The 56549-nt window shown below is 63.1% G+C and carries 58 protein-coding genes (1 of these 58 running past the window's edge); 33 read left to right on the top strand and 25 right to left on the bottom strand.

Annotated elements, in window-relative coordinates:
• The 3 genes in view from moaA to ONR57_RS22175 are tightly spaced (at most 43 nt apart) and all read right to left on the bottom strand, a layout consistent with a single transcriptional unit that may run on beyond the window.
• Positions 1-878 carry the 5' portion of a GTP 3',8-cyclase MoaA gene (gene moaA, locus ONR57_RS22185; RefSeq protein ID WP_265125882.1) on the bottom strand. It extends 238 nt beyond the left edge of the window, so the window shows 878 of its 1116 coding nt (coding positions 1-878); its start codon is at positions 876-878; its stop codon lies off the left edge, out of view.
• Positions 879-921: 43 nt separating this feature from the next.
• Positions 922-1368, bottom strand: coding sequence for a YccF domain-containing protein (locus ONR57_RS22180; protein ID WP_265125881.1), 447 nt, complete (start codon positions 1366-1368; stop codon positions 922-924).
• Positions 1368-1628: a hypothetical protein gene (locus tag ONR57_RS22175; RefSeq protein WP_265125880.1), complete on the bottom strand. Its 261-nt coding sequence runs from the start codon at positions 1626-1628 to the stop codon at positions 1368-1370. The genes ONR57_RS22180 and ONR57_RS22175 overlap by 1 nt, the downstream gene beginning before the upstream one ends.
• 164 nt (positions 1629-1792) lie before the next feature.
• On the opposite strand from ONR57_RS22175, the gene ONR57_RS22170 reads away from it, so the two are divergent.
• Positions 1793-2200 (top strand): cold-shock protein, encoded by a 408-nt coding sequence (locus ONR57_RS22170; RefSeq protein ID WP_265125957.1) that lies wholly within the window; start codon positions 1793-1795, stop codon positions 2198-2200.
• Positions 2201-2275: 75 nt separating this feature from the next.
• Here ONR57_RS22170 and ONR57_RS22165 read toward each other — a convergent pair whose 3' ends face one another.
• The 3 genes from ONR57_RS22165 to ONR57_RS22155 form a co-directional block, all read right to left on the bottom strand.
• Complete coding sequence (locus ONR57_RS22165) at positions 2276-2875, bottom strand: DUF2771 domain-containing protein (protein ID WP_265125879.1); 600 nt, start codon at positions 2873-2875, stop codon at positions 2276-2278.
• A gap of 6 nt (positions 2876-2881) precedes the next feature.
• Positions 2882-4672 (bottom strand): MFS transporter, encoded by a 1791-nt coding sequence (locus ONR57_RS22160; protein ID WP_374116508.1) that lies wholly within the window; start codon positions 4670-4672, stop codon positions 2882-2884.
• Positions 4673-4899: 227 nt separating this feature from the next.
• Positions 4900-5727: a glutaminyl-peptide cyclotransferase gene (locus tag ONR57_RS22155; protein ID WP_265125877.1), complete on the bottom strand. Its 828-nt coding sequence runs from the start codon at positions 5725-5727 to the stop codon at positions 4900-4902.
• 141 nt (positions 5728-5868) lie between these two features.
• On the opposite strand from ONR57_RS22155, the gene ONR57_RS22150 reads away from it, so the two are divergent.
• Both ONR57_RS22150 and ONR57_RS22145 read left to right on the top strand, forming a co-directional pair.
• Entirely contained in the window at positions 5869-6594 is a 726-nt protein-coding gene (locus ONR57_RS22150) for a DUF3027 domain-containing protein (RefSeq protein ID WP_279348119.1), read from the top strand.
• A gap of 18 nt (positions 6595-6612) precedes the next feature.
• Positions 6613-7164 carry a phosphatase PAP2 family protein gene (locus ONR57_RS22145; protein ID WP_265125876.1) on the top strand — a complete coding sequence of 184 codons (552 nt, stop codon included), beginning with the start codon at positions 6613-6615 and terminating at the stop codon, positions 7162-7164.
• On the opposite strand, the gene ONR57_RS22140 is transcribed toward ONR57_RS22145, so the two are convergent.
• A complete protein-coding gene (locus tag ONR57_RS22140; RefSeq protein ID WP_265125875.1) occupies positions 7149-7394 on the bottom strand; it encodes a DUF2530 domain-containing protein in 246 nt (81 codons plus the stop codon). The genes ONR57_RS22145 and ONR57_RS22140 overlap by 16 nt on opposite strands.
• Before the next feature lie 180 nt (positions 7395-7574).
• Between ONR57_RS22140 and ONR57_RS22135 the strand changes: the two genes are divergently transcribed.
• Positions 7575-8006 (top strand): MarR family winged helix-turn-helix transcriptional regulator, encoded by a 432-nt coding sequence (locus tag ONR57_RS22135; protein ID WP_265125874.1) that lies wholly within the window; start codon positions 7575-7577, stop codon positions 8004-8006.
• Here the strand turns inward: ONR57_RS22135 and ONR57_RS22130 are convergent.
• Complete coding sequence (locus ONR57_RS22130) at positions 8003-9217, bottom strand: GNAT family N-acetyltransferase (protein WP_265125873.1); 1215 nt, start codon at positions 9215-9217, stop codon at positions 8003-8005. The two genes, ONR57_RS22135 and ONR57_RS22130, sit on opposite strands and share 4 nt — an antisense overlap.
• A 52-nt stretch (positions 9218-9269) precedes the next feature.
• On the opposite strand from ONR57_RS22130, the gene ONR57_RS22125 reads away from it, so the two are divergent.
• Positions 9270-10079, top strand: a complete 810-nt coding sequence (locus ONR57_RS22125; protein ID WP_265125872.1) for an RNA methyltransferase — start codon at positions 9270-9272, stop codon at positions 10077-10079.
• Positions 10080-10097: 18 nt separating this feature from the next.
• On the top strand, positions 10098-10385 hold the full coding sequence (locus ONR57_RS22120) for a DUF2537 domain-containing protein (protein WP_265125871.1): 288 nt from the start codon (positions 10098-10100) through the stop codon (positions 10383-10385).
• A 149-nt stretch (positions 10386-10534) separates the two neighbouring features.
• Here ONR57_RS22120 and sepH read toward each other — a convergent pair whose 3' ends face one another.
• The 3 genes from sepH to ONR57_RS22105 form a co-directional block, all read right to left on the bottom strand.
• Positions 10535-11365 (bottom strand): septation protein SepH, encoded by an 831-nt coding sequence (gene sepH, locus ONR57_RS22115; protein ID WP_265125870.1) that lies wholly within the window; start codon positions 11363-11365, stop codon positions 10535-10537.
• A gap of 97 nt (positions 11366-11462) precedes the next feature.
• Positions 11463-12587: a phosphoserine transaminase gene (gene serC, locus ONR57_RS22110; protein WP_265125869.1), complete on the bottom strand. Its 1125-nt coding sequence runs from the start codon at positions 12585-12587 to the stop codon at positions 11463-11465.
• 70 nt (positions 12588-12657) lie between these two features.
• Entirely contained in the window at positions 12658-13812 is a 1155-nt protein-coding gene (locus ONR57_RS22105) for a citrate synthase 2 (RefSeq protein WP_265125868.1), read from the bottom strand.
• Positions 13813-13992: 180 nt separating this feature from the next.
• Here ONR57_RS22105 and pdxH point away from each other — a divergent pair, with 180 nt between their 5' ends.
• The 3 genes from pdxH to ONR57_RS22090 all read left to right on the top strand — a co-directional run bounded on the left by pdxH (position 13993) and on the right by ONR57_RS22090 (position 16474).
• Positions 13993-14664, top strand: coding sequence for a pyridoxamine 5'-phosphate oxidase (gene pdxH, locus ONR57_RS22100; RefSeq protein WP_265125955.1), 672 nt, complete (start codon positions 13993-13995; stop codon positions 14662-14664).
• Positions 14665-14812: 148 nt separating this feature from the next.
• Positions 14813-16111, top strand: a complete 1299-nt coding sequence (locus ONR57_RS22095) for a citrate synthase (RefSeq protein ID WP_265125867.1) — start codon at positions 14813-14815, stop codon at positions 16109-16111.
• A gap of 3 nt (positions 16112-16114) precedes the next feature.
• Complete coding sequence (locus ONR57_RS22090) at positions 16115-16474, top strand: FKBP-type peptidyl-prolyl cis-trans isomerase (protein ID WP_265125866.1); 360 nt, start codon at positions 16115-16117, stop codon at positions 16472-16474.
• Between the two features lie 70 nt (positions 16475-16544).
• Here ONR57_RS22090 and ONR57_RS22085 read toward each other — a convergent pair whose 3' ends face one another.
• Positions 16545-17573: a hypothetical protein gene (locus tag ONR57_RS22085; RefSeq protein WP_265125865.1), complete on the bottom strand. Its 1029-nt coding sequence runs from the start codon at positions 17571-17573 to the stop codon at positions 16545-16547.
• 94 nt (positions 17574-17667) lie between these two features.
• On the opposite strand from ONR57_RS22085, the gene ONR57_RS22080 reads away from it, so the two are divergent.
• Entirely contained in the window at positions 17668-19065 is a 1398-nt protein-coding gene (locus ONR57_RS22080; RefSeq protein WP_265125864.1) for a deoxyribodipyrimidine photo-lyase, read from the top strand.
• A gap of 155 nt (positions 19066-19220) precedes the next feature.
• Here ONR57_RS22080 and ONR57_RS22075 read toward each other — a convergent pair whose 3' ends face one another.
• From ONR57_RS22075 to ONR57_RS22060, 4 genes are read right to left on the bottom strand one after another with little or no spacing between them, the layout of a single operon-like run.
• Positions 19221-19838, bottom strand: a complete 618-nt coding sequence (locus ONR57_RS22075) for a bifunctional 2-polyprenyl-6-hydroxyphenol methylase/3-demethylubiquinol 3-O-methyltransferase UbiG (RefSeq protein WP_265125863.1) — start codon at positions 19836-19838, stop codon at positions 19221-19223.
• On the bottom strand, positions 19835-21199 hold the full coding sequence (locus ONR57_RS22070; protein WP_265125862.1) for a sensor histidine kinase KdpD: 1365 nt from the start codon (positions 21197-21199) through the stop codon (positions 19835-19837). The genes ONR57_RS22075 and ONR57_RS22070 overlap by 4 nt, the downstream gene beginning before the upstream one ends.
• A gap of 35 nt (positions 21200-21234) precedes the next feature.
• The gene (locus tag ONR57_RS22065) at positions 21235-21945 is read right to left on the bottom strand and encodes a response regulator transcription factor (protein WP_265125861.1); all 711 of its coding nucleotides are present in this window, start codon (positions 21943-21945) and stop codon (positions 21235-21237) included.
• Positions 21946-21990: 45 nt separating this feature from the next.
• The gene (locus tag ONR57_RS22060) at positions 21991-23481 is read right to left on the bottom strand and encodes an acetyl-CoA carboxylase carboxyltransferase subunit alpha/beta (protein WP_265125860.1); all 1491 of its coding nucleotides are present in this window, start codon (positions 23479-23481) and stop codon (positions 21991-21993) included.
• A 109-nt stretch (positions 23482-23590) separates the two neighbouring features.
• On the opposite strand from ONR57_RS22060, the gene ONR57_RS22055 reads away from it, so the two are divergent.
• Positions 23591-24397, top strand: a complete 807-nt coding sequence (locus ONR57_RS22055) for an aldo/keto reductase (protein WP_265125954.1) — start codon at positions 23591-23593, stop codon at positions 24395-24397.
• A gap of 10 nt (positions 24398-24407) precedes the next feature.
• Here the strand turns inward: ONR57_RS22055 and ONR57_RS22050 are convergent, their stop codons facing one another.
• Positions 24408-24593 (bottom strand): hypothetical protein, encoded by a 186-nt coding sequence (locus ONR57_RS22050; RefSeq protein ID WP_265125859.1) that lies wholly within the window; start codon positions 24591-24593, stop codon positions 24408-24410.
• Positions 24594-24750: 157 nt separating this feature from the next.
• Here ONR57_RS22050 and ONR57_RS22045 point away from each other — a divergent pair, with 157 nt between their 5' ends.
• From ONR57_RS22045 to ONR57_RS21980, 14 genes are all read left to right on the top strand, one after another.
• A complete protein-coding gene (locus ONR57_RS22045; RefSeq protein WP_265125858.1) occupies positions 24751-25479 on the top strand; it encodes an enoyl-CoA hydratase in 729 nt (242 codons plus the stop codon).
• A gap of 175 nt (positions 25480-25654) precedes the next feature.
• Positions 25655-26692, top strand: a complete 1038-nt coding sequence (locus ONR57_RS22040; RefSeq protein WP_265125953.1) for an MBL fold metallo-hydrolase — start codon at positions 25655-25657, stop codon at positions 26690-26692.
• A 73-nt stretch (positions 26693-26765) separates the two neighbouring features.
• Positions 26766-29159, top strand: coding sequence for an HAD-IC family P-type ATPase (locus ONR57_RS22035; protein WP_265125952.1), 2394 nt, complete (start codon positions 26766-26768; stop codon positions 29157-29159).
• A 40-nt stretch (positions 29160-29199) separates the two neighbouring features.
• Positions 29200-29565 carry an antitoxin gene (locus ONR57_RS22030; protein ID WP_265125857.1) on the top strand — a complete coding sequence of 122 codons (366 nt, stop codon included), beginning with the start codon at positions 29200-29202 and terminating at the stop codon, positions 29563-29565.
• A gap of 188 nt (positions 29566-29753) precedes the next feature.
• A complete protein-coding gene (locus ONR57_RS22025) occupies positions 29754-30980 on the top strand; it encodes a S9 family peptidase (RefSeq protein ID WP_265125856.1) in 1227 nt (408 codons plus the stop codon).
• A gap of 193 nt (positions 30981-31173) precedes the next feature.
• A complete protein-coding gene (locus ONR57_RS22020; RefSeq protein ID WP_265125855.1) occupies positions 31174-31989 on the top strand; it encodes an ABC transporter permease in 816 nt (271 codons plus the stop codon).
• Positions 31989-32849, top strand: coding sequence for an ABC transporter permease (locus tag ONR57_RS22015; protein ID WP_374116512.1), 861 nt, complete (start codon positions 31989-31991; stop codon positions 32847-32849). The genes ONR57_RS22020 and ONR57_RS22015 overlap by 1 nt, the downstream gene beginning before the upstream one ends.
• Positions 32849-34129, top strand: coding sequence for an MCE family protein (locus ONR57_RS22010; RefSeq protein WP_265125854.1), 1281 nt, complete (start codon positions 32849-32851; stop codon positions 34127-34129). Before ONR57_RS22015 ends, ONR57_RS22010 begins: the two co-directional genes overlap by 1 nt.
• The gene (locus ONR57_RS22005) at positions 34126-35157 is read left to right on the top strand and encodes an MlaD family protein (RefSeq protein ID WP_265125853.1); all 1032 of its coding nucleotides are present in this window, start codon (positions 34126-34128) and stop codon (positions 35155-35157) included. The genes ONR57_RS22010 and ONR57_RS22005 overlap by 4 nt, the downstream gene beginning before the upstream one ends.
• Positions 35154-36176 (top strand): MCE family protein, encoded by a 1023-nt coding sequence (locus ONR57_RS22000; RefSeq protein ID WP_265125852.1) that lies wholly within the window; start codon positions 35154-35156, stop codon positions 36174-36176. The genes ONR57_RS22005 and ONR57_RS22000 overlap by 4 nt, the downstream gene beginning before the upstream one ends.
• Complete coding sequence (locus ONR57_RS21995; protein WP_265125851.1) at positions 36176-37288, top strand: MCE family protein; 1113 nt, start codon at positions 36176-36178, stop codon at positions 37286-37288. The genes ONR57_RS22000 and ONR57_RS21995 overlap by 1 nt, the downstream gene beginning before the upstream one ends.
• Positions 37288-38343, top strand: a complete 1056-nt coding sequence (locus ONR57_RS21990; protein ID WP_265125850.1) for an MCE family protein — start codon at positions 37288-37290, stop codon at positions 38341-38343. The genes ONR57_RS21995 and ONR57_RS21990 overlap by 1 nt, the downstream gene beginning before the upstream one ends.
• Before the next feature lie 8 nt (positions 38344-38351).
• Complete coding sequence (locus ONR57_RS21985) at positions 38352-39548, top strand: MlaD family protein (RefSeq protein WP_265125849.1); 1197 nt, start codon at positions 38352-38354, stop codon at positions 39546-39548.
• A complete protein-coding gene (locus ONR57_RS21980; protein WP_265125848.1) occupies positions 39548-40114 on the top strand; it encodes a hypothetical protein in 567 nt (188 codons plus the stop codon). The genes ONR57_RS21985 and ONR57_RS21980 overlap by 1 nt, the downstream gene beginning before the upstream one ends.
• Here ONR57_RS21980 and ONR57_RS21975 read toward each other — a convergent pair.
• Together ONR57_RS21975 and ONR57_RS21970 are read right to left on the bottom strand one after the other, a co-directional pair.
• The gene (locus ONR57_RS21975) at positions 40111-41046 is read right to left on the bottom strand and encodes a hypothetical protein (RefSeq protein ID WP_265125847.1); all 936 of its coding nucleotides are present in this window, start codon (positions 41044-41046) and stop codon (positions 40111-40113) included. The genes ONR57_RS21980 and ONR57_RS21975 overlap by 4 nt on opposite strands.
• A gap of 129 nt (positions 41047-41175) precedes the next feature.
• Positions 41176-42018 carry a hypothetical protein gene (locus ONR57_RS21970; protein ID WP_265125846.1) on the bottom strand — a complete coding sequence of 281 codons (843 nt, stop codon included), beginning with the start codon at positions 42016-42018 and terminating at the stop codon, positions 41176-41178.
• 205 nt (positions 42019-42223) lie between these two features.
• On the opposite strand from ONR57_RS21970, the gene ONR57_RS21965 reads away from it, so the two are divergent.
• From ONR57_RS21965 to ONR57_RS21950, 4 genes are read left to right on the top strand one after another with little or no spacing between them, the layout of a single operon-like run.
• Positions 42224-43426, top strand: a complete 1203-nt coding sequence (locus ONR57_RS21965; protein ID WP_265125845.1) for a histidine kinase — start codon at positions 42224-42226, stop codon at positions 43424-43426.
• A gap of 4 nt (positions 43427-43430) precedes the next feature.
• Positions 43431-44249: a LytTR family DNA-binding domain-containing protein gene (locus ONR57_RS21960; RefSeq protein WP_265125844.1), complete on the top strand. Its 819-nt coding sequence runs from the start codon at positions 43431-43433 to the stop codon at positions 44247-44249.
• A 27-nt stretch (positions 44250-44276) separates the two neighbouring features.
• Positions 44277-44687, top strand: coding sequence for a hypothetical protein (locus ONR57_RS21955; RefSeq protein ID WP_265125843.1), 411 nt, complete (start codon positions 44277-44279; stop codon positions 44685-44687).
• Positions 44688-44691: 4 nt separating this feature from the next.
• Positions 44692-46446 carry a cation acetate symporter gene (locus tag ONR57_RS21950; protein ID WP_265125842.1) on the top strand — a complete coding sequence of 585 codons (1755 nt, stop codon included), beginning with the start codon at positions 44692-44694 and terminating at the stop codon, positions 46444-46446.
• On the opposite strand, the gene ONR57_RS21945 is transcribed toward ONR57_RS21950, so the two are convergent.
• From ONR57_RS21945 to ONR57_RS21925, 5 genes are read right to left on the bottom strand one after another with little or no spacing between them, the layout of a single operon-like run.
• Complete coding sequence (locus ONR57_RS21945; protein WP_265125841.1) at positions 46443-46934, bottom strand: hydrogenase maturation protease; 492 nt, start codon at positions 46932-46934, stop codon at positions 46443-46445. The two genes, ONR57_RS21950 and ONR57_RS21945, sit on opposite strands and share 4 nt — an antisense overlap.
• Positions 46931-48223: a Ni/Fe hydrogenase subunit alpha gene (locus tag ONR57_RS21940; RefSeq protein WP_265125840.1), complete on the bottom strand. Its 1293-nt coding sequence runs from the start codon at positions 48221-48223 to the stop codon at positions 46931-46933. Before ONR57_RS21940 ends, ONR57_RS21945 begins: the two co-directional genes overlap by 4 nt.
• Positions 48192-48980: an oxidoreductase gene (locus ONR57_RS21935; protein ID WP_265125839.1), complete on the bottom strand. Its 789-nt coding sequence runs from the start codon at positions 48978-48980 to the stop codon at positions 48192-48194. The genes ONR57_RS21940 and ONR57_RS21935 overlap by 32 nt, the downstream gene beginning before the upstream one ends.
• On the bottom strand, positions 48980-49819 hold the full coding sequence (locus ONR57_RS21930; RefSeq protein WP_265125838.1) for an FAD/NAD(P)-binding protein: 840 nt from the start codon (positions 49817-49819) through the stop codon (positions 48980-48982). The genes ONR57_RS21935 and ONR57_RS21930 overlap by 1 nt, the downstream gene beginning before the upstream one ends.
• Positions 49806-50927 (bottom strand): 4Fe-4S dicluster domain-containing protein, encoded by a 1122-nt coding sequence (locus tag ONR57_RS21925; protein WP_265125950.1) that lies wholly within the window; start codon positions 50925-50927, stop codon positions 49806-49808. The genes ONR57_RS21930 and ONR57_RS21925 overlap by 14 nt, the downstream gene beginning before the upstream one ends.
• A gap of 320 nt (positions 50928-51247) precedes the next feature.
• Here ONR57_RS21925 and ONR57_RS21920 point away from each other — a divergent pair, with 320 nt between their 5' ends.
• The 4 genes from ONR57_RS21920 to ONR57_RS21905 all read left to right on the top strand — a co-directional run bounded on the left by ONR57_RS21920 (position 51248) and on the right by ONR57_RS21905 (position 55404).
• Positions 51248-51643: a DUF485 domain-containing protein gene (locus tag ONR57_RS21920; protein ID WP_374116507.1), complete on the top strand. Its 396-nt coding sequence runs from the start codon at positions 51248-51250 to the stop codon at positions 51641-51643.
• Positions 51640-53265 carry a cation acetate symporter gene (locus tag ONR57_RS21915; RefSeq protein WP_265125837.1) on the top strand — a complete coding sequence of 542 codons (1626 nt, stop codon included), beginning with the start codon at positions 51640-51642 and terminating at the stop codon, positions 53263-53265. Before ONR57_RS21920 ends, ONR57_RS21915 begins: the two co-directional genes overlap by 4 nt.
• A gap of 147 nt (positions 53266-53412) precedes the next feature.
• Complete coding sequence (locus ONR57_RS21910) at positions 53413-54948, top strand: carboxylesterase/lipase family protein (protein ID WP_374116511.1); 1536 nt, start codon at positions 53413-53415, stop codon at positions 54946-54948.
• Between the two features lie 27 nt (positions 54949-54975).
• On the top strand, positions 54976-55404 hold the full coding sequence (locus ONR57_RS21905; RefSeq protein ID WP_265125835.1) for an SRPBCC family protein: 429 nt from the start codon (positions 54976-54978) through the stop codon (positions 55402-55404).
• Between the two features lie 100 nt (positions 55405-55504).
• Here ONR57_RS21905 and ONR57_RS21900 read toward each other — a convergent pair whose 3' ends face one another.
• Positions 55505-56356 (bottom strand): oxygenase MpaB family protein, encoded by an 852-nt coding sequence (locus tag ONR57_RS21900; RefSeq protein WP_265125834.1) that lies wholly within the window; start codon positions 56354-56356, stop codon positions 55505-55507.
• Between the last annotated feature and the right edge of the window lie 193 nt (positions 56357-56549).

Genomic DNA, 56549 nt, shown 5'->3' with positions numbered 1-56549 from the left:
TCACAGTCGCCGCAGAAGGGCCGTGTCACGGACGCGATGATGCCGACCGTGGCTGGCCCGCCGTCGACCCAGAACCGCTCTGCGGGCGCGGAGCCGCGGTGCTCGCTATGTGGAGTCAGAGTGAATTTGCGCGCCAGGGACGCAAGAATCTGCTCCGCCGTCACAAAGCGGTCGCGCCGCCACCCGTGCTCCGCATCGAGGGGCATTTGCTCGATGAAGCGCAGCTCGTAGCCATGATCGAGGCAGAACTGCAAAAGCTCCGGTGCGTCCAGATCGTTGATCCCGGGCTGCAAAACCGCATTCACTTTGACGGGAGTCAGCCCCGCCTCCGACGCTGCCGCGAGTCCCTGGAGCACGTCAGCGAGCCGGTCCCGCCGGGTCAAAGTATGGAAGTTCCGCGCGTTCACAGTGTCGAGTGACACGTTCACGCGGTCGAGCCCGGCAGCCTTCAGCGCGGCCGCTTTTCGCTGCAAACCGAGTGCGTTCGTCGTGAGGGAGATTTCCGGACGCGGCTCGAGCGCCGCGGTCGCCGCGACTAACTCGGTGATCCGCGCGTACAGCAGCGGTTCACCACCCGTGAACCGGATCTCACGCACACCGAGCAGGGTGACCGCGATCCTGATCAGCCGCTGCAACTCGCTGGTCGTCAAGACAGCGGATGACGGCATCCAGTCCAGGCCTTCAGCGGGCATGCAGTAGGTGCAGCGCAGGTTGCAGCGGTCCGTCAGGGAGACGCGCAGGTCCCGCGCCACCCGGCCGTAGGTGTCGACGAGGGGTCCGCTAGTGGGTGCTGCGGGGGCGGTTTCCGACACAGCAGGGCCTGCTTGAGTGCGCAGGCCCTTGGCGACCGAAGGCATTCCCAGCCCGACCGTTGACATAACAACTCAGGGTACCGCTATCTCGCAGAAGTTGCAGGCTGGGCTACCGCGGGTACTGACTGTAGCCGTGCGGCGGACCTGAAGCCGGGTTCGGAAAACTCGGCTGGTGAGAAGGAACGATCTGTTTGCCCAGCGGCATCAGGGAAATCGGAATCATCTTGAGGTTGCCGATGGCAAGCGGGATCCCGATGATCGTGATCGCTTGCAGGAACGCGGTGACGACATGCCCGATGGCGAGCCAGATGCCGGCGACGAGTAGCCAAATCACGTTACCGACCAAACTCGGCACTCCCGAGGTCGGTTTGTTGATGACCCGGCTGCCGAAGGGCCACAACGCGTAGATCGCGATCCGGAACGACGCAATGCCAAACGGAATCGTGATGACAAGGAAGAACAGCAGAAAGCAGATGATGCCGGCGGCAATGTAGCCCAGCGCGAGCCAGATACCACCAAACATCAGCCAGATGATGTTCAGCAGGATGCGGAGCACTACCGCCTCCGCCGTCGGCTGCCGTTTGCGATCGTGGTGAAGACCGCAACGGTAAGCCCCAGGGGACACAGCAGGCTTACAACATACAGCGCGGTGATCGGACCTCCGCCGAGCGCGTGAATAACGAATATTGCTACGAGAGCAATCACACCAACGATGAACAACGTCATCCCGACCGCAAGCGCGATCGTTTCTGCGCGAGAAGAGGGCTCCTGGCGCCGTGCTGGGCGCGCCTGCAGGCCCGCGGATTCGTGTGCCACGCGAACTACGGTACCGCTCCGCGCTGATTTGCACATATGCGACTGTGGCAGCGGAGGCGCTAGGATGATCTCAGACGCATCCTGCAGTGCGCAGGGTGCGTTCGTTCATGCATACCCGTGCGTGAAACGTGTGTTCAGTAGCTAGTGATGAGCGGGTGACGAGGGTGCCTACCGGCAAGGTCAAGTGGTACGACGCGGAAAAGGGGTTCGGTTTCCTTTCCCAGGATGATGGCGAGGACGTGCATGTGCGGTCCGCGGCGCTGCCGTCTGGTGTAGAGGCGCTGAAGCCTGGCCAGCGCGTCGAATTCGGCATGGCTGTTGGCCGCCGCGGACCTCAGGCACTGAGTGTGAAGGTGCTTGATCCGCTGCCGTCCGTTCGGCAGAGTGCGCGCAAGGAAACCGCCGCGAAGCGGCGCTCACCAGACGAGTTGCACAGCATGGTCGAGGACATGATCAAGCTCCTCGAAGCCTCGGTGCAGCCCACGCTCGAAAAGGGGCGCTACCCCGAACGGAAACAGGCGCAGCGCCTCGCCGAGGTGATTCGCGCTGTTGCACGGGAGCTAGACGCCTAGTCTCTAGACCCAACACCTGCGAACAGGCCCGGTGCGCGAAGAAGCGCACCGGGCCTGTTCGCGCACAGCGAGTTGTCAGCCCGAGATTTGGGTGTGTACTGCCCACGTGGCATGCGACACGATCGCCTGCTCACCCGTCGCGGCGTCGACGATTCCCATCGGCAGCTTGATCTCCACGATCCGCAGTGCGAGCCCGTCGTCGGTGAATGCAGGCAGCGACACTGAGCGGCGCTCACTGGGACGGTGCATATCGTCGATGACATCAGCCATCGACCCCGCTTCGTCCTCATAAATCGCGAGCAGGCTCCACGGCGCGCCGGCGATTTCGCCTGGCAGCGAGATCTGCACAGTGCCGCCCTGCCGAATGTTGACTAGCGCCGGTTCGCCTTCCGGATCACACGTTCCCGCGAACTCGAGGCTTGCTTCAATTTCCTGCTCCGGCGTCAGAGGCTGCCGATCCGCCCAGCGCTCGGTGACCTCCGAAAGCTTGGAGAGATCACAGTACTGGTACGCGTCCGCCTCCACCGTGTTACCAGCCGAATAGACGGTGAGGTGTGGCCGGTGCGGTTCGTCACCGCGGAGAGCCACATGCACGGCGTACACCCCAACGATGCCGAGAACCGACACGATAGCGACAGCCGTGGCGATGGCGAGGAACTTGCGGGATACGGGCATGTGCAGCTATTTCTCCTCGATGGGTCGGTCACCGGGCGGCCGGGGTGCGGATACCGCGCCGAAGAGCGGCTCTGAATCCGCTGATTCGGAGGATACGTGGTGGCCGCTCCCCGTCGCGCCACCGCCAGGTGTTGTCGCGCGCGGCGCGGTAAAACCGGTGACCGGCACATCTTCCGGTTCGCCCTCCGTCGCGGTTCGGTCCGGACGGCGGCCGCCAAGCCCGGGAAGCAGAGAGTGGCCCCGATACGTCAAGATCGTCTGGGTAAGGCCGATGACGAGGAGCACGCTGATCACCGTGAAGCCGATCCAGTACTCGGTGGGCAGCAAGATCCCGAGTGCGCCGCCGAATACCCAACTCAGTTGCAGCGCTGTCTCTGAGCGTCCGAATGCGGAGGCACGCGAGCGGTCAGGCACGTCGTTTTGCAGAGATGCGTCTAGCGAAACCTTTGCGAGTGCACTCGCAGCGGCAGCGGCAAACGCAGCGAAAGCGGCGGTTGCGAGACTATCGGTGAGCGCCGCGAATATCGCTGCCGCGGTCACAGCACAAACGCACCGTATGACGATGACTGCCGGGCGGCCCAGCCTCAGCCGTGCACCGGTCGCGTTGCCGCCGAAGTTGCCGATTGCCGCCGCCGCACCCACCAGGCCGAGCATTGCTACCTGCATGAGGGGCTCGTGTTCGGTGCGCGATTTCGCAACGAACGCAATGTACAGGGTCAGAAAACCGGTGAGCACCCTGATCGTGCAGTTGCCTGAGAGGCCAGTCAGCACCGCCCGGCCGAGGGGCTGACGGCGCGCGCCACGCAGTGCAGCCGTCGGCCGCCGTGACGGGTCTTTATCTCGGCCGTCACCGTGGTACGTCAGCGTGGCAGGCACCTCGCCCTCAGTGACTTCCACCCAGGAGGGAATCCGCATACTGAGGAAAGCCCCAGCCAGCGTTATCAGAATGAGCAAGAACATCGCGCCGGAGAGGTCGAACAGCCTGTTCACCGTGGCCTCGGTAACGCTCGCAATCGCACCGATTGCGATGGTGCCCACGACGAGGCCGAAGACCGTCAGCCGGGAGTTTGTGCGCACCAGATCGATGCTGGGCGGCAGCACGCGCGGTGTGACGGCGGCTTTGAGCACGCCGAAAGTCTTACTCAGCACCAGCATGCCGAGTGCTGCGGGATACAACACCCACGGATCAAAGCTCCCGGTGGCGCTGTCGAAGTTGAACAGCAGCACGAGAACCAGCACGGTTCTGCCCAGGAATGAGGCGCTGAGCGCCAGCCGCCGGCCACGCTGCAACCGGTCGAGCGCGGGTCCGATCAGCGGAGCGATCACGGCGAACGGAGCGAGCGTGATCAACAGATACAGCGCGACGGCACCGCGACTCTCAGCAGTGGTCGCCGAGAAAAACAAGGTGTTCGCCAGCGCGACTGCCAGCGCCGCATCCGTCGCGAAATTCGCGATTGTCGCGTACGTCAGCGCCGTGAGCCCCGACTTGTCTGCACCATCGGCTGTCGCGGCACGGCGAAACGTGTCAATGCCCTGCTTCGTCAGCTGGCGGCTGCGCATCGCTGCCACGCGCGTCACCGTGATCTTGCGGGGCAGCCGCGGCGCTTCAGGCCCACGCGACGCTGCGCGTGGACGTGAGGTGTCGTGCTGCGGCAAGGGATCGAGTGGCGGCAGATGCGACCGCGCTCCATGTGCTGGCGGTGGATAATTGTCACTGCCGGGGTGCGTGCTCATCCCGTCTCCGTACCCGCGTCGCCTGCCGCTATGCGGGGTAGGTGGCGGCTGCGAATCGGTCACCGCCTAATTCTGGCTCACGAGGTGCCGTCGCGACCACTTCCGGCACGCCCGCACGGCATGTCGCGTGTCACGCGCCGTGACGACGCGGGGTGGATCGGCCGCCACATCAGCACCTGTGGTTACGGGGGGTAGGTACCTCTGTTTGGACGGCAGGTGCAAATTGCCAAATCTGTGCTGAGAATTGTCCAATTTGGACATACCCCTCGGGAAGTGTGTAGGGGTACCGGTCACTCCGTCGCTGGTACAAAACGGACCTCGAACAGCGAGGGCCACAATTTTCCGGTCAGCAGGAAGCGATCGGTATCCGGAATCGCGGCGATGCCGTTGAGTACGTCAGTCCCTGCGCGTTCGTCCGCGCTCAACAGTCCGGCCGCGTCCACGACAGCTTCCACCCGCCCCGTCTCAAGGCTGATGCGAACGATCCAGTCGGTCTGAAAAACGTTCGCGTAGACACCATCATCCGTGCACTCGAGTTCGTTGAGATTCGCGAGCGGGTTTCCGCGCAGCGTGACGTCGAGAGTCCCCAGCGTCTCGAAGGAACTCGGATCGCGGAAAGTGAGTGTGTCAGAGCCGTCACTCATCACGAGCTGGTCGGGGTAAGAACACAGCCCCCACCCTTCACCGTCGTACTTAACGGTCGAAAGTTCCTCGAGTGTCGCCGGATCCCGCTCAAACGCGATCCCGTCTTGCCAGGTGATCTGCCACACGCGCTCATCGGTGACGGTCAGTCCTTCTCCGAAATAGGGGAGCGTTAAATCGGCGCGGGCCAGTTCCGTGCCCGTGCGGAAGTCGCGCGCGGCGATCCACGAGCTGCCGACGCGTCCCGTCGATTCGTAAAGAACTGTCCCAGCGAACTCCAGCCCCTGAGTGAAGGCTTGCACGTCGTGGGGGTGAACTGCCAGCACCTCGGGGCGGAGCAACTCGACGGCATCGCCGGAACCATCGGTGCTGTTCAGCGCGCTAAGATCATCATCGCAGGCCGTGAGGGTGCTAGCACCCGCAAGGATGCCAATAACGACCAGCAAGTGTGATTTGGTGCATGTTCGCGCTGTCATGTGACCTAGCCTGCCTGAGAAGTCCGGTGTGCGAAGTCGAGATTTGCATGCCTTTTGAGGCAAGATGGCACTGTGAACGCTTCAGTCGTTTCGCGCCCTGCCGCGGGTTCGGATAACAGTGAATCACGTGAGGTGCCGTTTCTGCTTGCGGATGCTATCGAATTAGCCCGCAATGCAGTCCGCGCTGTCGCGGACGATGCAGCCGTAGGCGCGCATCGTGGAGTCGTTGCGGAAGGGGAATGGGCGGCGTCGCACCGGTTCGCCGCGCGCTTGCCCGGTTATCGGGGGTGGGAATGGAATGTCGTCGTCGCGGCATGCCCCGGTGCCGACAGCGCTACGGTGAGCGAACTCGCCCTGCTGCCTGGTGCTGACGCGTTGCTCGCGCCGCCGTGGATTCCATGGGAGGACCGGGTTCAGTCCGGCGACCTTATGCCCGGTGACCTGCTGCCGCCCAAACACGACGATGAACGCCTCGTCCCGGGCTATCTGGAAACCGGTGATCCGGCGGTCGACGAGGCAGCAGGCGAGATTGGGCTCGGACGCCAGCAACTGATGAGCCGTGAAGGACGCCTCGCGGCCGCTGAGCGCTGGAGTGAGGGTGACTTCGGGCCGCGCTCGCCCATGGCTGCAGCCGCGCCAGCTCCGTGCGCGACCTGTGGGTTCTATCTGCCCCTTGAGGGGGCTTTGCGCGCTGCATTCGGCGTATGCGGCAACGAGTACTCAGCGGATGGGCACGTCGTGCACGCTGGTTTCGGGTGCGGTGCGCATTCGGACACCGAGCTGCCGAGTGGGGCGGGCTCACCCCAGTACGATCCGTTCGACGATGGCGTCGTCGAGGTGGTGGACGTGCCGGGCCAGCGTGACTAAGTACTGGCCGCCGGTCTCATGACGAACCAGTTCGACGCGAGCGTCCTCCAGTGGGTGGCAGATAGTCGCGAGCCCTGGCTGACGGTGTTCTTCACCGTGATAACGATGGCGGGGAGTGTGCCTGCCATCGCTGTCATGACCGTGTGCGCGACCTCTGTCGCGATCCGGGCGGGACGCCGGTGGGACGCTGCGGCGGCCATAGCGACGATGGTGACCGCATGGATGCTGATGGTCGGTTTAAAGCTCCTAGCAGCGCGGGAGCGCCCGCCGGCCCCGTTCACGCTCGTGGAGCTATCCACATACGCGTTTCCGTCAGGCCACGCGATGCTGAGTGCGGCCCTCGCGGTGAGCGTCGGCGCGATCGCGGTTCGAAACCGGGCGCTCTGGCCGCTGCTCGTCGCGGCTTCCGCACTGATCGGTATCTCGCGGGTGTACCTCGGTGCTCATTGGCCCACTGACATCCTGGCCGGCTGGCTGATTGGAACTGTGTGGGCGGTCGCGTGCATGGCGCTCGCGCACGCATTGCAGCCAACGGACTTTCGGGTAGCGCGACGTCACAGTCCGCGCTGAGCGGAGCGGTCACCCCGGCGCATCGCGTGGCGCTGCAGCAGGAAAATCAGACCGCCGAACGCGGCAACCCCGAGCCCTGCAACACAAATCCAAAGGTAGTCGGCGTACCGCTCACCTGACGCGAGGACGATGATCGTCGCTACCGTCCATCCGAGTGTCCCCACCGCGATCACAGGCCGGGGATCCGACAGTCGTGCCGGAAGCGGAGGTGGTTCAGGATGCGTTCCCACACCGCAAACCTATCGTGTCGGATTCTCTGGCCCTACAGCGCACCTCACATATTGCGCGTCCCCGGCGAACGAGGCGAGCCCAGATGAACAACACACCGCTGAATAACACTATGTACTGCCGGAAAGTATGCGTTGCAAACCGTGAACCTGCCGCACGAAACTCCCGTATTGTCTCTATTCGTGAGTCACGACGAGAAACAATTGGCGAGTGACCTCGCGTTAGCTGTCGTGCGGCTGGCCAGGCAGCTCCGCGGGCACCGGCAGCACTCCGCGGTGTCCTTAACGCAGCTCTCCGCGCTCTCGACGCTGTTCAGTGAAGGCCCAATGACACCGGGTGCACTCGCGGCGCGTGAACGCGTACAGCCGCCTTCGATGACCCGAGTTATCGGTTCACTTGCGGACGTCGGGCTCGTCGACCGCATGCCCCATCCGTCGGATGGGCGCCAGATCATCGTGTCGCTGTCGGAAGCGGGCAAAGCGCTGGTGCAGAACGAGAAGGACGCGCGAGAGGCGTGGCTAGCCGCGCAGCTCCGCAATCTTCGCAGCGCGGAACTCACCTCGCTGCGAGAAGCGGTCGACACGATGACGGAACTCATGAAGACCTGCGACTAGAAGAACATACCGCCGCGCGGTGCGGCGGTGGTCGCGAACGCACGGTCGAATTGTTCGAGCAGATCTGTTTCTGGAACCCAGATGCGCCCCGCCTGCGCGAGGCTCAGTGCCCGGTGCTCACCGAAGTACACGCTGGCAAGATCGCCCGCGCTGATTCGCAGTCGGGGCAGTTCGTCGGCGCGTTCACACTTCGCGTTCGCGCCATTGCCTTCCGACGTCAGCCGGAACACGCCGCCCTGGCCGAGGAAATCATCGGTGATTTCCAGGACCACGTCGATCTCGCTGGCGTAGCTCCGCGCGCGCAGCACTCCCGCAAAATCGAGGATGCGCGCCCACAGCAAGTCGTAGGAGCCGGTCAGCTGAGGCAACCGTGGGTTCTTCAGCAAGTACGGCAGCAACGCGTCAGGGGCATCCGAAACGGTGATCGTCTGCATCAAGTCAAGGCCGCACAGCGTGCGCCACAAAGCGATGTATGCGCCAGGCGTGACCGCGAAGAAGTCAGCGACCTCGATTGACATGCTTTCGCCGGTCCGCACGCGGTAGCTCACATACCCGTCGTCGTGCAGCAAGAAGAATAGGGCGGACGCGCCATTCCGTCCCTCCTCAGGATCAGCGAAAACGCCGCGCCAGAACGCCGCTGGTCGGCCGAGCGCACCCGCGTGCTGCCGCCGCCACCGGTCGTAGATGGCTGGCACCGCCTGCTCAGCTTCCTCTTTGGTCAGCAGGCGAACTCCGCCTGGATCGACCGCGCTGTCCCGGAACTCGGCGAAGCGACGGTCAAGTTTGTGTGTGAACTCCGTGGTGATGGGGCCGTACCCGAAACGACCGTAAATGCCGCCCTCAGATGCAGTGAGAACCGCCATAGGTGCGCCGGCGTCGGTGAAGCGCCGGTGCTGTTCGGCGAGCATCGTGCGTAAGATGCCACGGCGACGGTGTGTCGCCGCCACCGATACCCAGGAGATACCAGGCAAGTCGATGAGCGCGCCGCCCGGGACCGTGATTTGCAACTCATAGTGCATCGTGACGCCCACAACCTGCCCACCTATGGTTGCGACAAGTACATGCGCGTTGGGCGCGAGCTCGCGGGTAATGCTGGCTTTCAGCGGCACAATATGGGTTCCGAAGCTAAAGCTGTCCAGCTTCACAATGTGCGGCCAGTCGTCGTCCGTGGCCGTTCTAACCTCGATTGCGGATCCTGTCTCGGTTGTCACAGCACGAGCTTGGCACATACGCCGTCGCAATACATCTCAATAGGATGAGGAGGTGGCCTACACCGTCGATATCACCGACCCTAGCGACCCACGGGTCGACGATTTCCGGGATCTGACCACTGCTGACCGGCGGCCAGACCGGCCCGGCGGCAGAGGGTTAGTGATCGGAGAGGGGACGGTAGTCGTCGAACGCATGCTGGGAACCCCATTCGAACCGTACGCGCTGCTCGGTGTGGAACGCCGCTATGAGCAGCTGCGTGCACAACTCGCCCCATTACGCGCACCGTACTTCACAGTCAACCCTGACGTGATGGCCCAGGTTGTGGGGTTTCACCTCAACAGGGGAGTGCTCGCCGTCGCGCGGCGGCCGGCGGCGCGCGACATGGCGGAGATACTCAGCACAGCGCGCACGGTAGCCGTCCTCGAAGGCGTGAATGACCACGAGAACCTCGGCGCGATTTTCCGCAATGCGGCCGCGCTGGGCGTCGATGCGGTCATCCTCGGCGACCGCTGTTCTGACCCGCTTTACCGCCGATCGGTCCGGGTATCGATGGGGCATGTTCTGCGGGTGCCGTTCGCGCCCGCCGCAGCGTGGCCGGAGTCGATCGGGGTTCTGCAGGATTACGGCTTCCACGTCGTCGCTCTGACCCCGGCGCAGCCCTCACTTCCGCTAGCGAATGCAGTCACCCCGGACAAGGTCGCGTTGCTGCTCGGAGCAGAAGGCCCGGGGCTGACGGAACAGGCGCTCACGCGTGCCGACGCGCGGGTACACATACCGATGTCCGCGGGAGTTGATTCGCTTAACGTGGCAACCGCTGCTGCGGTGGCATTTTATGAGCGCGCGCGGTTGCGCGACTACTAGGCAGTGAGGCGGGTACGGGTGGCAGAACGTGAGGATCGGACGGAAACCTGGGTGCTGGGCCTCGTGTTCGCGGGTTCCGTGGCGCTGATAGTCGGGGTGATCGTCGCGGCGGCTGGCAGCGGGCTGGTAGCCATCCACCCGTTGCTCGCTCTCGTTCTCAACGTAACTGTCGCAATCGGGTTCGCTCAGCCCTTATGGGAGTGGCGGAAGCGGCCAACGCTGCGTTTCGCGGCCCTCGGCATCGCTATGGGGGCGCTTTTCGCGTGGGGATTCCTGATCGTCGGGGTGTTCAGCGGTTCGCTTTGACGGAGTTCACGGTGCGATGAAATTGAGGTACACCCACGGGCCCACAATGGCGAGGAACAGGACCAGAAGGAGGATCCCGCCAATCGTCAGCAGCGGTCGCTTTCGCATACCTTGATCTTACGAGTGGCGGGACGTGAACGTGCTGTGGATCAGTGCTCAGGCCCGGTGCCTGTCCGAACCCCGAGCAGTACATCCTCCCAGGACGGCATAGCGGGCTTCTTCTTCCCGCTGGCGGGCGCCGGGGCGGGTTGTTTCGGCGTCTTCTCGGCTGGCTTCTCAGCTGCGGGCGAGGCTGGTTGTGCAGCTTGAGGCTCCGCTGGCGCCTCGGGCTGCGGAGCTGGCTTGGCAGGCTTCGCAGCGACGATCGGCGTGACGGGGCTCAGCGCGGGGCGGGGCCTGGGCGTGTCAGTCGTGACCAATTCCTTAGCGAGCTCGTCCAGCGGAGCTGCGGTGCCGCCGTCAGCGCCGGGCTGGAAACGCCAGTGCGCTTTGTTCTCGGTCCGCCCGGCTTCCCACGCGAGCTGCACCACCCAGCGGCCCTGCTCATTGCGCCACGCATCCCAGGTTGCCTCTTCGAATTTCTGGCCACGCGCACCGAACGTATGCGCGACTGCGGTAGCAAGCGTTTGCAGCGCAGGACCATCTTCGAGGAGGGGATGTGAGTTGCGTGCCATCTGAGCCATGCGAGCGCGCTCAAGGAGCACCGGGTGCGCGAAACTCTCTACACGCGCGGTGGGCAGCCCCGATTCCTCAGCTATCTGTCGCACGCTCGCGCCAGCGCGAATGCGCGCCTGGATTTCGCGAGGCCGCAGACGGCTCTCCATCTCAACCTCGATCTGACCCAGTCGGCTTAGATCACCGTGCGAGGCGGCACGCAGGCGGTCGTCGGCGGGGATGCGGAATTTCGCTCCCGTATTGACGTCCGCGCAGATGATTGCGCTGCCGTCGGATTCAATCCCGACCACCTTGAGCTCTCGCACGCTTCCTCCTCAGGCAACTCGCGACGTAGAACTTCGCGTCTTTATCGCACTGTAATGGAGTCGTGACCACAGTTTCGGTAGGGACACGCGCTGTGTGTCAAAGCTTTCCGACCACAAAGTCGACGCACTTGGTCAGCTTCGTCACGTCCTCGGGGTCAATGGCAGGGAACATGCCGATGCGCAACTGGTTGCGGCCGAGCTTCCGGTAGGGCTCCGTGTCGACGATGCCATTTGCCCGCAGGACCTTAGCGACCGCCGCAGCGTCCACATCATCACTGAAGTCGATGGTGCCGACGACCTGCGACCGATGCTTTGGCTCGGCGACGAACGGAGTGGTGTACGAGGTGTTCGACGCCCACTCGTACAGGCGCGCCGACGAGTCCGCCGTCCGCTTGACCGCCCACTCGAGGCCACCGTTATTGAGCATCCATTCGGTCTGGTCGGCGAGAAGCAGCAGCGTCGCAAGTGCGGGCGTGTTGTACGTCTGATTCTTGACGCTGTTGTCCACGGCGATCGGCAGCGACAGGAACTCCGGCACCCAGCGGGCCGACGCTTTGATCTCGGCGATCCGATCGAGCGCGGCGGGGCTCATGATCGCGATCCACAGGCCACCGTCAGCAGCGAAGCACTTTTGCGGTGCGAAGTAGTACACGTCAGCGTCAGCGATGTTGACGGGCAGGCCGCCCGCGCCTGAGGTTGCGTCGATGGCGATCAGCGCATTGTCCGACCCTTCTGGACGGGTAACCGGAACGGCGACGCCGGTGGAGGTCTCGTTGTGGGCCCAGCCGATGAGGTCCACAGACGGGTCCGACGTGGGCTCCGGTGCGCTGCCGGGCTCAGCGCTGACGACGATTGGCTCGCCGAGGAACGGCGCCTTCTTCGTCACCGCGGCGAACTTGCTGCTGAACTCACCGTAAGTGAGGTGCAATGACTTCTCGCGAACCAGTCCGAACGCCGCAGCGTCCCAAAAAGCAGTGGTTCCGCCGTTGCCGAGAATGACTTCGTACCCATCCGGCAGTGCGAAGAGCGTGCGCAGGCCATCGCGAACCCGCCCCACGACGTTCTTGACAGGAGCCTGCCGATGGCTGGTCCCAAATACCGCTGCGCCGGTGTCCACAAGGGACTGAAGCTGCTCCGGCCTTACCTTGGACGGGCCACAGCCGAAGCGGCCATCCGCAGGCTTGAGCTCGTCAGGGATGCTGATATCGGGAGTGCCGGTCACGTCCTCGCCGTCCTTAACTAGAGGTGATTCAGGGGTCAATCTGGGTCAGTTCTGTGCCACAGCTTCGCGACTAGCCTAGTATGCGCCGCAAAAAACCTTGCTGTCCCTGGTCGGTCAGCTGGCTCCAGCCCGCCACGTCTTCGGGCGTACGCGGCGCCGGCCCCACATACAGCGCGGCTGGCCGCACCAGCTTGCCGAGCCGTTTCTGCTCCAGGATGTGGGCACACCAGCCAGCGGTCCGCGCGCAGGTGAACATGGCCGGCATCATGTGTGGCGGCACCCCGGCGAAATCCAGAATGACCGCGGCCCAAAACTCGACATTAGTTTCGATCGCGCGGTCGGGCCGGCGTTCACGCAGCTCTGTAAGCGCTGCTTGCTCGAGTGCCGCAGCAGCCTCGTAGCGGGGTGCGCCCAGCGCTTTGCAGGTATTGCGAAGTACACGGGCACGCGGGTCTTCTGCGCGGTACACGCGGTGTCCGAAGCCCATCAGGCGTTCCTTACGGTCGAGAATGCCTTTGACCATTGCCCGCGGGTCATGGCTGCGCTCAGCTTCCTCGATCATGGGCAGCACCCGAGCAGGTGCGCCACCATGCAGGGGCCCGGACATGGCGCCGATTGCGCCCGAAAGACTGGCAGCGACGTCCGCGCCGGTGGATGCGATCACGCGGGCCGTGAATGTCGATGCGTTCAGGCCGTGCTCCGCGGCAGACACCCAGTAGGCGTCAATCGCTTTGATGTGATCAGGGTCGGGATCGCCCTTCCACCGCGTCATGAAGCGGGCCGTCACGGTGGGACATTCGTCGATGATTTTCTGCGGCACGGCAGGCTGGTAGATGCCGCGCGCAGACTGCGCGACATAAGAAAGCGCCATCACTGACGCACGAGCTAGCTGCTCACGCGCGGTTTCCTCGTCGATATCGAGCAGCGGCTGGTAGCCCCAGATCGGGGCGAGCATCGCGAGCCCGGCCTGTACGTCAACCCGGACGTCACCGGTATGCACCGGCAAGGGGAACGGCTCCGCAGGCGGCAGACTGTGCCCGAACTTTCCGTCTACAAGCAGTGCCCAGACGTCGCCAAATGGGACGCCGCGGCTGACGAGGTCTTCGATGTCGACACCTCGGTAACGCAGAGCACCACCATCTTTGTCGGGTTCCGCGATCTCTGTCGTGAATGCGAGCACCCCTTCCAATCCAGGGGAGAAGCCTTCCGGTATTTGCGCTGCCATAGCGTTAGCTCCTGTGCGAGTTGACGTGGATGGTGTGCGGAGTCTCAGGCCGGTGACCGGCCCCAGCAGGCCTCGGGCGGGTGAAAAGCGTCCGGGACGGAATCATGCCGGGTTGCGCGTAGCGTGTGCAGTGTGGTGCTGAACCCGTCTTACTCCTCCGATTCTCTCGATCTGGCACACATGCGTGTTGCTTACGGGAAAAAACCGGTGCCACCCGTGCCGAGAGAGCATCCGCATCTCGATGAGAGCTGGCTTGCTGACGGCTGGCTGGCGCTCTTCGTGCAATGGCTGCGTGACGCCACCGAGTATGTCGCACCCGATGGCGGGCGCATCCCGGAGCCTAACGCAATGGTGCTCGCAACAGTTGATCAGCGTGGTCTTCCCGCTACGCGCACGGTGCTGTGCAAGGGCGCTGACGAGCGTGGAATCGTCTTTTACACGAATTACGAATCGGGCAAAGCGCAGCACCTCGATCTGCACCCGTTTGCGTCTGTGACTTTTCCCTGGGTCCTGCTGGAGCGGCAGGTTCACGTGCGCGGTTCGGTGACGCGCGTGGGCCCGGAGGAGACGCGTGAGTACTGGGACACGCGGCCGCGGGGCTCACAACTGGGGGCTTGGGCGTCACACCAATCCCGGCGCATCGGTTCGCGCGCGGATCTCGAGGCGGCGCTCGCGGCCGTTACCAAGCAATTCTGTGATGTGGATTACGTCCCAGTGCCACCGTTCTGGGGCGGTTACCGCCTCGAGCCGTCCGTCGTAGAGTTCTGGCAGGGGCGAGAGAACCGGCTTCACAACCGGATTCGCTGCGAGAAGACGAGCGCGGGATGGGAGGTTTTCAGGTTGCAGCCCTGATTGGCAGTCTGGGTCAAGACCGCCTCACCTGGACCCTGGTGACGGTGGTGAGGTCACCAGGGACTAGGTTCATCGTTATGGTTGTGCGTTGAGAGCTTGCGCATAGGCCGATAGGCTACTGACGAGTTGAGTGTGAAAAGGAGCCCTCGTGCCCGCTGATAATGAGGAAAAAGTAGTACTCAGTTACCCCGGTGGCGAGTACAAAATGTCGATCACTCGGGCGACCGAGGGCAACGACGGCATTAACCTCGGCAAACTGTTGGCTACGACGGGATACACCACGCTCGACGGTGGTTTCGTCAACACCGCGTCTACCGAGTCGGCGATTACCTATATCGATGGCGAAAAAGGCATCCTCCGATACCGGGGTTACCCGATCGAGCAGCTTGCCGAGAAGTCGTCGTTCCTCGAGGTGTCGTACCTGCTGATCTATGGCGAACTGCCAAGCAGTGAGCAACTCGATGACTTTACCCATCGGATTCAGCGGCACACCATGCTGCACGAGGATCTGAAGCGATTCTTCGACGGCTTTCCGCGCAACGCACATCCCATGCCAGTGCTCTCCAGCGCAGCGAACGCGTTGTCGGCCTATTACCAGGATTCGCTGGACCCGAACGACCCGCAGCAGGTCGAGGTGTCGACGATCCGATTGCTTGCAAAGCTCCCGACGATCGCCGCGTATGCGTACAAGAAGTCCGTGGGCCAGCCCTTCTTGTATCCGGATAACTCCAACACGCTCGTCGAGAACTTCCTGCGTATGACGTTCGGATTTCCCGCTGAACCGTACGAGCCGGACCCAGAAGTGGTGAAGGCGCTCGACATGCTGCTGATCCTCCATGCGGACCACGAGCAGAACTGTTCCACGTCCACGGTGCGCCTGGTGGGCTCCTCCGACGCGAACCTGTTCACGTCAATTTCGGGTGGCATCAATGCGCTGTGGGGCCCACTGCACGGCGGCGCCAACCAGGCTGTGCTCGAAATGCTCGATGACATCAAGGCGAGTGGCCTCGATGTGTCGGAGTTCATCCGTAAGGTCAAGAACAAAGAAGCGGGCGTGAAGCTCATGGGCTTCGGGCACCGCGTGTACCGCAACTATGATCCGCGCGCGGCGATCGTGAAGAAGACGGCGCATGACGTTCTCGGCAAACTTGGCGCTCGCGACGAGTTGCTCGATATTGCGATGACGCTCGAGGAGGCGGCGCTGACCGATGATTACTTCATCGAGCGCAAGCTGTACCCGAACGTGGACTTTTACACCGGCCTGATCTACCGCGCGATGGGTTTCCCGACGCGCATGTTCACGGTGCTGTTCGCCCTGGGCCGTCTCCCCGGGTGGATCGCCCACTGGCGTGAAATGCACGCCGATCCCACCACCAAGATCGGGCGTCCCCGGCAGATCTATACCGGTTACACCGAACGCGACTATGTAGAGGTTTCGGCGCGATAACTCATGACAAAGCCTGAAGTAGAATTCCAGCCCGGCCCGCCACCTGCAGAACTGGTGATCCAGGACCTGCTCGTCGGTGACGGCGAAGAAGCTCAGCCCGGAGACACCGTTGAGGTGCACTATGTTGGCGTCGATTTCGAAAGCGGTGAGGAATTCGACTCCTCCTGGAACCGCGGTGAATCGATCAGTTTTCCGCTGCGCGGGCTGATCAAGGGCTGGCAGGATGGCATCCCCGGCATGCGGATCGGCGGCCGCCGCCAGTTGACCATCCCACCGGATCAAGCTTACGGTCCCGCAGGATCTGGGCATCGTCTCTCTGGACGGACGTTGGTGTTCGTCATCGATCTGCTTGATGTGAAGTAGCCTAGGCGGCAAACAACAGCAATAAACGCCCGGCAAACGCCGGGCGTTTCTGCTTTTTGCGGGCCTGTGCTCACTCGGCTGGTGACCGGCGGCGCGCTATCGCCAGAACACCGGAGGTGAGGAGCAGCGTTATCCCGGCGCCGACCCCGGCAAGCGCTGCGGCGGTTGTGGGGGTGAGTTCAGACGTCGCGGGCTGAACGGTTGTCTCGGCGGCGGTGTTCGAGACAGCGTTGTTTCCGTTCGCTGCGTTGCCGCGCGGCGTGTTCCGGACTACATCATCGACCGACCCGGTGAGCTTCTCCGCGTTCGTTTGGAGCTGACCGGCCCCACTAGCCAACTGATCGGTGCCCGCGACAAGCTGTCCCGATCCGTCGGTGAGCAAGCTGAGGCCATCCCGCAACTGAATCGCGCCATCGCGAACTTCGAAGCCGCCGCCGCGAAGCTGCTGGGTACCGTCGCTCAACTGTGCCGTTCCGGCCTGCAGCTGTGTCGCGCCCGAGCGGAAGTCGCTGGCGGGGTTATTCAGCTGGTAGGCAAGCTCAGCCGCACCCCCGCGCAGTTCCTCCAGCTGCGCCAAAGCCTGCGCTGCCTCCGGCGAAAACGGCGCAGCTGCTTCCTTTAACGGAAGCAGGAGGGTGACGAGTTCGTCGACACCTGTGCTGATCTGCGTCGCGCCCTCTCCAAGTTGATCGATGCCACCGGCGAACTCGGTCATTCCGCCGCGAAGTTCGGTGGCGCCATCGTCGACTTGAGCGATGCCATTGGCGAGTTCGCTGCTGCCGTCCGCGAGCTGGCTGGCGCCGAGCTGGGCCTGGCCAAGTCCAGTGGAGAGTTGCTTAGCGCCGTCCGACAACTGACCCGCACCGCTCGCCGCCTGCTGCGTACCCGCCGTAAGAAACGTTGCGCTGAGGTTATTCTGACGAAGCACCCGAAGCGCGCGCTCAAGCTCTTCGTCGAGCACAACCGATTCCGGTTCGCTGGATTCCAGAATGGGGGAGCCACCGCGCTCCGTGAGGAGCACAGCAGCAGAGCCGAACGTCAGCAGCAGCGCCGCCGCGGCAAGGACGGCGGGCAGCCGGAACTGGCGGGCTCGTTTCATTGAATTCGCTCCTTTAAGGCGGAAAGCTGAACACATATGTATTCGACGCTATGAGCGCCAAGTATTGGAGCTCTGAACCTTCTTTAAGGAGTTGATGAGAATCGCTGCGACACGCTCGGAAAAAGTGGCTGAGAACACAATTGTGTGGTTTCGGCGCGATTTGCGCACTCGCGATATGCCGACCTTCCTTGCTGCGGCGGCAGCGGCGGAGCAGGCGCTCGGAGTTTTCGTCCTCGACCCCGCACTGCTCGGCCCTGCTGGAGCTCATCGTGTCGCAGCGCTGCATGCCTGCCTGCGTGATCTCGACCGACAGCTCGGCGGGAAGCTGCTCGTCGTGGAAGGCGAGCCGATCCGGGTTATTCCCGGCTTGGCAGAAGCCATTGGGGCGAGCCAGGTGCACGTATCCGCGGATTTCGGGCCCTACGGGGCTGCCCGCGACGAGCAGATCGCGGAAAAGATCGACCTCGTACGTACCGGGTCTCCGTTCGCGGTGTCACCTGGGCGTGTCGTCAAGCAAGACGGCAGTCCCTATCGGGTGTTTACACCGTTCTACCGCAGCTGGCTGGACCATGGCTGGCGCAAGCCGGCGAAAACTGACGCGAGCACAGTGGCGTGGTTAGACCCAGAGGACGTCCGGCAGTTCCGGCGGGCGGAGCTGCCGGACGAAGAACCAGTGTGCGCGGTGGGCGAAGACGCCGCCCAGCGGCAGTGGCGGAAGTTTCTGAAAGCAGACGGCGGTGGCGTGAACGAGTATCACGCGAACAGGGACCGTCCCGATCTCGATGACACCAGTCGTATGTCGGTGCATTTGAAGTTCGGCACGATCCACCCGCGCACGATGCTGGCCGACCTGGCCACTATTGACAGCGACGGGGCGCGAGAATACCGGCGTCAGCTCGCGTGGCGCGATTTCTACGGTGACGTGCTGCACCATAATCCGGATTCAGCGCGCAGAAACCTTGACCGTAAGTTCGATGCGATGCCGCTCGATTCGGGAGATGAAGCGTGGCGATGCTTCCGGGCGTGGTGTGATGGCGAAACGGGTTATCCGATTGTCGACGCTGGAATGCGGCAATTGCGGGCGGAAGGCTGGATGCATAACCGGGTGCGGATGATTGTCGCGTCCTTCCTTGTGAAGGACCTCCACCTGCCGTGGTGGTGGGGTGCGCGGCATTTCATGCGGTACCTCGTGGACGGTGACCTGCCGGCGAATCAGCACGGGTGGCAGTGGGTAGCGGGCTCCGGCACGGATGCATCGCCGTTCTTCCGTATTTTCAATCCGGTGACGCAAGGGAAGAAATTCGATCCGGATGGTGAGTACGTGCGCCGATGGGTGCCTGAACTTCGCAACATCGATGGAGCGAAGGTGCACACGGTAGGCGAGCGGGGTGAGGATGTCACCGGTTATCCGGCGCCGATTGTCGATCACGCGGAGGAGCGGAAGGAGGCGCTTGCGCGTTATGACGAGGTGAAGGCCGCGTCAGCTAACTGATGTCACACACGTAACTCGGGGCCAGGTAAGACCCCTATACGGTTTTCGGAGGCCATGTCTAAACTGTGCATTTCTCATCCATAATCGGACGATGTGTACGTGCCTGTCGATCAGGGGTCATGGGTGCCGGAGCCGACTGAGGCTTGTGTGACAACCTACGTAGCGAATCGACGATGGACGCTGACGGCGTACCCGCCATCCACATACGGATCGCGGTGCCAAGTGGCGAAGCGATGTTCCAGCCGCAGACCCGAGCTTTCGCACCAACCGTCGTAATCATCGAGTGTGAGCGGGGCATCGTCCAAAGGGAGATGGGCGGCATCGAGCCCGAATCCCGCGACCAGTATTCCACCGTGTTTGAGAACCGACGCCAGGCATTCGACCACCTGCTGCTCAGTTCCGCTGGCAACGAGCGGTATCACGTTCCCCGCAGCGACAACGAGATCGAACGTACCGAGGCTCGCCGCGTCAAGGTCTGCTAGGTCACCGTGAATCCAGTTCAATTCGGGAGCGCGGCGCCGCGCGACATCCAGCATCGATTCGTCAAGGTCGACACCTACACAGTGATAGCCGTGTTCCTGCAGCCATATCGCGACCCGTCCGGTACCGCAGCCGGCATCGAGGACACGTGCACCAGGCGCAACGAGTTCCGCGCACAAGCGGGCCTCACCATGCGTGTCCTTTCCGGTAGCAGCGAGCCGCTCGAAGTGGCGCTGATAGTCTTCGCCATTCCGGCCGCCAGGGCCGCCACACGTGTCTTGCCACCTGCTCATATTCGAACCCTCAGGACTAGGCGGGCGCCCCCGAGTGGGCTATCCGCGAGAAATGCTCTGCCACCGTGCAATTCTGCTTGCTGTGCGACGAGCGCGAGACCCAGGCCGGAACCGGGTGCGTGCACGCGCGAACCGCGTGCGAATCGCTCGAACACTCTGTCCCGATCTTCGAGGGGGATGCCGCAGCCGTCGTCGTCGATGGTGATGTCGACGCATCCCTCGGCATTTTCGTCCTGGCCCGAAGCTCCGTCCCGCAGCGAAAGCTCGACACGTTCGGCGCCCCCGTGCCGGACTGCGTTTGTGATCGCATTGTCCACTGCTAATCGCAGGCCCGCGGCGAGCCCTCGAATGACTGTCGGTTCGGCATCGTGCACATGCACTTCAAGCTCAGGATGGAGGCGCTGCGCCTCATGTGCGCTCCGGTAGAGGACTTCAGCGAGATCTACATCCTCGTAGTCGGTTGTGGCGGTGAGGCTGCCTGCGGCGAGCCTCTCGAGGGCGTGCAAGATTTGTTCGATCCGCTTCACCGATTGGAGCGTCTCGGCGATCACTTCACGGCGGTCGGGCTCTGGGGGGTCGAGCGTTTCGAGGACCTCCAGATTTGTTCGCATCGCGGTCAGCGGCGTCCGCAATTCATGAGCCGACACCGCAGCGAAATCCCGCGCGGTGTGCAGTGCCTCTGACGTGCGCTGTTTCTCGCGGCTAATTCGCTCAAGCATGCCGGAGATCGCGGCGGCGAGCTCCTCAGCCTCCCTCGCTCCCGTAACGTGCGGCCGCGGCGTCGCCGTTTCCGGGTCGATAATGCGCGTTTGCCCGGCGAGCTGGCGGAGCGGCCTGATCGCGAATCCGCCAAGCAGCCATCCGAGCCCCGCCGCTGCTGCGATCGCAAGCATGCTCACGAGGATGGTGTTGCGGCGTTCGTCACGTATCTGTTCTTCGGTTGCTTCGGTCGGCGCAGCAACGGAAATCGTGGTTCGCGGACGGTCTGGTACGGCAATCGTACGGACCCGGTACTCGGTACCGTCGATAACTTCCGTCGCGTAGCCTTCCGGCAGTTCCGGGATGGTAACGCGGTGTGCCCGGATGACGACGGGGCCGGCGCGGTACGTCGCTTCATAATCGTCGGGTATCTGCTCGCGGGCCTCGTATAGCGACTGGTTCGCGACTGTTGCGGCAATGGTGCCTACGACGTCGAGACGCTGATCGAGTTGGGCATAGGCTTCCCGTTGCACGCCCGACCAGACGAAGACCGCGACCGTGACCACGACGATCGTCGCGCCGGCCGCTGCCGCAAGCGCGGCGCGCGTAAGCAGGGACGGCGACGCGAGCCTGATCCGTTGCAGGACCCCCCGCCGCCGCATGTTCCGCACCGTGTCGACCGCTCCCTCGCCCGCCACTAGCGTGTCCGCAAAATGAACCCGACGCCGCGCACAGTGTGCAGCATTCGGGGTGCGCCGCTCGCTTCCATTTTCTTCCGCAGGTAGCCGACGAACACATCGACGACGTTCGTGTCAGCATCGAAATCGTAGCCCCACACGATCTCGAGCAGCTGGCGTCGTGAAAGCACCGCGTCACGGTGCCGCATCAGAGTCGTGAGAAGTTCGAACTCCCGCTTGGTGAGGTCGAGCTCATGTCCATCAATCGTCGCGCGGCGCGCGGCAATATCGATTTCTAGTGGTCCAGCGGCAAGCAACTCACGGGGCGCGGTGGCTGGTGTTGTCCCGGCGGGTTGTTCCGGGCGCCGACGGAGCATTGCCCGCACCCGCGCGATCAGCTCGCCCAGCGCGAACGGCTTGGTGAGGTAATCGTCTGCGCCGGCTTCTAGCCCAGCTATCCGGTCGTCGACGGAGCTGCGCGCGCTCAGCACGCATATCGGAATGTCGCTGCCCATCGCCCGTAGCGCGGTCACCACACTCACCCCATCGAGCCGGGGCATCGTCACGTCCAGAACCACAGCGTCAGGCTCGCGGCTGCGGATCGTTCGCAGCGCAGATTCGCCGTCTTCTGCAGTGATCACCTCGAACCCGGAGAGGCGGAGGCCGCGTTGCAGGGACGTGAGGACGTCGGCGTCATCGTCGACCACGAGTACGGTGGCGGAATCGTCCATGGCCACATCCTGCCAGTTCTTTGTGAGGAACAGCTGAAGACAGGCTCACGGCAGCCCAAGCGTGCGGTATCGGTGCAGCCGCGCCGCGTAACGCTTCTGCTCCGGAATCAGCGCCAGGGCTCGTACCTCCCGCGCGATCGCGGCGGCGACGCGCTGGCTGAAGAGAATCGGCTCTGCCGAAGCGTCTGGCTGCTCCGGGATGATTGCGTCCACGATCCCGGAGGCAAGGAGATCGCGCGCGCGAATTCCCTGTTCGGCTGCAATTTCTGGAGCACGGGCGGTATCGCGGAACATGATGGCGCTTGCCCCCTCCGGAGGCAGCGGTGCGAGCCAGCCATTTTCTGCGCACAGCACCCGGTCCGCCGGGAGCACTGCGAGCGCGCCGCCGCCAGTGCCCTGCCCCAATAGCACGGACACTGTGGGGCACTTCAGTGTGACAAGGTCAGCGAGACTGCGCGCGATTTCGCCAGCGAGGCCTCGTTCCTCGGCGTCTTTCGAAAGCGCGGCGCCCACTGTGTCGATGATCAATACGAGCGGCAGGCGAAGTTCGGCGGCGAGGTGCATGCCACGGCGGGCTTCGCGCAGCGCGGCTGGGCCGAACGCACCGGAGTCCCGGGTGAGCGCCCGGTCTTGCGCGAGCACAACGCATGGCGTGCCCCGAACCCGGGCTAAACACAGAAGCATCGAACGGTCGGCCTCTCCCTGACCGGTCCCGCTTAGCGGCGTGAGGGTCGTAGCGCCGTGCCGAAGCACATGGCGGGCCCCTGGGCGCACCGGATTACGAGACGCGACCACGGACTCCCACGCTGGGATGTCTGGGAGTTCATCGAGCACCGGGGCTGGCTCGAGTTCGCCGGGGGCACCCGTGGTTCCGCATACCACGCGCAGCGCCCGGTCGAGAATCGGACGTAACCACCGCACGGGGACCACACCGTCGATGACGCCGCGCTGGTAGAGGTTCTCCGCCGTCTGGACACCTTCTGGAAAGCTCTCCCCGTACAGGGATTCGTACACGCGCGGGCCGAGGAAACCGATCAGTGCGCCGGGTTCAGCGACGGTGATGTGTCCAAGCGAGCCCCAGGACGCGAAGACACCGCCTGTGGTGGGGTGCCGGAGGTAAACCAGGTAGGCGAGGTGTGCGTCTTTGTGGAGCTTGATCGCGGCGGCAATCTTCACCATCTGCAGGAAGGCTACGGTACCTTCTTGCATACGCGTGCCGCCCGACGTGGGTGATGCCAGCAGCGGCAGCCGTTCCGCGGTGGCGCGTTCGATAGCGGCGACGATTCGTTCGGCTGCGGCGACACCCACAGAACCGGCGAGGAAGCGGAACTCACACGCGATCACCGCGACTCGCCGGCCGCGTATTCTGCCCTCACCGGTGCGCACCGACTCGTCCGTACCGGATTTTTGCCGGGCTGCGACCAGATCGTCGTGATACTTCGTGTGGGCGGGCAGGTCGATCGGTGGAGCGTCCCAGGAGAGGTACGACCCCGTATCGAGCACTCGATCAAACAGTTCCTGAGCTGTGGTCGGCACGGTTAGCACGCTACGGGACGGAACGGGGTGGTGCTGTGCGTGTCAGGGAATGAGCGGGCGTGCGTCAGTGTTTCATAGGGGCGTGAGTGATAAGCCAGAGATTCCTTTTGTGACTTTTTCCGACGGCCACGCGATCCCGCAGCTTGGTTTCGGCGTGTGGCAGGTGCCCGACGAGGAGGCGTATCGCGCTGTGGCCACTGCGCTTGACGCGGGATACCGCAGCATCGACACGGCCCGTATCTACGACAACGAACTCGGCACTGGCCGCGCGATCCGCGAGTCAGGAATTGATCGCGGCGACATCTTCGTCACGACGAAACTGTGGAATGAAGATCAGGGCATGACACGCACTCTGCGTGCGTTCGACGATAGCTTGACGAGGATGGGTCTGGAGTATGTCGATCTGTATCTGATCCACTGGCCTAAACCGTCGGAGGGCCTGTACGTGGAGACGTTTAAGGCATTTCAGAAGCTGAAGGCAGAAGGCCGCGTGCGCTCGATTGGCGTGTCAAATTTCCAGATTCCGCACCTGCAGCGGGTCATTGACGAAACCGGCGAAGTTCCAGTGCTGAATCAAATCGAGTTGCACCCAGGCTTCTCCCAGCCGGAGCTACGCGACTTCCACGCTCAGTACGGGATTGTCACTGAAGCGTGGAGCCCGCTCGGGCAGGGCACCATCCTGAATGATCCGCTCCTCACTGACATCGCCGCCGCGACCGGTAAAACCGTCGCCCAAGTGATCTTGCGCTGGCACCTGCAGCTCGGCAATGTTGTGATCCCCAAGTCGGTGACACCAAGCCGGATCCGCGAAAACCTGGCAGTGTTCGATTTTGAACTGACTGACGACCAGGTCGCGGCCATCAGCGCACTGGATGTCGCTAATGGCCGCATCGGGCCGGACCCGGACGTCTTCTGACCTCCGCTGCTTATTCGGGCGCCTGGTCGTCGGGCTCCACCGGCTCGACGGCTTCGCGTTCGGCTGCATTCCCGGGCACGCCCTCTTCAGTGCGCTCTCGCTCGATGCGCTGTTCTTCCTCATCAATGTGCTTGCCTGGGTTCAGGCGGGCGTCGCTCGGGTCCCGAGGCTGATCTTCAGATTGTTTTTCTGCCATAAGGTCACTCTCCTTCGGTTGCCCAAGTCCTGGCCGATCGTCCCGGGCTTGTGTGCACCTTACCTACGACCTACCCGGCGACGCCGCGGCCTAACACCGAGGTCAGTCTGGGGCCAGTTCCTGTAAACCGTGACCGGTCCCGATAGGCTCTGCAGGCATGATCGGCATCACCAGGGACGACGACGTCACCACACTTGAGATACAGCGTCACGAACGGCGCAATGCGCTCAACACTGAGGTTTGTACCGGGATCAGGGACGGAATCCGGTCCGCGGAGGAGTCGGGCGCCCGGGTTGTTGTCATCACTGGCCAGGGCACAGTTTTCTCAGCCGGTGCGGATTTGACGAGCGCCGCGTATGACCGGGATTTTTTGGCTGCGCATTACGGAATGCTCGACGCGGTCCAGAAAACGCCGCTGCCGGTGATCGCGGCGGTCAATGGCCCTGCTGTCGGAGCAGGTGTGCAGTTGGCAATCGCGGCGGATCTTCGCGTCGCGGTGCCCGATGCGTCCTTTATGATTCCAGTGGCGAAGCTGGGGCTGGCAATGGATAACTGGACAATCGCGCGTCTCTCAGAACTTGCCGGCGGCGGCGTGGCCCGGGCGATGCTCATGGGAGTCCAGACAATTACCGCAGAGAATGCTGTTCAGTTCGGGCTGGTGAACGGGATCGGCGATAGTGCGGCGGCGCATGAGTGGGCACGTGAAATCGCTAAGCTGGCGCCGCTTTCGCTCCGGCACATGAAGCTGGTTTTCAATCACATGCCGGATTCCGAACCAACACAGGAACAGCAGGAGGCGCATCGTGCGGCCTGGGCGAGCGCGGACATGGCAGAAGCGCGCGCAGCCCGGAAAGAGAAGCGGCCGCCAGTGTTCCGCGGCGAGTAGCTCCTAGCGAGCGCCGAAAGCGCAGAAGGCACAGACAGCACTGCCGTATCGCTCGATACCGCACGATTTCGGTTCGCGACATACAGTTAGCGGTGTGCTTCGTAAACTGGGCTGGGCTGGGTTAGGAACGGCTGCCGCCGTTAGCACGGCTGGCTTCGCGTGGTCGGTGTGGGAGATGTATCGCGCACTGGGCGCACCGCGTGCGCGAATCCGCCCTTACGCTGCCGGATCGCCGAATTACTGGGGCGGCACGTTTCGCAACGCGGAACCCGCGGTCCCGTTTTCCGCACGCCAGGCACCGGATCTTTTCTTTGCGATTGTGCTCCGGGGCAACACTGGTGCGCCCTCGCGGGAGGTGCCGCTGGCGGTTCCGCTCGCGCCTGCGGCTGCTGCAGAGCTGGCGGCGTCGTGGCTGGGGCACTCCTCGGTGCTTGTCGAGGTCGATGGCTTCCGTGTGCTGACTGACCCGGTGTGGAGCGAGCGCGTATCACCGTCGTCAAGACTGGGACCGCGCCGGATGCACCCTGTCCCGGTGAAAGTGTCGCAGCTTCAGCAGATCGATGCGGTGGTGATCTCTCATGATCACTACGACCACCTCGATCGGCGAACAATTCGTGAGCTCGTGCGACTGCAACCCGCTCCGTTTGTTGTGCCGCTCGGTGTGGGCAGTCATTTGCGCGCGTGGGGCGTGCCGGTTGAGCGGATCATCGAGCTTGATTGGAATCAGGACGTGACGATCGGCGATCTCACGGTTACGTGTACGCCGGCGCGGCATTTCTCCGGGCGTGGTCTCGCGCGTAACGTCACGCTGTGGTCGTCGTGGGTGCTGCGTGGACCGCGCCATTCTGTCTTTTTTGGCGGTGACACGGGGTATACCGACCGCTTTAGTGAGGTCGGTGAGAAGTACGGCCCGTTCGATCTGACACTGCTGCCGATTGGTGCCTACAGCGAGCAGTGGCCGGACGTGCACATGACCCCTGAGGAGGCGGTGCAGACCCACTGTGTGCTGAACGGCACGCCATCTAACGGCGTCTTGCTGCCGATTCACTGGGGTACATTCAACCTTGGCTTTCATCCATGGGCGGAACCGATCGTCCGTTTGATGCAGGCGAAGGAAGCGCAGAGTGTGCGCAGCGTTGTGCCAATGCCGGGTCAGCGTGTTGACCTGCTCAAGCCGCTTCCGCGTAACGAATGGTGGCTGGGCGTGTCGTGAGGACGTCCGGCGTTGGGGGAAGCGCGGAGATGAATCGTTGAGTACGAAGTTCGGTAACGGCGCGGGCGCTTCGATGCGAACCAGCGTTGTCGAATCAGCTGAATTGAATGGGCTGTCTGTTGCCGAGGTCGCGGAGCGGGTAAGCTGTGGTGAGACGAACGACGTTCCCGTCCGTGCTGGCCGCTCAGTGCGGGACATCATCCGGGCGAACGTTTTCACACGGATCAACGCGATTCTTGGCGTCCTCCTGGTCATCGTGCTCGCGACAGGGTCCCCCATCGACGGGTTGTTCGGGCTTCTCATCGTCGCGAACAGCGTGATTGGTCTGGTACAGGAGTTGCGTGCGAAACGCACTCTCGACAAGCTCAGCATCATCGGTCAGGCCAAACCAATGGTCCGCCGTGATGGAGTGAGTGTCGCGCTGCCACCGAACGAGGTGGTGCTCGACGACGTGATCGAACTAGGTGCCGGGGATCAGGTCGTCGTCGACGGCGTCATGCTGGCGGCCGAGGTACTCGAAGTCGACGAGTCGCTGCTGACAGGTGAAGCGGATCCAGTGCCGAAGGGGCCCGGGGCTCAGGTGCTGTCTGGGAGCTTCGTCGTGGCTGGTTCCGGTTCGTACCGGGCTACCAGGGTGGGCCGTGACGCGTATGCGGCGCGGCTCGCGGAGGAAGCAAGCAGATTCACGCTGGTGCGTTCGGAATTGCGCAGCGGGATCAATACCATTCTGCGGTTCATCACCTACTTGCTAGTTCCCGCTGGTCTGCTCATTATTTGCAGTCAACTGTTTATGAGCGAGGAATCGCTGACGGTGGCACTGCGCGGTATGGTGGCAGCTCTCGTTCCGATGGTTCCCGAAGGACTTGTGCTGATGACGTCGATCGCATTCGCGGTCGGTGTCGTTCGTCTGGGCCGACGGAAGTGTCTCGTTCAGGAGTTGCCAGCGATCGAGGGTCTCGCGCGGGTGGACGTTGTGTGTGCGGACAAGACTGGGACGCTTACGGAGAACGGTATGCGGCTGGCCGAGGTTCGGCTGCTTTCCAGTGATCCAGATCTGCATGACGCGGCGGAGCACAATGCGCTCGCCGCGCTGGCTGCTGACGACCCGCGCCCCAATGCCAGCGTGGAGGCGATCTTGGAGGCCTTTCCCGAGCGTCCCGCAGGGTGGCAGCGGACTGCAGTCGCACCGTTTTCGTCAGCTCGCAAGTGGTCAGGGATGTCTTTCGGGAAGCATGGCAACTGGCTGTTGGGCGCACCTGACGTGTTGGTGGCGCCCGATACGGAGGCTGCGAGGCAGGCCGACGAGGCTGGATCCAGTGGTCTTCGTGTGCTGCTGCTCGCGACATCAGACCGTGCAGTTGATACCGCTGGAGCCCCTGGTGTGGTGACGCCGCGCGCACTGGTGATTCTCGAGCAACGTGTGCGGCCCGATGCGCGACCCACCATCGAGTTCTTCGCCGACCAGGGCGTGGAGGTCAAGGTAATCTCCGGTGATAACGCGAGGTCGGTGGGGGCGGTGGCGGGCTCGCTGGGGTTGCGCGGGGGAGCGGCCGTTGACGCGCGCGGACTGCCTGAAACCTCCAAGGAACTGATTGCAACTGTGGAGCACAACGCGACCTTTGGCCGCGTAACGCCGGACCAGAAGCGAGCTATGGTGCAGGCCTTGCAGGCCCAGGGCCACACCGTCGCGATGACGGGCGACGGGGTTAACGATGTGCTGGCGCTCAAGGATGCGGATATCGGTGTCGCGATGGGTAGTGGCAGCCCGGCTTCGCGGTCAGTTGCGCAGATCGTCTTACTCGACAACAGGTTTGCGACGTTGCCGTACGTGGTGGCCGAGGGCCGGCGGGTGATCGGCAATATCGAGCGCGTCGCTAATCTCTTTCTGACGAAGACGGTCTATTCGGTTTTTCTTGCGCTCTTTTTCGGTGGAGCGGGAGTTATCGCGCACCTCCTCGGAAACGGTGCGCTTCCGTACCCGTTCTTGCCGCGTCATGTGACGATCATCGCGTGGTTCACTATCGGTATACCGGCGTTCATTTTGTCGCTTGCGCCAAATTATGAACGCGCCCGTACTGGTTTTGTTCAGCGGGTGATGCGCCGGGCTATACCGTCTGGGGTGATCATTGGTGCGGCGACGTTCACATGTTTTGCTCTGGTGTACGACGCCGCTGGTTCGGTGGAATCACGAGTTCAGGCCTCCACCGCCGCGCTGATAACGCTGATCGCGATTGCCATGTGGGTCCTCGCAATGGTGGCTCGTCCTTATACCTGGTGGAAGGTGGTGCTGATTGGGGGATCGGCGCTGGCCTACGTGGTGCTCTTTTCGAATTCCTTGACTCAGGAAATTTTTCTTCTGGATCCATCGAATCCGCGAATGATCACGATTGCTGCATCGCTCGCTGTACTCGGTATCGTGCTGGTCGAGATTGTGGGTCGTATTGAGCGGCGTATTAGTGAGACATGATGTCTTATGCATCGCTGTTTTCGTGTAATGCAAGGTGGTAATGCCCACACTGAGTAGCGATTTGTCAGGCAGGCTGCGAAAATTGGCGGCAAGCGGGGAAACCCCGACCGATGCGGCGCCAGAGATGCGCCGGAAAGACAAAGGGAGAATGATGAGCGCATTCGACTCCGTCAAGGATCTGGCTGCCAAGGCGCAGACACTCGTTAACGAGAACGCCGCTAAGGCGCAGACCCTCGTCAACGAGAACACGGCCAAGGCGAAGAGCCTGCTCGTCAGCAAGAAGGGTGACATCGACGCTGCCGTCGACAAGGCTGCTTCGTTCGTCGACACCCAGACCAAGGGCAAGTTCAGTGCTCAGGTCAGCAAGGTCCAGGAGACCGCCAAGAAGGTCGTTCCTGCGGAATGATTCTTTGAGGCACTCGCCTCTGGATGGTCGGCTCGATAGCCGACTCGTGCGTAAAGGCCGCGATTCCGGTTTTCCGGGATCGCGGCTTTCGCGTTCTGCGGCACAGAGCCTGACGGCGTCGTTCTCGATTTCGTCGGGGAGCGTCGCTGAACGTGCCAACTCGGGCATAAATCGGCACACTCGACGGGGTGAGTCCACGACTATCGCCAGCCCGCCAATTCCTAGCCGCGGGGTGCGCGGCTGCCCTTCTCGCGCTGCCAGCATGCACCATCGGCGACGTGGACGACGATGCGTCGCCGTTTGCCCCAACTGAGACGCAGGCGGAGTACGCGGAATCGGATGTGGAGGTCGACGAGCGCGGCGCCGTATTGGAGGCGGCTCCGTTCGCCGACCTTGATGCGGGGATCGCGAGCCGGGTGTCGGAGGCGCAGCGAATCACGTACCGGTCGACATCCGGCCTTAGCGGGGGCCCATCGGAAGTGACTGGCGCGGTGTTTGTGCCGAACGGTCCTGCGCCTGAGAGTGGCTGGCCAGTCGTCTCATACGCGCATGGCACAACAGGGGTAGCGCCAGAGTGCGGCCCCTCGCAGTACCCAGACATGCTAGGCCAGGCCGCCCGGATCAATTCACTCCTCGATCGGGGATACGCGGTTGTGGCCTCGGATTACGAAGGGCTTGGAGCTGGCGGGCCGCACCCGTACCTCGAGCCTGCGACGGCCGCCTTCAATGTGATCGATGCTGTGCGTGCGGCGCGGGAAGTAAACGATGCACTTAGCGCACAGTGGCTCGCTGTTGGAGTGTCGCAGGGCGGGCAAGCCGCATGGGCGGCGAGCGAGCAGGCGGAGGCCTACGGTACGGGACTGGAATTCCTCGGTGCTGTGGCGCTAGCGCCTGCGGCTGATCTCACGCCCATCGCTGAGCCTGACCCGCCATGGGAACTCGATCTGTTCCAGCTGGGCCTCCTGCCGTACGTCCTTGCAGGATTTCAGGCCGCGGATCCTTCTGTGGATCTCGACGACTATCTGCGCGGCCCGCTCGCGGGCGGCTTTGGGGCACTCGAGGCGTGCACTCACGACGGGTGGCTGAACTCAGCCCTCACGCTCATGCAGAGTTCGCGAGACGACATTGGCCCGTTTACCGAGGATGCGACAACGGCGATTCGGCAGTGGCTCGACGATATCGCGTTGCCCCGGCACGTATCGGACGGGCCTTTGCTCGTGCTGTACGGCGACCGTGACGCTGTGGTACCACCGGCGTGGACGGCGCAGGCAGTGCGCAATGCGTGTGACCTCGGCACCCCGGTGGAAGAGGTAGTCGTGCCTGGGGCAGACCACTTCAACCTCAACGGCACTCAGGAAGTTCTGGATTGGCTTGACAATCGACTGCGTGGTGTCGATCCCATTTCCACGTGCTGACCTGGTGTCTTTAAGGCGGATCAATCTAACCAAAAGGCTGAAGTTAATCCTCATTAGGCGGTATTGTCAGCCGGTGATGGCGCGTGATTGCCATCACTTTTATATTTGATAAAATCTGCCGAGCAGGCGTGAGTGACCGCGAACGACCATTCGGGCCACCGTGAGACCACGTCGCGAGGATGAGGAGCAACCAGTGACGATCGAGGTCGTTTCGTCCAAGCGTGGGGCGGTTCCCGACGCCGTCAACGAAGTCGGAGCGCTGGTGACGTTTTCGGCGCAAACGGTGCTGACGGGCGCGCGGGCGATCGCGCTGCGCAGGTTTCCGCTGGCAGAGACACTGAATCAGGCGCAGTTTCTGTTTCGGGTGTGCACGATTCCGGCACTGCTGCTGATGATTCCGATTGGTGTGCTTACCGCCGTGATTGTGGGTGGTCTCGCCACCCAGATTGGGGCGGCGGGTTACTCGGGAGCGGTGGTCGCCTTCGTCATCATCGGGCAGGCCGCGGCGCTGGTGACTGCCCTGATGATGGCCGGTGTGGGCGGGTCCGCTATCTGTGCGGACATGGGTTCACGCACCATTCGCGAAGAGGTCCAGGCTCTGCACGTCATGAGCGTTGACGTCATCGAACGCGTTGTTGTTCCCCGAGTTTTCGCTGCGATCTTCGTCGCGATCTGCATGGTGGGCATGGTGACGTTTGCCGGTGTCTTCATCACCTTCGTGAATCAGGTTCTCGTTGTGGGAGAGTCGCCGGGAGCGTTTCTCATGACGCTGACATCTTATGGCCGGGTCAGCGACTTCATGATGGCGATTATCAAAGCCACCTGCTTTGCGATCGTCTCCGCGCTGATTTGCGCTTTCAAGGGGCTGCACGCCAAAGGTGGGCCGGCCGGAGTCGCGAACGCCGTCAATGAGGCTGTGGTGCTCGCGTTCATCGCGGTGTTTGTCGTCAACGTCGTGCTGTCCCAGCTGTACATCACGCTCGTTCCGGCAGTCGGGGAGTACATGTGATTATTTCGCACTCGACTCGGCACCGGATCCAGCGATTCGCGGGCAAGTTCAGCGCTATTCCACGCGGGTTCGAAGTCGTCGCTATGCACATCGCGTTCGGTGTGAAGATGGTTGCCGGCATCCCTACCGCCCTAGTCCGGTATCGCAAGGTCATTGTCCGTGAAGTCAGTGACGTCAGTTTCGGTTCCACCGCGATTCTCTCCGGTGGCGGCACGATAGGCGTGGTCATCGCAATGTCGGGAGTGGCCGCGATGCTGCTCGGGATCGAGCTGTTCCGCGGTCTGGAACTGCTCGGCTTCACAGCGCTTTCCGGCATGGTATCGGCGATCGCGAATACTCAAGGCGTCGCACCGATCGTTGCCGCGATCGCATTGGCCGCGAAAGTGGGGACCGGCTTCACAGCCCAGCTGGGCGCGATGCGGATCTCCGACGAGATCGACGCGCTCGACACCCTCGGTGTGAACTCGACGATCTACCTGGCGAGCACGCGCCTGATTGCGATGGTCGTCGCGATCATCCCGGTCTATATGGTCGGTTTGCTATCGGCGTACCTCACCACGCGTTTCACTATTGTTGTGCTGCGCGGCGAATCCGGTGGTACGTACGACTACTACTTCCAGCAATCGCTGTCACCGAGCGCGCTCGCGTCGTCGATAACGATGGCGGTGGTGTTTGCGATATTCGTCGCGGTCATCCACTGCTCGTACGGGTATCACGCCTCGGGCGGGCCTGAAGGTGTCGGTCGGGCGGCTGGCCACGCGCTGCGGACAAGCATCCTCGTCATCGGCATGTCGGCCGTCGTACTCACTTTTGGCCTCTTCGGGCTCACACCGTCCGTCCCAGGTATGGGGGTGGAGTGATGCGCGCCTGGGCTCGCCGCGCGGCAACGTCGCGCGTTCTGCAGGGCATGATCGCGACGATCCTCATCGTTGTGATCAGCATCTTGGTGGTTGGCAGGGGGACTGGCATGTACGACCGCCGCCCGATGGTGTCGACGATCCTGCCCACGAATGCGGGTTTTCTGATCGGCAACGAATTCAATGTCCGCTACCTCGGCGCGACGATCGGGAAGACGGCGTCGGTTGATCAGGGCGTCGAATATACGCATGTGGACATGCGAATCGACGGCGACGCGCTGCCGAGGATCCCGCGCGGCACTACCGTCCGGGTCGCGCCGCGCACGATCTTCGGCGATACCGAGCTGGTCCTGGTTCCGCCGGAAAGCCCGCCCGGGCCGGGGCTGCAACCTGGTGACGTGCTGGCGGTCGATGCCTCTGACGAAGCAGTCCAGTTGTATGGGCTGTACGACGAGGTCATGGGGCTGGTGCACGCGCTCAACCCGGCAGACCTCAACGTGGCTCTCACGGCGCTGGCGCAGGCATTCGACGGCCGCGGCAACCAGTTTGGTGAACTCATCACTCGTTCAGCGAACTTCACGGATTCCTTTGCCCCTGCGATTGGGGAAAACGTCATCCGGGATTTCAGTCGTGTTGCCCGCAACTTCGATGGCGGCACTCCCGACACGATCGCAGCGTTCAACGAGGCGACGCTCCTTTCGGAGCGGATTCTGCCGCGTCGCGATCGGGTGCCTGAAGCGCTGGAAGAATTCGCGGGTCTCTTCGGTTCGGTGAGCACACTCTTCGGGCCGCGCGCGAACTCGTTCGTCGTTGTTGTCAAGGGTGCGGATGGCGGTCCTGCGTTCAGCACGCCCGGTACACGCGGCACGATGCTTTCTGAAGTGCTGCAGCAGCTCGTTCCCGTGGGTGAAGCGGCGGCGCCGTCCTTCCGGACTGGGCGGTTCAATATCGTCGCGGTGCCAGACTTCTCCGATCCCATGCCCTATACAGCGAATGAGTGTCCCCAGTACCCAGGGCTCAGCGGGCCCACCTGCCCCGCTCCGGGCGTGGTAGTTCCACCGCGCCAGTCCACGCCGTCCACAGTTCGTGAGATCGAGGCGATACCAGGGAATTTCGCTGCCGTACTCGATGATGCGGACGTAGTGCGAATGCTCGAAGACGAGTTGACCGGACCCCGTAATGACGCTTCCGCCAACGGAGGTTCTGGACCGAGCGCGGCCGCGAACATGCTGCTGCGTCCACTGATTCGCGGCAACATCATCGAACTACTGGAGAGCGAATGAAATTCAGTTGGGGCGCCGCGGTGGTAGTCGGAGCGTTCATCATGGTCGCACTTCTCGCGGGCGCAAGCATTTGGCAGACACTTGCCCGGCCGGTGCCCGGGCAGGCCGTCACCTATCACGCCGAGTTCACCGATATCACCGGTTTGATGGTGGGTAACGACGTCACGCTTGCGGGCGTTCGCGTCGGCAAAGTCAGCGACATTACCTTCACGCGGACACCGGAAGGAAGGGAACACGCGCTTGTGGGCATTTCAATCGCGCGGGAGCACCCGCTGCCCGAAAACGTCAGTGCGGCAGTTCGTTTCGCTGACATGCTGGGTGTCCGCTACCTGGCGCTGACGGACCCCGACACTACCACGGCGCAGCTCGAGCCGGGGGCGACCATTCCGCTTTCGCAAACCCGTGAGCCCGTTGACGTTACCGAACTCTTCAACGGCTTCAAACCGTTGTTCGCGGCTATCGAACCGGAGCGGCTGAACGACATAGCTGCCGCGGCAATAGCTGCTTTGGAAGGTAACACCGACGCGCTAGAGACACTCATGATCGGCACCGTGGATGCCGCCGGAGTGTTCCTGGAACGGTCCGCGCTGATCAGCACCCTGGCCGACGACCTGGCGGTGGTGCTAGACACCGTCGCCGCGCACGAGACAGATGTCGAAGCCGCGTTCGGCGCCGTAACACTGCTCACAGAGCGTATCGCGGCACAGAATGACGACGTCATCGCCATCCTCGAAGACGGCTCGCTGACAGCAGACAATCTCGCCGAGTTCCTCACCGGAGCATCGTTTGACGAACTCGATGCAACCATCCGGGAGGCGAAAACCATGACGGACACCTGGATCCCGAACACGGACACATTCGTGGGACTGCTCACCTCGCTGGACCGGATCACTGCCGCGGTCAACATGATCGGCGACTACGGTTCATGGCTCACGCTGTACCTCTGCACGCTGAGTCTCAAAGTCGACGGCGTTGAGGTCGACGTGTTCCAGCTTGTGGGCGGCGGCCATTCGGCGGTGTGCCGATGAACCTGGTCACGTCATTGTGGCGCACGCTCACCACGTCCGGAGCAACCACGCTGCGGGTGCGCCGTCCCGGAATTATCGGGCTGGTGGGCATTGGTCTCGTGCTGGCACTCTTCGCTGGAGCCAGTGCGCTGCCACAGGTGACTTACCTGTTGCGTACCAGCTCGTACAGTGTCGAACTCGAGGAGTCTGGCGGGCTCACGGTCGGGAACCCGGTGTATGTGGCGGGTGTCCCTGCAGGCAAGGTCGACCGCATCGTCCTCGACGGACCCTTGGTACGCGCTGATTTCCGGGTCGAGCGGCGTGTACAGCTTGGCGAGCGCACTACCGCCGCAGTCAAACTGCGCACCGTTCTCGGCAAAATGTATCTCGAGGTGAAGCCGAACGGAACCGGTGAGCTCGAGGACGCGACGATCCCGCTCGCACAGTCCAGCGTGCCTTTCAGTATCGATGCCATCGCTCGGGCCGCTTATGAATCTACCGACGGTCTCGACTTCGATCAGCTGGGTCAACTCACTCAGCTCACGGTCGATTCATTGCCGGAAGACTCGGCGGTGATGCGGGACGCGATCACCACCCTGAACGCAACCGCGGCGCTGATCAATGACAGCGGCGACCAAATCGAGCAGGTCCTCGTACTTGCACGCGATGTCGGTCGTACCGTTGATGCTCAGCAAGCCAACTTCGACTCGCTGCTCGTGCACGGTGCAACGATTCTGCAGACACTCGCTGACCGTCATCAGATGCTGATTCGGCTGAGCCAGGGACTGGAGACTGTCGCGGCACAACTCGACGAGTTGCTGGAGGACCGGCCGGGACTTGTCTCCAACCTTGTGAGTGTCACGCAAACCCTCGCGGAGCAAGCGGCCAACCTCGAAGCAATCATCGAGAAAGGCGCGCCGACGTTCCGGAAGGTCGCCGATGTCACAGGCCACGGCCCATGGGTGGACGTCAATACCCCGACCACGATCATCCCTGACAATCTGCTCTGCTTGCTCGGTGCGCTCGAAGGGTGCCAGTGATGACCAACCTGACTTCCGCCCGCAGCTACCGCGGCAGTGTGCTTCGGATACTCGCCCTAGTCCTCGTCATTGCGCTGGTGTTTGCGATCGTGTGGTTCGCGTTCCTTCGTGAAGACCGCAAACATATGGTCGCGGAGTTCACATCCGCGTCCGGAATCTATCCCGACAGTCCGGTGCAAGTGCTCGGTATCGAAGTGGGCCGGGTGACGTCCGTGGCAGCCCTTGGTGACCACGTCCGCGTTGAAATGCGCGTCGACCGCGACATAGCGATCCCTGCGGACGCCGAAGCGTACATCGTGAACAGGTCGATTCTCGCTGATCGCTACATCGCGCTGTCCCCGCGTTACGCCGGTGGCCCTGAATTCCCCGACGGGGGCACAATTCCGCGGGAGAAAACCCATGTCCCCATCGCCTTTGATGACCTGCTGCAGTCGTTCCACCATCTCGGCGAGGCGTTGAGCACTGGCGCCGGCATCGGTGGCGCGATCGACCGTGTCGCTGCCTCATTCGAGGGGCTCGGGCCCGACACCAACGCGATGATCCGGGAAGTGGCCGCGGCGTCCCGTATTGCTGGCGCGCACACTGCCGAACTTGACGAAATCATTAGGGTGCTCGGTGACGTCGCTCGCCTCGTCTCCGACCGTGAACAGGAAATCCGCAGCTTCGCAGCAAGTCTCGCGATCCTCAGCGAACAAACCGTGGCCGAGGAAGCGAACATCGCCGAGTTCATGACATCGTTCCAGGGGTTCTTTGAAGAGATCGACATACTCATCGACGAACGCGGCGACAGTCTTCCCGTGGTGCTCGACAATATCCGGACTGTAGTCGATTCGGTTTCCGCGAAACCCAGCGAGCTCGCGGACATCATCGATGTTCTGCCACTGGTCATGCAGAACATCGACAACCTCATCGGAGATGACCAGCGGGCACGCATTCGCCTCAACGTTGCTTCAGAGCTGCAGCAGCTGTCGGGTCTGCAGGGCGAGGGCGTGTGTGGTCCGGTGCCTCCGCCCATCTGTACCGGTATGGGGCTCACAAACCCGATTTCGTTGCCCATCAGCCTGTCGGATCCGCTTGGCATCCGCGGCATTCTTCAGGCGGGGGGCCGGTGATGGCGGTGCTGAAAACTCTGAAACGTTCGTTTATTGCGGTGGTCGCGGCGGTGACGGTGGCCGGCTGTTCGGTGGGCCTCGATCAGATACCTACTGACTGGGCGCAAGGCGGAGACACGTACACCGTTGATGCCGTTGTCCAGAGCGCGGATCTGCTCACCGTCGGCAGTGAAGTTCGTCTCGGTCAGCGAATGATCGGCCGGATCAGTGACCTACGCCCAGAAGGCAGCCAAGCCGTGCTCACCATGCGCCTCGAGCGCGAGACTGAACTGCCCAGCAATGTGCGGGTTCGAGTCGAGTTGCCCACGCTGCTGGGGAACCCATACGTGCGCGTGCAGATGCCCGCCGAGCCGTCAGCTCTGACGCTCGACGAGGGCAGCGTCATCACCCGTGACGCCACCGAACTCGGGCCAGAACTCGAGTCGAGTATCGCCGCGATTGGCCTGGTTCTGCAGGCAAGCGGAATCGACCAGCTCGAGATCGTCGTGCGAGAGGCCGCCGACGCGTTCCGCGGGCGCGGCGACGATTTCGCCAGCCTTGTTGATTCGCTGATCGTCATCATGGACACGATCAGCACGCAGCAGGCGGAAATTGACGCAACCCTTACTGCGCTGGCCAGCACCACCGCACAGCTTGCAGATAACCGTGCCAATTTTGAGCGTGGCCTGGAAAGCTCAGGGCCGATGCTCGACGTACTCGCCCAGCAGGAGCAGCAGATTGGTGTATTCGTGGACCGGTTCGCTACGGCGAGCGTGGACCTCGCAGAGTTGCTGAGTCACACCGAAGCAGAGCTGCCGAAGTTTCCAGCGCGCCTACAGGGCGTGGTCTCGGCCTTTGAATCCGTCAACCATGAACTCAGGCACTTGCATGTCATCCTCGCCGAGTTCCTGGATGGCTTCGCCAACGCCCAGCATGGTGATTATCTCCGGTTCGACGGAACGTTCGACATCCCAGAATCACTGGCAAAGGTGCTGCTAGGCACCCGCGCCGACGATCCGGCGGCGACAGTCGATCCGGACGAGTTGATGCGGTTGCTCACAGGGGGTACACGGTGAGAAAAGCAATGATGATACAAGTTGCCCTGTTCCTGGCGATCGCCATCGTCGTTGTCCCAGCGGGAATTCGGTATTCGCTCGGGCCGCAGGCGAACCCGTTCGGCTCCACGATTCATGTGGTGTCACACTTCGATCATGCGCGCGGCCTCGGCAACGGTACGCCCGTCACCTTCCGCGGCATCGTGGTGGGAGTGGTGACCTCAGTCGATGTCGCAGAAAACGGTGGCGTCGACGTCAATATCGCCCTGGATCCAGGAACAACAATCCCCGTGGATTCGTACGCGATCGCCTCCATGCTGAACCCAGCGGGACTGTCCGTGCTCGAACTCCGCGCCGAAGCGGCGAGCAGCGTCTACCTGCGAGACGGCGACCTGGTTCCCGCGCCGCCGGAGATGCAGAGCGTCACTTTCACAGAGTCACTGGCTCAAATGCGCGTCTTGGTCGACTCGCTTGACGCGGGCTCCATCGGTTCGCTCGCGCAAAGCATGTCAGCCGCGCTCGCCAACCGGTCCGACGACCTCGGCGACATCATCGATAACGCGCACGCGGTGGCCGGTGTATTCGAGAGTAACGACGAGACCTTCCGATGGTTCGGAGAGCACGGCCCGAGGACGATGGCGGCGCTGGCGGACGCGTCTGACTCCCTGCCCGCGACTGCACGGTCGATGAGAGTGGTGGGCGAAGACTTCAACGCGGGCGGAGGGTCGGTGGACTACCTCCTCGAGGAGGGTCCGCGGGTGATGCAGCGGCTTACCACACTGCTCGAAGAGATGCCCAGCGACGACGCGCGCCTCACCAGGGGTCTCGCGGACATCTTCCAGATTATCGGCGGCCGTGATGCCGCACTGCTGGCGATGGCGGACAGCTTTCCCAGCGCACTGGATAAGCTGGCCTCAATCGGGATCGGGGACCGTGCGGATTTCGCACTCGTCGTGACGCAAGGACCGGTGTGCTACTACGAGACACCGCGCCGTGTCGTCGGCGACGACAGCCCGCGCGAGCCCGACCGGGGCGTGTACTGCCCGCCAGGGGAACACCACGCCAATCGGGGCGCGCTGAGTGCGCCGCGGCCAGATGGGCTGGGACTGCTCGGGTACACCACACCAGGTATCCGCACGGTGGGTCCGCCGGTGGTGAGTGATCCGCTGCTTCTGCCCACCGGAATCGACGCGTTCCGCCAGCTTCTTGAGGAAGGACCGAATTGATGAGCAGCAACACCGAGGCGACGGTGCCGGACGCCGAGACGACGGCGCAGGCAGTACCGCCCTCTCCGCGGAGGCGGAGGAGCACCGTCATTCTCGCTGTCGCGCTCGCGGTAACGACGAGTGCCGCCCTGGTGCTCGGGTACCTCTACTGGGACGCCACCCGGGCAGGAGGGGTCGCCAGTGACTTCGCGGGGACCGACCCCACGGGTGCGGCAGCGGCGGCGGCCGAGCACGCAATCACCGTAAGCACCTATTCGTACGACAATTTCGACGCACACTTCGATGCGGTGGCGGCGATCTCCACCCCGGAGTTTCGGGATGAGTATGAGACCGCGGCGGCCGAACTCCGTGACTTCCTCAATGAAGCAGAAGGGTCATCGACCGGCACCGCCGACTACGCCGCCGTCTACCAGCACTCCGACGGCGAGGCGACCGTCATGGTTTTTCTGGATCAGGAAGTCCGCAACGTCCTGGCGCCTGACGGCCGGGTCGACCGCAGCCGTCTCCTCGTCACCGTGCATCGTGAAGACGGACGCTGGCTGCTGCATGACATCACGGGGGCTTAACTGATCGGCGCCGCGGGGTGGGGCGGGCCGGACGTCACGGTGACTGCCCGATACGCGTAGGCCACCGCGATAGCGGTGAACGGTACCGTGATCAGGAAACCGACGATCACAATGGTGCCTACCACGATGATGAGGTAGCAGATCAGTGTGAGCAGCAGCAGTGGCCCCACATTGGCGATCACCGTGCGCCAGCTGGACTTAATCGCTTCGATTGCGTTCTGGTTCTGATCGACAACGAAGTGGACCGTGAACATGCTGAAGAAGGCAACGATGAGACCTGGAACCACGCACAGGGCTAGCCCAATCAGGGTGAGCGCTGTGACAGTCACGGTGGCCAACAGGATCTGACTGATGTTCGGCAGCCTCAGAAAGTCGCGGAGCGACGGACGGGTGCCGCTGGCTTCATACAGCGCTCCACGCACCATCGCGGCACTCAGCACCATGATCACCGCCACGATGATTGCGATCCCAATTGCGGCAAGCGACACAACAAGCAGTGGGTGACGTTCCGCCGCACCGGCCGGAACCAGGAAGATCATTGAAGCCGGAAATGCGATCATCAGTGCGAATGTGAGCGCGAGCAGCAAGAAACCAAGCCAGACACCCACGTTGTCGACGTACCTCGTCCAGGCGAAACGCAACGCGTCACCGAGATCGAAACCGGTAGGTGCCGTCTTGCGCTGCCGCAGCCGCCCCGTCCCGCCGCTGCCCTTTACCCGGCCGTACCGTGGCGTCGATGCGCTCGGATCGTCCGGATAGTTCCCCGGCGGTGGCTTCGCGCCCGCCCCCAAATACCCACCGCCAGCTGTGGGGTACTCGCCCTGCGGCGGGAAGCCGCCCGGTTCGGGCATCGCTCCCGGCGAGGGAATCTCCTCTGGCGGGGGGAATCCAGACTCCCCAGGCAGGCCGCCTTCGCTGGAGCTATCAGTCACTTTCGGCTCCCATCTCCTCGGAAGGTTCTGCCTTGCAGCATCTCAGCCTCTCAGCTTTAAGTACCACGGCACAAACACTACTGGCGCGGGGCCTGGGCCCCGCGCCAGCGTGTACTCGTGCGAGTTGCGTTACATCGCCGGCTGACGATTGGTCAAGGTCCGGTACGCGTACACGGACAGCATCGTCATGATCGGCAGAATCACCAGGAAGCCGAGGCCGCAAGTGACGATGCCGAGCAGCGCGAGACCGATCACCGTCAGTACGAGCAGCAGAAGTGCGCCAACATTCTTCGCGACGAGCGACCAGCTGGACTTGATCGCGGTAATCGCGTCCTGATTCTGGTCCAGCACGAAGTGCGTCGTGAACATCGACAGGAACGCGATGATCAAGCCAGGAATGATCAGGAGCACCATGCCGATGGTCGTTGCGATACCGACCAGCAGCGAAGCGATGACCAGGTGCAGGACGTTGTTGAGCTGAGCGAACTCACCGAAGCCGGGTTTGCGGCCGTCCGCGGTGAAAAGCGCCCCCCGGACCATCATCCAGCCGAGCACCGCCGAGATGATTGTCGAGAGGAGATCGACAGCGCTGAACGCAAACACCTCGTCAGGGCTGCGCCCGCCGGGGCTGGCGAGGCCCAAAACCACGTTCACCACGCCGATGATCAGGGTGAACCCGACCCAGACTGGCCAGTTCTCGACGAACCGGTTCCAGGCCCAGCGGATGCCGTCACCGATGCGGAACTCGCCGCTGGCCTGCCCATAGCCGCCGCCCGGCGGTGGGGGCGGCGGGTAACCACCCTGCGGGCCGAAGTCACCAGGCGGGGGCGGAGGATAGTTGCCGTACTGCGGCGGCGGTGGCGGCGGGTAGCCGCTCGGGTCAGAGGGCTGATTCCAGCCCTGGTCCCCGCGACCAGCGTCATCGGGGTTGCTGCCGTAAGGCGGCTCGCCCCCAGGGGGGTACTGGGTCATTGAGTACTCCTTAGGTCCGTTTTGAACGAAAAGTTTTCGTTCACATCGGCTGAGTCTGTCCAACGATGCGGGGCGGCGCAACAGCAGCGCCTGTTACGTGTCCATCACAAGATCAGTCGTCAACGCTAGTGCAGAAGCCTTGAAGAATAGCGACATTCAGCGAAACATCACGCCACTGTGGCCGTATTGTCGGCAGACTTTAACTATGTCTTCGCTCGTGGTGGCAACCGGTGCCGTGGTGATCGCTGTGCTCGCCGTACTCGGGATCGCGGTGGTGCTGCGCGCCCGGCAGGGGTTCACCACACCCACTGAACGCGCTGTGCACGCAACGCTGTCCACCGCTGGTGAGGCCGCGAAAGTGCTTCGCCGAGGGCTCACCACCGAATCAGCGGAGGAATCGGCGCCGGTACTTTCGCTCCTCGTCGGCGCTCAGGGCATGGCTATCTGTGACGCCGACGGCAGCGTGCTCGCCTGGGAGGGTGCCGGTGACAACCACCGGGCGGGCTTCCCGCCCGTGGCGCAGGACATCATTCGGGCTGGGCGACAGCGGCTGATCCGCCATGACGAAATCGACTGCGGCCGTGACGACTGCCAAATCTGGGGCATCGTCGCGCAGCCGATCATCACGGGTGAAGCATCGGGCGCCGTGCAGACGATCGGGGTGCTCGCGGCGGCTGTCACCGCGCCCGTAAGCCCAGGTCTGGTGCGCACCCTCACCGAAGTCACGCGGTACGCGGCGAGTCAGCTCGAACTCGCCGAACTCGACGCGTCACGCGAGCGGCTCGCTCACGCAGAGGTGCGAGCGCTGCGGGCGCAGATCAGTCCGCACTTCATCTATAACGCGCTGACCACCATCGCGTCGTTTGTCCGCACCGACCCCCGGCGCGCGCGGGAACTCATCTTGGAGTTCGCCGACTTCACGCGGTATTCGTTTCGCTCGGCGGGAGAGTTCACCACGCTGGCGGAGGAACTCCGCAACGTCGAGCGTTACCTGACACTCGAGCAGGCACGCTTCGGAGACAAACTGACCGTGCGCCTGCAGGTGGCGCCCGAAGTGCTCAACGTCGTCATCCCTTTCCTCGTCCTCCAGCCGCTGGTAGAGAACGCCGTGCGGCACGGTCTCGCGGGCAAACAGGACGGTGGGTCCGTGGCGATCACCGCTGCCGACGCCGGTGCGGAATGCATGCTCAGCATCGAAGATGACGGGATCGGAATGGACCCGCAGAAACTGCGGTCGGGCGCGTTCGATTCCGATCCGGACGCGACACACATCGGCCTCAGCAACGTTGATGAGCGGCTGCGGGCCGTGTTCGGTGACGACTACGGTCTCGTGGTGGAAACCGCAACGGGGGCGGGGACCAAGGTGATTGTGCGTGTGCCGAAATACCGCCAGGGTGTCACGGCGTGACGGCATGATAGAAACCATGGAAAGTTCCGCGGCGTCACCGCTCACCGTGCTCGCTGTTGATGATGAGACACCAGCACTTGACGAGCTCGTTTTCCTGCTTCGTGAACAGGACGGAATCGAGACGGTTCACGCGGCGAGTGACGCAACCAGTGCGCTTCGCATCCTCAAGTCGGAAAAGATCGACGCTGTTTTCAGCGACATCAGGATGCCTGGGCTCGATGGGGTTGAACTCGCCGGAATCGTGAGTGAATTCCGGAGTCCCCCGTTCGTTGTTTTCGTCACCGCCCACGATGACCGCGCCGTCGATGCCTTCGACGTGGGCGCGGTCGACTACCTCCTGAAGCCGCTGCGTACAGAACGTCTCGCACAGGCGATCGCACGGATCAGGGAGCACCGCGCGAAACAAGTCAGCGCACCGGCTTTGCCAGCCCGTGCACAGGCACAGCAGGTGCCCTCAGACGAGGTCATTCCCGTCGAACTCGGTGGTGTCACCACCCTGGTCCGCCGCTCGACCGTTGGCTGGGTGGAAGCGGATGGTGATTATGCGCGACTGCACACGACCACTGGATCACACCTTGTGCGTATTCCGCTGTCCACTCTGGAGGAGCGCTGGGCCGATGCCGGATTCATCCGGGTTCACCGCTCGTACCTGGTCTCGCTGCGCCTCGTCACGGGGCTGAAAACCGCAGGCACGGGATACGTCGTCACGCTGCGGGGCGAACGCGAATTGCGTCCGGTCGAACTGCCCGTCAGCCGCAGACACACGCGTGCTCTTAAGGACCGCCTCGTTCGGGGGCCAATGCAGGCGTGGCAAGCCAAGTAGAGTTCGCGCTAGCTAGGAGGCTGCGTAATGCCTGACGGTGGCATCGGGTTCGGCGGGCCCTCTGACGCTTCGCGCGGCGGGAGCCGTCCACAGCGCGAACGCGTCGTCCTGTCACGTCGCGCCGGAGCACGGCGAGTCCGCACCCGCAGGGAAATCGAAGAACAAACACATGTCGGTGAAGTGCTTGCTTCCGGGCTTGTGCGTTCCCAATTTCTCCTGGCGACGCGGTTCGCGCTGCTGGTGATCGTCTGCGTTGGGGTGCTGCCACTCGCGTTCTGGCTCTTCCCCGATCTGGCCGCGACCACCGTGGGCGGTGTGCAACTGGCGTGGCTGCTTCTCGGGGCCGCAATCTACCCCCTGCTCGCAGGAGTGGGGTGGCTGTACGTGCGTCAGGCCGAGCGGAACGAGCAACAGTTCTCGGAACTGGTTGAAGACTGAGCCGATGACCGGAGTGCAGCAGTACGGGACCGGCGCGGTGCTGACGCTCGCGGCGGTGCTTCTCGCTGCGCTCGCAACGGTCGTGGTGGGCTCGTTTGGCGTGCGGTTCGCACGGACAACCTCAGATTTCTTGGTTGCGTCGCGCCGCGTGGGGCCGCGGATGAACGCCGCCGCAATCTCCGGCGAATACCTATCGGCGGCGTCCTTCCTCGGGGTTGCGGGCCTGATCGCGAAACACGGCGCGGACGCGCTCTGGTACCCGGTGGGATTCACCGCCGGGTATCTGTTTCTTCTGATGTTTGTCTCCGCGCCGCTGCGCCGTTCCGGCGCGTACACCGTGCCCGACTTTGCGGAGTTCCGGCTCGCCTCGGAGCGGCTGCGGTTGCTCACGATGGTATTTGTCGTCCTCATCGTCGGGCTCTACATGGTGCCGCAGTTTCAGGGCGCTGGCCTGACATTGCGCACCATTCTCGGCGTGCCTGAGTGGCTGGGTGTCGCCGTGGTGGGCGGAATCGTCATCGCGAACGTCGTAGCGGGCGGTATGCGGTCGATTACGTTCGTGCAGGCGTTCCAGTACTGGCTGAAACTGACCGCGATCGCTATCCCCGCGATCGCCATCGCGGTTTTCTTCCTTACGGAGCAGCGGCCGCTGAGTGAGCCGCTGCCGCCGGTCGTCGGCGCGGAAACCACAGTCAATGTCGAGACGGATGTCGTTGTGCAGACCGAGACAACGGTCACGCTCACTATGGACGGTGCGGAAACGACGCTGCAGCCGGGTATGCACAGTCTGCCGGCCGGTACCCAGATTGTGCTGCCCGCGGGCGCTGCGGTTCCGGTCATAGCCGGTGCGCCGGTCAACGCAACCGACTGGCTGCAGCCGGGATCAGGGCTCGGGACGGGCAGCGGCGAAGCTGGCGGCATCGCACTGTACGAGGTGTATTCGCTCATCCTCGCGACGTTCCTCGGAACCTTGGGGCTGCCGCATGTGCTGGTACGGTTTTACACCAACCGGACCGGCAGCCTCGCGCGGTGGACAAGCCTGATCGTCATCGGTTTGCTCGCGGTTTTCTACCTCTTTCCGGTGTTGCTCGGTGTGCTGTCGCGGGTGTATGTGCCGCAGCTTCTCCTCACCGGCACATCCGACGCAGCGGTGCTGCTGCTGCCTTCGTCTGTGTTCGCTGGGCTCGGTGGCCAAATGCTCGCCGCCCTTGTTGCTGCTGGTGCGATCGCTGCGTTCATGTCAACATCCTCGGGTCTGCTTGTCTGCGCGGCTGGGGTGCTGTCAACGGATGTGCTGCGCGGGCGGGTCCGAGATTTCCGGGTGAGCGCCTTGCTGGCTGGTGTGACGGTGATGGTGCTGGCTTTGTTCGCCGCGCGGCTCGATCTTTCACAGTCGGTCGGATTGGTGTTCGCGGTCGCGGCGTCCACGTTCGCGCCGTTGCTGGTGCTTGGCATCTGGTGGCGCGGACTCACGGTCGCCGGGGCAGCCTGCGGGCTGCTCGCGGGCGGCCTGTCCAGCCTCACCGCGGTGCTCGTGACGGTGCTCGGCCTTGGGCCGGCAACGGGGTGGGCAGCGGCCCTCTTCACCCATCCGGCGGCGGTGACGGTGCCGCTCGCGTTCACAACGATGATCGCCGTCAGCTTCGCTACGCGAGCTTCGGTTCGTCCCGACGTGGCAAGAACGTTCGCGCGTATGCATGTGCCGGAGCGATTCGGCATGGTTCGTGACCGGGCTGTGGAGCGCTGGGGAGGCGGCTAAAGGGCTGCGGGTGGCGTGCTGAGGCCGTGCCTCGCCAGTTCCGCGAGTACGGTCGTCACAACGTGTGGCAGCGCATCAGCGACAGGCACGGAAAGCTGTGTACCCGCCTCGAAGCACTCCGCTTCGACTGCGATCACGACCAACTCATCGGGGACACGATCCAGGACACGTCCGAGTTTCACAGCATCCGCTATGCCCAGTGCGTGGGAACTTGTTGCTGTCGTGAAGCTGGCCATTGCTTCGGCGGTCGTGGTCCAGATGCGCCCCGGGGTGGTGTGCTCGCAGCAGACAGCGTCGATGACGATCGTCAAGTCAGTTCCGGACCAGAGATCGAGCAGTTCTGTGGGTTCGCCGTGCGACACGGCCAACCGCACGCCAGGCAGGGCAAGCTTGCGCAGGCGGGCAATCACTGCAGGACCGAGGCCGTCGTCACCGCGGAACTCATTTCCCACCCCGATGACGACTGCACCGGCTGGCGCCCCAGTCACAGCCGAACCACGTCCAGATCGAGGAAATGGGCCGCACACGAAATGCAGGGGTCGTAGTTGCGGATCGTCCGTTCGCAAAGAGCAGTAAGCCGGGCGTCATCGAGGTGAGTGTTGGCTGTAACGAGTTGGCGCAGATCGTCTTCGATCACCGCCTGGTTCTGCGACGTAGGCGGAATGATGGTCGCCGAACGAACCGTGCCGTCATCGCCCAATTCGTAGCGGTGGTAAAGCAATCCGCGTGGTGCCTCACTGACGCCGTGGCCGACCCCCGCCCGAGCGGTTACCGGCACAGCCGCACGCGCCGGGCGCTCGTATTCGTCAATAATCCGCACGGCTTCGTCGATCGCGTAAATGACTTCGATGCAGCGCACCAGGATGCTGCGGAACGGATTGCGGCATTGTTCACCGAGCCCTACCTCCTCCGCGATTTCTCGGGCGAGCGGTGACAGCTCGCGCGAGTGCAGCGAATACCTAGCGAGCGGCCCAGTGAGGTATCTATCTCCATCGAGTGTGGCGTGTAGTGCGGTGGAGTGCGGCACCTGTCGTTCGGTGACGTGTTTCAGGAAATCACTGGCCGGAAAGCGCAGGCCGGTGGTCGCACGCACTTCACCGTTCTCGATTGCGTATCCCTCCGGATGCGCGAGAGCGACGAGAGTGTGGTCGAGTTGGACATCAGGGAAGTCGAACGTCGCGGCCCAGCGTGCGGTGCTTACCGCGTGGCCCAAAGCGTCACGCAACTGAGTGGCGACAACAGCGAGATCAGTCTTCTTGGGCACCGAGTAGAAGCCGCCGACTTTGACGTTGACCGGATGGATCGGCCGGCCGCCCAGCACGTCGAGCAACATGTTCCCGGCCTTCTTCACTGCGAGGGCCTGCTGCACACGTTCGCGATGCTTCGTACTCAGCGCGATGGCGTCCGGAAACCCGAGGAAATCCGGCGTGTGCAGCAGCGTGATGTGCAAGCTGTGGCTCGAAATCCACTCCCCGCAATACAGCAATCGCCGCAGCGTGCGGAGCGGTGTATCGAGTTCCGCTTCGCAGATCTGCTCGATCGCGTTGCAGGCGCTGACCTGATAAGCGACGGGGCAGATTCCGCAGATGCGGGCCGTAAGGTCCGGAGGTTCCGTGTATGCGCGCCCGCGCAGGAAGGCCTCGAAGAAGCGCGGTGGTTCGTAGATGTTGAGCTCAGCCTGTTCGACCACCCCGCTACGGATGCGGACCCGCAGTGCGCCTTCACCTTCTACCCGCGCAAGTGCACTAACTTTGAGTTCTCTGCTGTCGTGAGTCACCGCCACCCCTCTCCGCGAACGCTGGCTCGGAAACCGCGAAAGTCGCGAACACCCGGTCAACCTCGCCGGGAGGCATGCCACATCGGCGCAGCACGGGCAGCAGGGCTGGAACGTCCGGGTTCGACATAGGCCCGAAGCATCCGTAGCAACCACGGTGATATGCCGGACAGATGGCACCACAGCCCGCCTGTGTGACTGGTCCGAGGCAGGGAATCCCGTCGGCGACCGTGATACAGGTTGTGCCGCGCCGCTTGCATTCTGCGCAGACACTCGTCGTCGGAATATCGGGTTTGCGTCCGGAAAGGAATGCACTGAGGGTGTTCAGCAACTGGTGGCGGTCGATGGGGCAACCGCGTAATTCGAAGTCGACGGTCACATGTGCCGAGATCGGTGTGGAGGCGGCCAGCGTGGAAATGTGCTCCGGGCTCGCGTAAACCAGCGAAGTGAATTCAGTGACGTCGGCGAAATTGCGCAGCGCCTGTATACCGCCGTGCGTTGCGCACGCACCGATAGCGACGAGTATGCGTGACTGGTTGCGTATCTCGGCTATCCGCCGCTTTTCGTCTTCAGTGGTAACCGATCCCTCTACGAGCGAAACATCGTACGGTCCAGGGGCAACCGCGCTGGAAGCTTCCAGAAAGTGCGCGATTGTTACCCGATCGGCCAGCGTGAGAAGCTCGTCCTCGCAATCAAGCAGGCTGAGTTGGCACCCATCGCAGGACGTGAATTTCCATACGGCAAGCGTTGTAGCAGTCATCACAACTCCGGAATGGTCAGCAGCGGCTGGGCGCTCGCGTAATCGACGACTGGACCGTCGCGGCACAACAACAGCGGACCGAGCTGGCAATGTCCGCATCGTGCGACACCACATTGCATGTTTCGTTCCAGCGACACCTGGATGCGCGTGGCTGGAATCGACTTGTCCAGCAGTGTTTGTGCGCAGTACCTGAGCATGGGCTCAGGCCCGCACAGGAACGCGGTCGTGCGGTCAGGGTCGAGGTGAAGGCGCGATAGCGGCTGAGTAACGAGGCCATGCTCGTGCTCCCAGCCTTCCGCTAGGTGATCGACAGTCGGGTACAGCTCCACGTCGCCCGTTGCGGCCCACACTGTGAGGTCGTCGCGGAACGGCATGTCAGCGGGCGCGCGTGCACCGACGATGACGATGAGTCTCCGAAAAGACGTCCGGGCAGCCAGCGCGTCCACAATGACGGGACGCAGCGGCGCGATCCCTATGCCCCCGCCGACGATGACCACATCTCCGCCCACCGCGGATCTCAGATCCCATTCGGTGCCGTAGGGGCCGCGTACCCCGACAGTGTCGTTGACAGCGGCGGCGCACAGCGCCGTGCTCACCGCGCCCACGGCACGGATGGTGTGCTCCAAGATATCTGAACCGGCCGGGTTACCGCTGATCGAAATCGGCACCTCACCCACCCCGAATCGGTAGAGCATCATGAACTGCCCCGGCTGGCAGCGCGGAGTAGCGCTGCCCCTCGGCTCGAGCACCAGAGTCTTAGTATCCCAAGTCTGCTGGATGCTCTCGGCGACCCGGTAGGCCAACGGAACGTCGTTACGCGGATAGTCAGCTGTCAGCATGCCGCCCGCCCTGTTCAGCGAGTTCGGCTAGCCGGGCGACCTCCGCGGTGATATCGATGTCAGCCGGACACCACGCTATGCACCGGCCGCATCCCACACAGCCTGAGCTGCCGAACTGGTCGTGCCAGGTGCCGAGCTTGTGGGTGAGCCACTGCCGGTACCGGCTCTCAGTAGACCGCCGCACACTGCCGCCGTGCACGTACGAGAATTCGATCTCGAAGCACGACGCCCACCGTTGCCACCGCTGGGCGTGGCTGCCAGTGAGGTCGGTGACGTCCTCGGCCGACGTGCAGAAGCAGGTCGGGCAGACCATCGTGCAGTTGGTGCACGCCAGGCACCGGCTTGCAACGTCTTGCCAGTGCGGCGACTCAGCCGACGTGCGCATGAGTGCCGGGAGATCGACCGACGGCATTGCTCTGCCCATTTTGTTCGCGGCCGCAGCAACCGCGTGCTGCGAAGCCTCAGTTTCGGTCGCTGCAGCGGCGCGACTCGGCACGTCCGCGAGGACATCGGCGCCAATTTCGCTGCCGGTCTCGGCGAGGAACCAGTGCCGATCTGCGTCGGCGTGTTCGGTGAGCGCCAGGTCGTACGGTGTCGCGACAGACGGGCCCGTGCCCATCGAGGCGCAGAAACATACCTGGCCCGGTTCGGTGCAGTTAACCGCGACGATGAACAGACCGCTGGTGCGTCGCGCATAAGCGGAGTCTGGATGGTCGCAGCCGTTGAGCACGCGACGCAAGACTGCGAGTGAAGCGAGGTCGCACCCGTGCACGCCGAGGAATGCCAGCGGTGCAGGATCGTCCGTGTGCTCTCGGGTCTGCAGATCCGGGCCCACCTCCCACAGTTTGCTGCGTGGCGGATGAACGAACTGCTTCCATGAACCCGGGCCGGCGGAGTGCGCGAACACTGCCTCGTCCGGCCGCTGGTACAGGCGGTACGTACCAGGCCCCGTTTCCGCTCCCCACCCAGCGGGCAGATCCGCGCCGGACTCGAGTTCATCGAGGACAATGGCGTTATCCCGCACTTGCGGCCCAATCACCCGATAGCCGCGGGCACGCAGGACGCCCACCAGTTGGTCGAGACCAGTTCGGTCGATGACAGCAGGCATGTCAGACATTGCGCGCACCCAGGGTCGGTCAACACGATTTCCGTACAGGTACCAGAATCGCGCGCGCCGGCCCGTCAAGTTAGAGGCAAAGGTCCTTCTTCGGTGCTGCATAGGCCTTCACCGTGCCAACGCCGCGCTCACGCGCCCAACCGCTCACCGTTTGTCGCGGCACGAGGACCGTTTGGCGCAGGGTGACGCTGCTCACCGTGTGACCGCAACCACAGCCCCCTTTTGTGACTGCGCTCTCATTACCTTCAAGTCATCGCAGCACATTCGAAGGGCACCGGAAGGGCCGGGCCCGTGAACGTCGAGGAGCTATCGTGACCGCACCACCAGTCCTCGTCCAGCCGGCCGAGCACGCCCCGCAGCCTGAGCCCCGGATAGCCACCGCGGAAGACTTCGTCCGCGTCCAGGCGAGCCCCGAATTCCAGGATCTGCGCCGCCGGCTCCGCCGCTTCGTATTCCCGATGACCGCGTTCTTCCTCGGGTGGTACCTGATCTACGTGTTGCTCGGCATTTATGCAACGGGCTTCATGGGGACACCCGTCATCGGCAACATCAACGTCGGCCTGCTCCTCGGGCTCGGCCAGTTCGTCACCACGTTCGGTATCACCGCGTGGTACATCGTCTTCGCTAACCGCACACTTGATCCCCGCGCCGGCGCAATCCGCGAGGAGATGGAGGGCACCCAGCCGGAAAGGAGCGCCGCAGCATGAACGTCCTCGCGCAGGAATCAAGCTCAATGGTCGGCAACCCGCTCGTCAACATTTCGATCTTCGCGTTGTTCGTCGCAGCCACGATGTTCTTCGTGATCCGCGCGAGCCGCACCAACAAAACTGCAGCCGACTTCTACACGGGCGGCCGCGGATTCACCGGTCCGCAAAACGGTGTCGCCATCGCTGGCGACTACCTTTCGGCAGCCAGCTTCCTCGGCATTGCCGGCGCTATCGCCGTTTTCGGGTACGACGGATTCTTGTACTCGATTGGCTTCCTCGTCGCCTGGCTGGTGGCCCTGCTACTCGTTGCCGAATTGCTGCGAAACACCGGCAAATTCACGATGGCTGATGTGCTGAGCTTCCGGCTCCGCCAGAAGCCGGTCCGCACCGCGGCCGCCGCGTCGACGCTCACCGTGTCCTTGTTCTATCTGCTCGCGCAGATGGCCGGTGCCGGTGGTCTCGTCGCACTGCTGCTCGACATCAACGACCGTGCGACACAGTCGCTCATCATCGCAGTTGTCGGTGCGCTCATGATTGTTTACGTCCTCGTCGGCGGCATGAAGGGCACCACCTGGGTGCAGATCATCAAGGCCTTCCTCCTCATCACCGGTGCAGGCATCATGTCCGCAATCGTCCTGTGGAAGTTCGGCTTCAACATCTCGGGCATGCTTGGCTCGGCGCAGGAAACCGTCAATTCCGCTGTCGAAGGCGGCCGCGATGTCCTCGCACCAGGAGCGCAGTACGGCGGCAGCGAAATCTCGAAACTCAACATGCTGTCACTCGCACTGGCGCTCGTCCTCGGCACCGCAGGCCTACCGCACGTGTTGATGCGCTTCTACACAGTGCCCACGGCGAAGGAAGCACGCCGCTCGGTCGTGTGGGCGATCGCCCTGATCGGCGCCTTCTACCTGTTCACCCTGATCCTCGGTTACGGTGCAGCCGCGATCGTCGGACCGGAACGGATTCTCAGCGCGGCCGGCGGCCAGAACTCGGCAGCACCGTTGCTGGCCTTCGAACTCGGCGGCACCGTCTTGCTTGGCATCATCGCCGCCGTCGCGTTCGCCACGATCCTCGCGGTCGTCGCGGGACTGACCATCACCGCGTCTGCGTCGTTCGCGCACGACATCTACGCAAACGTGCTGAAGAACGGCAATGTCGATGAAAAGAAGCAGGTCCGTGTCTCCCGCATCACCGCGGTCGTGATCGGTGCCCTCGCGATCGGGCTCGGCATTCTGGCGAACGGACAGAACATTGCGTTCCTCGTCGCACTGGCCTTCGCGGTCGCTGCCTCGGCCAACCTGCCGACGATCCTGTACTCGCTGTTCTGGAAGCGATTCAACACCACCGGTTCGCTGTGGAGCATCTACGGTGGTCTCGCTTCGGTGCTCGTTCTGATCATCTTCTCCCCGGCAGTGTCAGGTTCACCGACCGCGATGATCCCGAGCATGGACTTCGCGTGGTTCCCGCTAGCGAACCCAGGCATCGTCTCCATCCCGCTCGCGTTCCTCCTCGGTTACCTCGGTTCCGTCCTGTCGAAGGACAAAGGCAACGCCGAAAAGAATGCGGAGATGGAGGTCCGGTCCCTCACTGGTGTCGGTGCGGAGAAGGCAGTCGCACACTAACCCGCACTGAGGTGTCCAAGCAGCACGGGGAACCCGGGGTGACGCATCGTCACCCCGGGTTTCTGCTGTGACGGTGCGCACGAAATTGTTATCGTCTTGGCATCAATTTCGTCCCTTGTTGGACATGTGGCGCTGCTCCGGGCGAAAGTGGGCGATGTGACCCACCAGCCTCATACGTCGGTGTCAGGCATCGACGCTGTAACGACCAGCGGCGAGGTCCGGGGATTCGTAACTGACACGGCCCGGATCTGGCGCGGCATCCCGTATGCCGCCCCGCCGGTCGGAGAGCTGCGCTTCCGCGCCCCTGAGCTGCCGCAGCGCTGGAAGGGTATCCGCGATGCGACAAACTTCGGGCCTATTCCACCGCAGGAGATACCCCGCGGAATAACCGCGCCCTCGCCAGATGTCACGATGGACGAGAATTGTTTGACCATCAACGTGATCGCCCCCCGCGCCAGTTCGCGAACACTCCGGCCGGTCATGGTGTACGTCTACGGGGGCGCATACACCAGCGGTTCCTCTTCCCTCGACGTCTACGACGGCTCACGGCTTGCCGAACGTGGTGACGTGGTGTTCGTGTCATTCAACTACCGTCTCGGCGCGCTGGGCTTCCTCGATCTTTCCGCCTTTTCCGGAGTGGGACGCACGTTCGACACGAACGTCGGACTTCGAGACCAAGTCATGGCGCTGGAATGGGTGCGTGACAACATCGCTGCGTTCGGCGGTGACCCCGGGAACGTCACCCTCTTCGGCGAGTCGGCGGGCGGTATCTCCGTCACGACTCTGATGACGGTCCCACGGGCGCGCGGACTCTTTCACCGAGCTATCGCGCAGAGTCCTGCGGTCGCCGCAGTCTATGAGCCCGAACGGGCACACAGCACGGCCAGTGATTTCCTCGACATCCTCAACGTGCTCGAATCACACGCGACGGAAGTGCTCGGCCGTGTGGCGCCCGAAGAATTCGTCAGCGCAGCAACAGAACTCAAGGAGCGCAGAGTACGGAAGTCACCAGGTGCGATGACGTTCAGTCCGGTGATCGACGGGGAGTTTCTGCCGCGGCGGCCCATCGAGGTATTCACCGAAGGTGCGGCGCACCCAGTCCCGTTGCTCATCGGAACAACCGACCGCGAAGGTGCCCTCTTCGCCCGGATGGGAGAGACGATCCCCACCACGGTTCCGATGATTGAGCTGATGTTCGCGCAAACGGACCCAGACAAGCGTGACGAAGTGCTGGCCGCCTACCCGGACTATCCGGGCCGGCGCGCGGCCACCGATATCGGTGGCGACGTAATTTTCTGGCACCCCACCGTTGAAGCTGCCGACGGGCACAGTCAGATAGCACCGACCTATATGTACAGGTATGACTTCGCCCCGCGCCTGCTGCGGGTGCTCCGGATGGGCGCCACCCATGCGACCGAACTCCCCGCAGTTTTCGGCACCCTCGATAGCCGGGCTGCGAAAGCGCTCACCACGGTTGGCGGCAAAGCGAGCCTTGCGGGTATCAGCGACCGAATCCAGGATCAATGGCTGAGCTTCGCCAAAACCGGATCACCCCTGGCGAACTGGCCCGCCTACGAGGCCCCATCGCGCGCCACCAAGATCTTCGATGTCGAGGACAGGATCGAGAGCGATCCGCGCGCCGCTCGCCGGATTGCATGGCACGGGTACCAGAATTATCGGTGATCGCTCACCGACCGAAAGGCTTTGCCGATGGCTTCGACCAGTGTTTCGCTGAACACGCATTTCACACCAGGGGAAGCGTGGGACCGGGCGTCGGATCTTTCCCGGTTCAGTGAGTGGCTCATGCTGCACGACGGCTGGCGCGGTGATCTGCCGGAGACTATTGGTGAAGGCACGGTCGTGACGAGCGTGGTCTCGGTGAAAGGCATGCGCAATCGCATCGAGTGGACCGTCACCGAGTTCAGTGAACCCCGGCGTGTGGCGCTGAAGGGTGACGGTGTGGGCGGCACGAGAGTGAAGCTGGCACTGTCAATCACACCCGCTGGTGCGGGTTCCGCTGTCGAACTCGATGTCGACTTCTCGGGCCCGCTCGTGGCAGGCCCGATCGGTTTCGGCGTGTCACGGGCGCTGAAAGGCGACATCAAGAAGTCGCTCGAGCGCTTCGACAAAATGGGTTAGCCGCCCCCGGCGCCGAATCTATCTACGGGCGTCAGCCAAAACGGCCCTGAAACCAGGGTTTCGTATGACGCTTACAGATGGATTCCGGGGCAGGAGGGCGCTACACCAATGGCCGTCCGAGCCGGTGCCGCAGCCGGGTGTCCCACAGCAGCAGACGGAAGCTCAGCTGCGACAGCCAAAGTGGCTTTCGGCGCTCACGCTTGACCAGTCGCGCGATGTAGCTCGTGAACCACTCTTCGTCCTCGTCGGTCCAGGGCACACGCAGTGCCGCCCGGAATGGCTCCGGCAGGTATCCGACAGTGCGCCGGTACTTAACCGGCCCGTACCGGGTTTTGATCCATGGTGGGGCGTAGTCGAAGTGCGCGATGCCGAGGAGGAAGTCGCGCACCTCATCGCTGATCTCGATCCTCCCGACCTGCTGCTGCCAGTACTCATCAAATGCGTCGCGGTTGGCCGGCCACAGTTCCGCAGGCATCTGGAGGGTCGTTCCCAGAACCTTGCCCTGCTGGTAGAACACCTCGCGCTGCGGCCCGGCGAGTGGGCCATGGACCCGCTCGTAGATATCCTCCCAGCCTGCGTAGAGGCAAGCCGCGACCCACAGCTGCAGATCTGTGCTCATCGCGTCGTAACTCACCGGGCTATCCGGCGCCGACCGAACTTGCGCGTGCTGGCGGTTCACTGCCTGCCGGTACCGTCGCCGATCATCGGCGTTGCCAAGCATGGCCACCGCGAGATACGAGGCGGTAGTCCGTGCGCGCTTGACGGGATGCCGATCTAGGCGGCCGCTTTCGACGGTGCTGCGGGCCACCGCATATCCCACCGCGGGGTTGGCCAATTGCATGATCACGTTCGCCGTGCTCATCGTCTGCCCCATCGATAACAGGGAGCGGCTGAATGCACTGCTGTCCAAATTATCCAATTCTGTTCTTGATAGGCGTCTCTCTCGCCGCATACACCCTCCGATCACGACCCATCTAATAACGAACGTTATCAGATGGGGGTATCCGTAGTTCGGGGCTTCTGATAACCTTCGTGCTCAGATTCATCCGGGTGACGGTGTCTCTGGTGTTCTCGAACAACGTGGAGGTTCGGTGGGAGTCGAGGTCGCTGTCGAGGGTCTGACGAAGACCTTCGGTTCGCAGAAC

Source organism: Hoyosella sp. YIM 151337 (assembly GCF_026041215.1).
In the GTDB taxonomy this organism is placed as follows: Bacteria; Actinomycetota; Actinomycetes; order Mycobacteriales; family Mycobacteriaceae; genus Hoyosella.
This window is presented reverse-complemented; position numbering and strand designations above follow the sequence as displayed.

Bases quoted from the DNA above. Each gene is read 5' to 3' on its own strand.
- ONR57_RS22165 (WP_265125879.1), bottom strand. From the start codon at position 2,875: ATGCCCGTATCCCGCAAGTTCCTCGCCATCGCCACGGCTGTCGCTATC.
- ONR57_RS22155 (WP_265125877.1), bottom strand. From the start codon at position 5,727: ATGACAGCGCGAACATGCACCAAATCACACTTGCTGGTCGTTATTGGC.
- ONR57_RS22145 (WP_265125876.1), top strand. From the start codon at position 6,613: ATGACGAACCAGTTCGACGCGAGCGTCCTCCAGTGGGTGGCAGATAGT.
- ONR57_RS22105 (WP_265125868.1), bottom strand. From the start codon at position 13,812: ATGGCAGCGCAAATACCGGAAGGCTTCTCCCCTGGATTGGAAGGGGTG.
- pdxH (WP_265125955.1), top strand. From the start codon at position 13,993: ATGCGTGTTGCTTACGGGAAAAAACCGGTGCCACCCGTGCCGAGAGAG.
- ONR57_RS22090 (WP_265125866.1), top strand. From the start codon at position 16,115: ATGACAAAGCCTGAAGTAGAATTCCAGCCCGGCCCGCCACCTGCAGAA.
- ONR57_RS22085 (WP_265125865.1), bottom strand. From the start codon at position 17,573: ATGAAACGAGCCCGCCAGTTCCGGCTGCCCGCCGTCCTTGCCGCGGCG.
- ONR57_RS22080 (WP_265125864.1), top strand. From the start codon at position 17,668: ATGAGAATCGCTGCGACACGCTCGGAAAAAGTGGCTGAGAACACAATT.
- ONR57_RS22075 (WP_265125863.1), bottom strand. From the start codon at position 19,838: ATGAGCAGGTGGCAAGACACGTGTGGCGGCCCTGGCGGCCGGAATGGC.
- ONR57_RS22070 (WP_265125862.1), bottom strand. From the start codon at position 21,199: ATGCGGCGGCGGGGGGTCCTGCAACGGATCAGGCTCGCGTCGCCGTCC.
- ONR57_RS22065 (WP_265125861.1), bottom strand. From the start codon at position 21,945: ATGGACGATTCCGCCACCGTACTCGTGGTCGACGATGACGCCGACGTC.
- ONR57_RS22050 (WP_265125859.1), bottom strand. From the start codon at position 24,593: ATGGCAGAAAAACAATCTGAAGATCAGCCTCGGGACCCGAGCGACGCC.
- ONR57_RS22045 (WP_265125858.1), top strand. From the start codon at position 24,751: ATGATCGGCATCACCAGGGACGACGACGTCACCACACTTGAGATACAG.
- ONR57_RS22040 (WP_265125953.1), top strand. From the start codon at position 25,655: ATGTATCGCGCACTGGGCGCACCGCGTGCGCGAATCCGCCCTTACGCT.
- ONR57_RS22035 (WP_265125952.1), top strand. From the start codon at position 26,766: ATGCGAACCAGCGTTGTCGAATCAGCTGAATTGAATGGGCTGTCTGTT.
- ONR57_RS22030 (WP_265125857.1), top strand. From the start codon at position 29,200: ATGCCCACACTGAGTAGCGATTTGTCAGGCAGGCTGCGAAAATTGGCG.
- ONR57_RS22010 (WP_265125854.1), top strand. From the start codon at position 32,849: ATGCGCGCCTGGGCTCGCCGCGCGGCAACGTCGCGCGTTCTGCAGGGC.
- ONR57_RS22005 (WP_265125853.1), top strand. From the start codon at position 34,126: ATGAAATTCAGTTGGGGCGCCGCGGTGGTAGTCGGAGCGTTCATCATG.
- ONR57_RS22000 (WP_265125852.1), top strand. From the start codon at position 35,154: ATGAACCTGGTCACGTCATTGTGGCGCACGCTCACCACGTCCGGAGCA.
- ONR57_RS21995 (WP_265125851.1), top strand. From the start codon at position 36,176: ATGACCAACCTGACTTCCGCCCGCAGCTACCGCGGCAGTGTGCTTCGG.
- ONR57_RS21990 (WP_265125850.1), top strand. From the start codon at position 37,288: ATGGCGGTGCTGAAAACTCTGAAACGTTCGTTTATTGCGGTGGTCGCG.
- ONR57_RS21985 (WP_265125849.1), top strand. From the start codon at position 38,352: ATGATGATACAAGTTGCCCTGTTCCTGGCGATCGCCATCGTCGTTGTC.
- ONR57_RS21980 (WP_265125848.1), top strand. From the start codon at position 39,548: ATGAGCAGCAACACCGAGGCGACGGTGCCGGACGCCGAGACGACGGCG.
- ONR57_RS21970 (WP_265125846.1), bottom strand. From the start codon at position 42,018: ATGACCCAGTACCCCCCTGGGGGCGAGCCGCCTTACGGCAGCAACCCC.
- ONR57_RS21965 (WP_265125845.1), top strand. From the start codon at position 42,224: ATGTCTTCGCTCGTGGTGGCAACCGGTGCCGTGGTGATCGCTGTGCTC.
- ONR57_RS21960 (WP_265125844.1), top strand. From the start codon at position 43,431: ATGATAGAAACCATGGAAAGTTCCGCGGCGTCACCGCTCACCGTGCTC.
- ONR57_RS21955 (WP_265125843.1), top strand. From the start codon at position 44,277: ATGCCTGACGGTGGCATCGGGTTCGGCGGGCCCTCTGACGCTTCGCGC.
- ONR57_RS21950 (WP_265125842.1), top strand. From the start codon at position 44,692: ATGACCGGAGTGCAGCAGTACGGGACCGGCGCGGTGCTGACGCTCGCG.
- ONR57_RS21935 (WP_265125839.1), bottom strand. From the start codon at position 48,980: ATGACTGCTACAACGCTTGCCGTATGGAAATTCACGTCCTGCGATGGG.
- ONR57_RS21930 (WP_265125838.1), bottom strand. From the start codon at position 49,819: ATGCTGACAGCTGACTATCCGCGTAACGACGTTCCGTTGGCCTACCGG.
- ONR57_RS21925 (WP_265125950.1), bottom strand. From the start codon at position 50,927: ATGCCTGCTGTCATCGACCGAACTGGTCTCGACCAACTGGTGGGCGTC.
- ONR57_RS21915 (WP_265125837.1), top strand. From the start codon at position 51,640: ATGAACGTCCTCGCGCAGGAATCAAGCTCAATGGTCGGCAACCCGCTC.
- ONR57_RS21905 (WP_265125835.1), top strand. From the start codon at position 54,976: ATGGCTTCGACCAGTGTTTCGCTGAACACGCATTTCACACCAGGGGAA.
- ONR57_RS21900 (WP_265125834.1), bottom strand. From the start codon at position 56,356: ATGCGGCGAGAGAGACGCCTATCAAGAACAGAATTGGATAATTTGGAC.